The sequence below is a fragment of the Micromonospora sp. WMMC264 genome (genome assembly GCF_027497275.1).
Classification (GTDB): Bacteria; Actinomycetota; Actinomycetes; order Mycobacteriales; family Micromonosporaceae; genus Micromonospora; species Micromonospora chalcea.
The window spans coordinates 5,183,274-5,239,783 of the sequence record NZ_CP114907.1 but is presented as its reverse complement, the minus strand read 5'-3'; the positions used below and the strand labels follow the sequence as shown (position 1 = coordinate 5,239,783).

Sequence of the window (56,510 nt, the reverse complement as noted above, 5' to 3'; positions counted from 1 at the left end):
CGACGACATCGGCATCCCGGTGAGCAAGGTGTTCGCCCCTGGCCTGCGGATGTTCGACGAGCGGGCCCTGAGTACCCGACCAGGAGTGCCCCGTGACTGACGTCGTCTTCATCGGTCCGAGCCTGCCGGCCGACGAGGTCGGCCGGCTGCTGCCCGACGCGGTGGTGCTGCCGCCCGTCGCGCACGGCGACCTGCTCCGCCTGGACGTCGGCCCCGGCGACCGGGTCCTCGTCGTCGACGGGTTCTTCCTGCAACACCCGCCCGTACGCCACCGGGAGATCCTCGACCTGCTCGACCGCGGGGTGACAGTGGCCGGCGCGGCCAGCATGGGTGCGCTGCGCGCCGCCGAGCTGTGGCCGTTCGGCATGCGTGGCGTGGGCGAGGTGTTCCAGCTCTACCGCGACGGTGTCGTCACCGGCGACGACGAGGTGGCGGTGGTGCACGGGCCCGCCGAGGAGGGCCACCGCACGTTGAGCGAGCCGCTCGTGAACATCCGGGTCGAGCTGCGCCGCGCCGTCGCCGCCGGGGTGCTCGGCCAGGCCGAGGCCACGCTGTTGCTGGACGTCGCCCGGGACCTGCCGTTCCGGCGGCGGTCGTACCGCGCGCTGGAGCGCACCGCGCCACCCGGGGCCGCGGCCGTGGTGGACCGGTTCCTGACCTGGCGCCGGCACGACCCCTGGGACGCCAAGGGCGCCGATGCGCGGCTGCTGCTTTCGATGGCGGCGGCAGACGCGCCGGAGCTGTGCCCGGCGCACGCCGGCGACCAGCCGATCGACAACCTCCACACCCGCTTCCTCGACAGCTGGCGGTCGCGGTTCGCCGGGAAGCCGGTCGGTGGGCACTGGGTCAGCGACCGGGACGCCGCGGCGGTGCTGATGCTGCTGCACCCCGAGGCGCCGGCCTGGCACCGGCGTGGGGTGCTGGCCGGGCTGGCCGAGGTCGACATCGCCGACCCGGCGGTCGAGGAACGCGCCCACCAGGCGGCGTGCGAGCGCGGCCTGACCGGCACGGCGCCGGGTGGGTGGGACTGGCTCACCGACCGGGAACGGGGCATCGGCGACCGCGAGGCGGTGCTGCGGGTGCTGGTGCGGGCGTTCGGCACCACGCCGTACCGCAGCCTGACGCTGTGGATGGTCGCGGCGCCGCTGCGTACCCCCGCGTTGCTCGCCGCGGCGCGGCAGGTCGCGGCGACCGCGGCGTCGCTGAACGAGACGCTCGTCCCGCGTACGACGGGACACCGCCGCCCGGGCGGCCGGCTCCACTTCCGCACCGAGGTGGTCGACGAGTGCTTCGCGCGGTTGTGGGGCTGCGACGCCGACGGGCTGGAGTCGGCGGCGTGGGACCGGGGCTTCGACGGCCTGGCGTCGTTCCGGTTCGCCGCCGAGCCGCTCGTGGCGTACGTCAAGGCGTTCGGCGCCCCGCGACTGCCGGCGGTGGCGCAGGGCGCGCAGGAGGACATTCCGGCCGGTTGCACGGCCCGGGTCGGCTGAGGAGGCGTCGATGAGCGGAACGGTGAAGGCGGCACTGGTCTACCCCCCGCTGACCGACCCCACCTCGGGGTACCACTCCCTGAACTACCTCGACTCGTACGCCCGGGCACAGGGGCACCGGCCGGCGGAGATCATCGACGCCAACATCGAGGCGTTCCACCACTCGTACACGCCGTCGGCGTACGAGTGGCTGCGACGGGAGCTGTCCCGGTCCTCGACCGACGACCTCAGCGGCCCGGACGCGCTGATGGCCCGGGCGAACCACCTCGGCCTGCCCGACCCCGATCCGGAGCGGCTGCGCCGGTCGATCGGGGTGTTGCAGGATCCGAACCTGTTCTACGACTACCGGCACTACCAGGACGCGGTCGAAGGCGTGATCTCCTGGATGGACGCGCTCGGCGCGGTCGGGTTCCCCGGGCAGTTCCGCGCCGGCTTCCGGCTGCAGCCACCGCCGATGATCTCGATCGGCTCGGTGGCCGCGCTGACCGACGAGGCGCTGCTCGGCCGGCTCAACAAGCCCTTCCAGCCGTACTACGAGGACGTGCTGATCCCGCGGCTGGCCGCTGGTGGCCACCAGGTGATCGGGATCAGCGCCACCTATCAGTGGCAGCTTCCGTTCGCGCTCTGGATCGCCCGGCTCGTCCGCCGGGCCTGCCCGGGCGTCTTCCTCGTCGCGGGCGGCACGGAGATCTCCGACGTCTGGAAGTGCGCCAGCAGACCCGAGTACGTCTTCCAGGTGCTCGCCGACTTCGACGCGATCGTGGTCGGGGAGGGGGAGAGCGCGTACACGGAGATCCTGGACGCGGTGGCGGCCGGCACCCTGCCGGCCGGGCACCCCAACGTCCGCCTGCACCCCAAGTACGGCCGCCAGCGCCAGCTGCCCCTGCGCTACGAGCGTCTGGCGCAGGTGCCGGTCCCGGACTTCTCCGGTCTGCCCTGGGACCTCTACCTCAGCCCGGAACGGTTCGTCTACTACTCGCCGACCCGCGGCTGCTACTGGAACAAGTGCACGTTCTGCGACTACGGCCTGAACACCGACGGCCCGACGAGCCCGTGGCGGCAGGACACGGTCGGCAAGATGATCACGGACGTCACCGAGCTGTCGAAGTTCGCCAAGTTCATCTACTTCTCCGTGGACGTGCTCGCTCCCGCGACCATCCTGCGCTTCGCCGAGCAGGTCGTGGAGCGCGGGCTCGACTTCCGCTGGGGCGCCGAGATCCGGCTGGAGAAGTACTGGTCGGACGAGCGCTGCGAGCTGCTGCGGCGCAGCGGATGCGTGGCCGTGTCGGTCGGTTTCGAGTCCGGCAACCAGCGCATCCTCGACCTGATCGACAAGGGCACCAGACCGGAGCAGGTACGGCGCACCATGACCGCGATGACGAAGGCCAACATCGGCGTGCAGATGATGGGCTTCACCGGCTTTCCCACCGAGACCCGCGAGGAGGCGCTGGACAGCATCGCGTTCCTGCGCGACAACCCCGACCTGTGGACCCTCGGCGGGCTCGGCGACTTCATGCTGACCCCGGGCGCCATCGTCGCCAAGGAGCCGGACCGGTTCGGCATCACGAACGTACGGCCGGTGGAGGGTTCGGACATCGTCCGGATGCTCCGGTACGACGAGCCGGTGACCGAGGCGGCGCAGGCCGAGGTCGCCCGGGCCAAGGCCGACCTCAACCCGGGACACTTCCACCGTCCCTGGCTGGGCAGCACCGACACCCCGCACACGTTCTTCTACCACGACCGGTACGGCACCGCGGTACGTGGTGTGCTCGCCCACGACCGGGTGCGGCACGACACCGACGACCGGACCGAGTTCCTCGCCAACGGCGCGTTCGTGGACCGCGACGACGAGCAGGTCTGGGACGCGTACCGGCGGATCCGGTCCGACGAGCAGGAGGGCGTCCCCGGCGACCTGCCGGCGAACCGGCACCTGTTCCGCCGCACCGACGGCCAGGTGTTCGCGCTCAACCGCAGCAGCCGTCTGTTCCTGGACCTGTTCAGCACGCCGCTCACGCTCGCCGAGGCGCAGCGTCGGCTCTGGATCGTCGAACCGGCGGTCGCCGACCGGGTCTGGCGCACGTTCATCGGGCAGCGGCTGATCCGCCGGCACCAGCTCCCGGCCCCGGCCCGGCCGACGCGGTGACCCGAGCGCCGGTCGGGCCGGCGCACCCCGCCGAGTGGGATTTTGCACTCCCAGTGCACTTGTTTCCGGTTTCGCTGCTGCCTAGCGTCAGGCCATGGCTGACTCGTGGACGTTCGCTGTGGCCCGTGACGACCTCGCCCGCACCACGCTCGCCGACGGCGCGGCGCCCGCCCTCGCCGACGGGGAGGCGCTGCTGCGCGTGGACCGGGTCGGCCTGACCGCCAACAACGTGACGTACGCGGTGCTCGGCGAGGCGATGCGTTACTGGGAGTTCTTCCCGCCCGAGCCGCGCGGGCTCGACCGGCGGTGGGGACTGCCGCCGCTGTGGGGCTTCGCTGAGGTGGTTGCATCCACAGTGTCAGGAGTTGAGCCGGGCGTGCGGGTCTACGGCTACCTGCCGCCCGCCGGCCACCTGGTGGTACGCCCGGAGCGGGTGGACGGGACCGGCTTCCGGGACGCCAGCCCCCACCGGGCCGGGCTGCCCTCGCCGTACAACTCCTACCGGTCGACCACCGGCGACCCCGCGTACCGGGCGGAGCAGGAGGACCTGCTGATCCTGTTCCGGCCGCTGTTCTTCACCTCGTTCATGCTCGCCGACCAGGTCGTCGACAACGACTGGTACGCCGCGGAATCGCTTGTGCTGTCGTCGGCGTCGAGCAAGACGGCGTACGCCGCCGCGTTCGAGCTGCACGGCCGCGGCCATCGCCTGATCGGGCTCACCTCACCCGGCAACCTCGCCTTCACCAGGTCGCTCGGCTGCTACGACGATGTCCTCGCGTACGACGACATCGCGGCGCTCGACGTCGTGCCGACCGTCTACCTCGACCTGTCCGGCGCGCCCGCGCACCGGGCCGCCCTGCGGGCCCACCTCGGCGACCGGCTCGTCCGGGACATCGCCGTCGGCCTGACCCGGCAGACGCCGAACGCCGACGCCGCCGAGGAGGTCTTCTTCGCGCCGGTCCAGATGCGCAAGCGCAGCCGGGACTGGGGCCGCGACGGCCTCGACGCCCGGTTCGCCGACGCCTGGCAGCGGTTCTCGCAGGTGGTGAGCGGATGGCTCGACGTGCGGGCCGGCGCCGGTCCGGAGGCGCTGCGGGACGCCTGGCTCGACGTCCTCGCCGGCCGTACGCCGCCCCGGGTGGGCCACGTCGTGCAGCTCTGAGAGCGTCAGCGGTCGAGGTAGGCGGACAGGCCGCCGAGCTCCTCGTTGGCGATGAAGACCGAACGGACGTTGATGACGGCTTCCTCGACGTGCACCGGGCAGCCCCACGCCGAGTCGCCCCACGAGTCGGCGACCTTGATCTCGGCGGGCGCGGCGCAGCCGTCGCTGCCGCCGAGCTGACACCGCTCGGGGCGGGGAGTGGCGGCCTGCGCGGCGGCGGCGGCGCGCAGCCGGGCGGTGAGTTCCGCCGCCGCGGCGGCGCGCTGTTCCGCCTCGGCCCGTAGCTCCCGCTCCGCCCGCACCACCCGGGCCAGCTCGTCGTGGGCGGCTCGCGCACGGGCGTCCGCTTCGGACTTCGCCTGTTCGATGTGGTGACGTTCGATGGCCAGGGCGGCGGTGCCGGTGAAGACCCGGGCGAGGGCCAGATCGGTGTCCCGCGGGACGCGCGGGGTGCGGTGGTACATGGCGAACGTGCCGAGCAGGCTGCCGTCGCGGGCCAGGATCGGCGTGGACCAGCAGGCGGCGAGTCCGGCCCGCTCGGCCAGATCGCGGAAGTCGGCCCAGAACGGGTCGGTGGCGATGTCGGTGACGACGACCGGCTCCCGCCGGTGCGCGGCGGTGCCGCACGATCCGACGCCCTCACCGGTGGCGATCCCGTCGATGGCCTCGTTGTAGAAGTCGGGCAGGCTGGGCGCGGCGCCGTGGCGCAGGTGCCGGCCGTCGGCGTCGGCGAGCAGGACGGAGACGAGCACCTCCTGCGGCGCGAGGTTCTCGATGCAGCGGGCCATCCCGTCGAGCACCTCGGTCAGGGGCGCCTGCCGGGCGATCTGCTCCAGCATGGCGCGGTGCTCGGCCATCAGCCGTTGCGCGTGCTTGACCTGCGTGGTCTCCACCCCGATCACGCGGATCCCGGTCACCGTGCCGGCGGGGTCGCGGCGCGCCTCGTAGGTGAAGTCGAAGAACGCCTCCCGCGCTTGCGAGCCGGTGCCCAGCATGATCCGGGCGTCGTGACCGGTGTAGGACTCGCCCGTCCGGTAGACCTCGTCCAGCAGGGCGATGAAGCCCTGGCCGTCCAGTTCCGGCATCAACTCGGCGAGCGGAACTCCGGTACGTGCGCGTTCCTCACCGATGGCGGCGAAGAATGCCGGATTCGCCGCCTCCACCACGTGCGTCGGCCCGGCGAGCGCCGCGAAGACGGCGATGGACTTGCCGAACAGCGTCCGCAGATCCTCGTCCGCCGGCCTGGGCAGGTCCTGGCCTGGTAGCGCCGTCATGCCTGGTCTTCCTCCCCGCCGCTTCGTCGACCGTCGCAAGATTACGGGTCAGTGACCGACGTTCACATCTTGGCATCGACGTCCGCCTCCGTTACCGTCGTGGGAACGCTCCCACGAACTTAGATACGTCGATGTGATCAGGAGGAAACACGTCGTGGCTATCCTCTCCGCCCGCCGCAGGTCAGCGGCCATCAGCGTGGCGGCCGTAGCGGGTCTCGCCGCCGCCGGCGTCGGCCTCGCCGTCGGCGGCGCGTCCGCCGGCACCGTGTCCGGATCGCTCTACCGCGACCCGTCCTCGGCAGTCGTCCGCTGGGTCGCCGCCAACCCGGGCGACTCCCGCGCCGCCGTCATCCGCGACAAGATCGCCAGCCAGCCGCAGGCCCGCTGGTACGCCAACTTCAACCCGTCGACCATCCAGTCCGAGGTCTCCGCGTTCATCGGCGCCGCCAACTCGGCGCAGCAGATCCCGGTGCTGTCGGTGTACGAGATCACCAACCGCGACTGCGGCGGCGCCAGCGCCGGTGGCGCGCCGGACCTCAACCAGTACCAGACCTGGGTGTCCAACTTCGCCCGCGGGCTCGGCAACCAGACGGTCCTGATCATCCTGGAGACCGACTCGCTGGCCCTGCAGACCTGCCTGAGCACCAGCGAGCTGAACGCCCGCAACCAGGCGCTCACCACGGCGACCCAGACCATCAAGTCGGGCAACCCCAACGCCAAGGTGTACCTCGACGGCGGCCACTCCACCTGGAACAGCGCGAACGACACGGCCAACCGGCTCCGCGCGGCCGGCGTGCAGTACGCCGACGGCTTCTTCACCAACGTGTCGAACTTCAACCCCACGTCCAGCGAGGCGAACTTCGGCCGGGCCGTCATCTCCGCCCTCAACGGCATGGGCATCTCCGGCAAGCGGCAGGTCATCGACACCAGCCGCAACGGCGGAGCGGCCGGGGACTGGTGCGCCGACGACAACACCGACCGGCGCATCGGGCAGTACCCCACGACGAACACCGGCGACGCCAACATCGATGCGTACCTTTGGGTGAAGCCGCCGGGTGAGGCGGACGGCTGCCGCTACACGGCCGGTTCGTTCCAGCCGGACCTGGCCTTCAGCCTGGCCAACGGCGCGCCCAACCCGCCCACCACCGCGCCGCCGACGACCAACCCGCCGACCACTGCTCCGCCCACCACCGCGCCGCCGACGACCGCCCCGCCGACCACGGCGCCCCCGACCACGCCGCCGCCGGCCGGTAACGGCTGCTCCGCCTCGGTCGCGATCAACCAGTGGAACGGCGGCTTCACCGCGAGCGTGAACGTCACCGCCGGCTCGGCGAGCATCAACGGCTGGACCGTGACCGTCGCGCTGCCCGGCGGCGCGGCGATCACCGGCACCTGGAACGCCCAGGCCAGCGGCACCAGCGGCACCGTCCGGTTCACGAACGTCGGCTACAACGGACAGGTCGGCGCCGGGCAGACGACCAACTTCGGCTTCCAGGGCACCGGCACCGGTCAGGGCTCGACGGCCACCTGCGCCGCCTGACCCCGCACGACGCCTGCGGGCCCGGCACGGAGGTACGTTCCTCCGCGCCGGGCCCGTCCGCGTGCTCCTGGTCGACGTGGCTCGCCCAGGCGGCCGACGGGGGTTAGGCTGTCGATGCGGGATGTCGACGGCTGATCGCCGACCCCCTGCCCTTCCCACGGTTTCCCAGCCGCGACGACTGAGTCGAGTGCTGCCGTGCAGATTCCCTTGGAGCACGACGTGCCCGACAAGACGTTCGCCCTGAACCCCTTCAGCATCGAGGGGGGCAAGGCCACCGACGAGGAGCGCAGTCCGGCCGCGGACATCAGCGCCGCCTCCATGACCCGCCTGCGCAGCCCGTTCGCCGCGGAGGAGCCCGCCCGCGAGCGGGCCGGTGAGCGCACGCGGCGCTGACGCCGAGAGTCACGGCTGCGCGAGTCGCCGCGCTCTCCTCAGGTTGAGGGCCAGCTCCTCGCGGTTCTGGTGCGCGTGCCGGATCCACGCGGGCTGACCCGGGCCGGTGCGCCACGACTCGCTCAGCGGGCTGTTGTCCACGGTGTCGAAACCGAACTGGTCGTACAGCCGCGTCACCAGAGCAACCGCCTCCGGGAAGTTGCTGGAGACGGAGAGCGCCAGCCGGTCAGGGGCGCCCGCGGGCCGGGCGGAGGTGAGCAGGCGGGGCGCCTGGATGTGGGTGAACGCCTTGGCGACCTTCGACGCGGGAAGCTGTTCCTGGCGTAGCTCGTGGACCGTCTTCTCGCCCGAGTCGAGGACCGGGATGTGCCCGTCACGCCAGACCATGTAGTTGTTCGTGTCCAGGACGATCTTGCCCGCGAGTTCCTCGGCCGGCATGTCGTTGACGACCTTCAGAGGTACGGCGACGACGGCGAAGTCGCCCGCCGCCGCGGCCTCCCTGGCGTACGCCGCCCGCGCCGACGGACCCAGCTCGGTGACGAGGGCCGCCAACGTCTCGGGCCCGCGCGAGTTGGCGATGACGACCGAGTACCCGGCCGCGATCGCCGCCCGTGCGATCTGGCTGCCGACCTCGCCCGCGCCGATGATGCCGATGGTTGTCATGGGTTCCCCTCCCGGCTGTCGGCTGCGGCTACCAGTTCAGGTGCCCGAACTCGTCCTGGAGCGTCCCGGTCGGGCCGTCCGTGGGCAGCGTCGCCAGACGTACGACGATCCGGGCGCTCTCGGCCGGTGACCTGCCACCGCCGAGCGCGGCGGTCATGTCGGTGGCGGTGAAGCCCGGCTCGACCGCGTTGAACTTGATGCCCGGCTGGGACCGGGCGTACTTGACGGTGATCATGGTGGCGGCAGCCTTGGACGCCGAGTAGAGCGGGAACCCCAGATCGAACTCCGGCCGGTCCGGGTTGTTCGTCGCCCAGAAGGAGCCCGCGCTGCTCGACACCGTGACCACGGTGGGGTTGGCGGATCTGCGCAGCAGGGGCAGTGCCGCCTCGGTGACCCGGATGATCCCGACCACGTTGGTGTCGAACACCCGCAGCGCGGTGGGTCCGTCGACGGGGCCGCTCTCGACGATGCCCGCGTTGTTGACCAGGACGTCGAGCCGGCCGTGGGCCGCGTCGATGGTCGACAGGGCCTCGGTCACCGAGGCGTCGTCGGTCACGTCCAGGTGCAGGAACCGCGCGCCGAGCGTCGCTGCCGCCTCCTCGCCCTTGCGCTTGTCGCGCGCCCCGACGTAGACGATGTGCCCCAGGTCCCGAAGCTGCCCGGCGGTCGCGAAACCGATGCCCTTGTTCGCGCCGGTGATCAACGTGACGGTCATGCGTCTCCCTCGGTCTTTTGTACTGATCGGTTGTGACGTCACCGTAGCAAGGTTCTGTACCGATCGGTTGATGCGCTGCGTCACTTCTGTACCGAGCGGTAGAGTAGGTGCATGGGCACTTCGACACCGGGACGGCCGCGAGCCTTCGACGAGCAGACGGTCCTCGACCGGGCCGCCGAGGTCTTCTGGCGGCACGGTTACGAAGGCGCGTCGCTCAGCTCCCTCACCAGCGCCATGGGCATCAACCGGCCGAGCCTGTACGCCACCTTCGGCAGCAAGGAGGAGCTGTTCCGGCGTGCCTTCGCCCGCTACCACGAGACCAACCTGGCCAACGCCCGCGCCGCACTAGAACAACCCACCGCGTACGCCGCCGTGGAGAGCTTCCTGCGCACCAGCGCCGACGCGCTCACCGCCGACGACCACCCCGCCGGCTGCCTCTCCATCCAGGGAGGGCTCTCCTGTTCCCCGGAGAACACCCGCATCTCCGAGATGCTGGCCGCCGGCCGGGCCGCCACCGAGACAGCTCTGGAGGAACGGCTGTCCCGCGCGGCGAAGGAAGGCGACCTCCCGGAAGGCGTCGACAGCCGGGCGCTCGCCCGGTTCGTGATGGCGCTCAGCGAGGGCCACGCCGTGCACGCCGCAGCCGGCGCGAGCCGCGAAGACCTCCAGGCCTCGGTCGACGTCGCGCTGCGGGTGCTCAACCTCGTACCCGGCCCGGCGACCCCCGCCTGATCTCAGGAGAACCGATGCGGGAGGACGAACTGCGGGGCCTGGTGCGGCGCAGCCCTTGGCTGATCCGGGCGCTGGGCGTCGTTCGGGACTGCGGCCTCCCGGACGCCTGGATCGGCGCGGGCGTCATCCGCGACCTCGTTTGGGGCGAGCGGTACGGCCACGGGTTCGACCCCTCGTCGGTGCGCGACGTCGACGTGGTCTTCCTCGACCCGGCGGACCTGAGTCGTGACAACGACGACCGGGCCACCCGGCGACTGGTGGCGGGATGGTCGGATCCGCCGTGGGAGGCGAAGAACCAGGCCGCCGTGCACACCTGGTATCCCGCCAAGTTCGGCGGTGGCCCGGTGAACCCGCTGCGCACCGTCGCCGACGCGGTCGCCACCTGGCCCGAGTACTCCACCGCCGTGGCCGTACGCCTCGACACGTACGACGAGATCGCGGTGTGTGCGCCGCACGGCCTCGACGACCTGCTCGACGGCGTGTGGCGACGCAACCCGACCAGGGTCAGCCCGGAGGTCTCCCGGCAACGACTGGCCCGTCACCGCCCCGCCGAACGCTGGCCCGGCGTCCGCGTCGTGACCTGAGCCGGTGCTCGCCCGGCTCAGCGCGGGCCCAGCCCGGTTCGCCCGTCGATGAGTTCGCGCACGACATCCAGGTGGCCGGCATGTCGGGCGGTCTCCTCGATGACGTGCAGAACAATCCGACGCAGGTCAATGGTCTGCGACGCCAGCGGCTCCTCCGGGTGCCGGCCGATTGGTTCCGCCGTCAACGGCGCCGCGGCGATGATCGCGTCCGAGATCCGGCACTGGTCGCGATAGAAGTCGAAGACCTGGTCCGGCGATCGAGACGTGCGCAGCGGTGTGTTCTCGTCCGGCCAGGGCAGTGGCTCCACCGAACCGCGAAAGACCTCCTGGAACCAGTGGCGCTCCGCGTGACCGAGGTGCTCCACCAGGCCGAGCGGCGACCATCCGGAGGGCAGGACAGACGTCCGCAGCGCGGTCGGGTCCAGATCAGCCAGGATGGCTCGGACGCTGGCTCGCTGATATCCGAGGAAGTCGCACAGCGCGGCCTTCTCTGCATCGATCTTCGTCACGCCGGCAGGCTAGCGACCGACGCCGACACTTCCGGCGGGTTGTGATCTCCGATGAGGTGCGCGGTGGGCTCAGCCGCCGGCGCGGCCCGCACGTGCCTGCTGGGACACACCGCTGACCCTGACGGCGTCGACCAGAAAATCTGGGTCGGAACGACTAGACATCCTCGGCGGCGTGGAATAATCTTCTTCGAGTCGAGAGAGAAGATCCGTCAAGACGCAGACGGGGCCGCCCGGCCGTGAGGTCACGACGGACGGTGAGAAGCGGAATTCGTTCCGCCTGGAACGGCAGTAGGAGCACGTCAGCCTCAACGCGTGATGCGCGATGGGGCACGCAGGTGGGGCCAAGGCTTGCTCAGGGCTCCAGCTGATGTTCGCCGCACGTGTCGGGGCCATGAAGTCGCGTGGGCTCCGGCGCCGGCGGACCGTACGACCGCAAGGGTGAGAAGTAGCAGAGGAAAGGGAGGGCCGTACACCGTTGGATCGCCCGCCAGCAGCCGTCATTCCAGGCTCGGCGGACACCGCAGTTTCCATCGAACGAGAGGTGGTCTCCGGTCACGCATATGCGATCCTCGCACCCGAAGCCTTCGATGGCTGGTGCGGATACGACAAGCCGACTTTCCTGTCGGTAGATGGTGTTCTGACCCGTTAACCCTGGGCCCCGGCGCTTATGCGCCGGGGCCCTCGATGTGGAGGTGACATGGGGCGAAACCCCGATGACATGTTCGGCGACGAGAACACTCCGGCCTACACCATCGGTCAGGCCGCAGAGATGCTCGGCACCACGCAGGACTTCCTGCGCCGCCTGGACGAGGCGAAACTGATTAACCCGCACCGCTCTGCCGGCGGGCACCGCCGCTACTCCCGCTACCAGTTGCGCCTGGCCGCCCGGGCCCGCGAGATGGTGGATCAGGGCACGGCGCTGGAAGCCGCCTGTCGGATCATCATCCTGGAAGACCAGCTCGAGGAAGCCCTGCGGCAGAACGAGAAGCAGTAGCGCGGGCCACGGCGGCAGACTGGCCGGCCCGCTTCCCGGCTCGGTCCTGGTAGCACGTACTCCTGCTTGCGCGCCTCTTCGTATCCCGGCCATCGGCCGGGATGTTGCTGTTCGTAACCGGCGGTCGAGGCGGCTGTCGGCCGCCGGTGGCCGAGCACGGCGTGGATCCGGGCACGCCTCCGCAGGGAAGCAAGCTCCGTGGGGACCCACTCGTCGCCATCGGCTCAACGACGGATCATGTGCTACGGTGGCCGGGTTGCAGTTTTGATTTCCGTAGACGTTTTCCGGCGCCTGATGGGGCATCTGAAACCCATCCAGGCGCTTTTCGTTTTTCGTGTCGGTTCGACGCGGGTGATCAACGCGGCGGCGTAAGGGTCCGCACCGTGCGGTCTCTAACAGCCTGCGAAGGAGCAGACATGGCTACAGGCACCGTGAAGTGGTTCAACGCCGACAAGGGCTTCGGCTTCATCAGCCCGGACGGCGGCGGCGCCGATGTCTTCGCCCACTTCTCCGCGATCTCGGCGAGCGGCTTCCGCAGCCTCGACGAGAATCAGAAGGTGGAGTTCGACATCACCCAGGGCCAGAAGGGCCCGCAGGCGGAGAACATCCGCCCGCTCTGATCCACACTTTCTGAACGGCGGCCCGACTGGTTCAGCGGGCCGCCGTTCGGCGTCTCATGGCCACGGCATCACGAGAATCGTCTGATCGGCAGAAGGTCGGCAGAGTATCGACCCTTATCCCTCACGAGCCGAATACCGCTCCGCCGCCGCCCTGACGGTCGAGGCACGTACGGTCGCGGTCCAGTTGGAGCTCACCATGGCCGGACTCGACGCCTTTCCTCATGACTGTCAGACAGCCAGGGCCCGGGGTGCACGGCGCTACATTCTGAAGGGTTGATGACTATGACGACGACCTACTCCGGTCCTGCGAGGCTGATCCTGGCCGACGGCGCCTGCATCTCCGGCATGGCTTCCCTCAGCACCAACCAGCGCGGAGGACTCAACGGCTGGGGCGGCACGTTCCGTCCAGACGAGATCACGGCAGACCTTCGCAACGCAGACCAGGGGCTGCAATTGGAGTTGCCCTACGATCGGGTGGGGACAGTCGCTGTCACCCGCATACGCAAGCTACTCGCCACGCAGGTATTGATGTCACTGGCAGGCCGCGGACCCGCGCCATTCTGATCGTACGCCGCACGGCCGCCGCTACATCTCAGCTCGACGCGATCGATCTGCGCCGACGCAGCGACGAGGGCAGGATCGTCCCAGGAGAGTGCGCACCTTGCTCTGTCCGCCGACCACGAGCTGATCTTCCAGCTCACCAGCCAGGCGTTCGGAGCCACTGAACCAGCGCTGTCGGCCGGACCCCGAACCGGCACCTCGCGCCCGGTGCTGAAGATCAGCAGACCACGCCCTCTCGGTCCTCGGAGTGCCCGGTACCACCACCTGCTCGACCGCGACGATGCTCTCTTCAGAGCGCGTCGGCGCGACCGTAGAACCCGCTCGATCATCCTGTCGATCCGCCAACTTCTTCGAGTGGTGCAACTTTCCGGGTGGGCGGTTCCGTTCTACCTCCGTCACGAGGAGGCAGCGCACTTGATAGCCGAAGACGAGCAAGCATTCCGCGAGTTCGTGACGTCAGAAATGGCGTCACTGCGCAAGCTGGCGTACGTGACCTGCGGCGACTGGCACGCGGCGGAGGACGCCGTGGCCAATGCTCTGGTCAAACTCTATCCCCGCTGGCGGAAGCTGGACCGGCCCGATCTCTACGTCAAGACCATGGTCTACCGGGCCGCGGTCGACGAGACCCGTCGGCCGTGGCGGCGCGAGCGGTCGGCCGGTGACGCCATGCCGGACATCGCGCTGCGCGACCCCGCCGGTGCGAGCGACGAGCGGATGCGCCTGCGGGCGGCGCTCGACTCGGTGCCACCCCGGCAGCGAGCCGCGGTCGTGCTCCGGCACTACCTGGATCTGAGCCTGGAGGACACCGCCAGCGTCCTGAACTGCACGGTGGGCACGGCCAAGAGTCAGGTGTCCCGTGGCCTGGCGAAGCTGCGCGAGTCACTCGGCGGCGACCGTACCGATCTCAACGGACCATCGATAAAGGAGTGGACCCATGCGGTTGCATGATCTCGTGGACGCGGTAACGGGCGATGAGCCGCCGATGTCCCGCACCGTCGACGACATCATCACGGCAGGGCGGCGGGCGCAGCGCCGCCGTCGGGCCGGATTCGCGTCAGCCGGCGCGGCGGGCCTCGTCGTGGCCGTGGTCGCCGGTGCGTTCGTGGTACCGGCTCTGGGTGCGCAGCAGAGCCCCCCGGCCGCGCCGTTCGTGGCCGGTGCGGCGGCGTCCGAGCCGGCCGGGGCCGAGTGGCCCGACGCCGCGTCGTTCACCTTCACCTTCACCGGGTACGACGCCGGCACGCTGCATGTGCAGGACCCGATCGTCGCGTCCACCGCGTACCAGATCGCTCCCGTCTACTCCGACGGTCACACCTCGAACGACAAGCCCATGACCCGCCAGGAGGTGGAGGAGCAGGGCGACGCGTTCTTGCGGAACAAGGAAAACGGGAAGCCGGCCCTCTTGGCGTACCTGACCGTCTACCGGCCCGGTGCCTTCGACCCGGCCGGGATCAAGGACGGCGCGAACGTCACCGTGGCCGGGCGCAGGGCCGTGCAGGCGACGCTGCCGGTCGGCCTTGACCCGCAACGCCCGGTGGATGGCGGCAACAAGCTCTTCGCCTGGGAGTACGCCGACAACGCCTGGGCGGCTGTCACGTCGTACTCCGGCGACAAGGCAACGCCGAGCTTCGAGGAGCTGGGCGGCCTGGTCGAAGGCCTGAAGCCCAGCAGGCCGACGCCGGCCCTGGTGCCCTTCACGGTGGGCTACCTGCCGGACGGTTACGTGCCGTTGCAGATCGGCACCCACGCCACGGCGGGCCTCGGCGGCATCGCCGCGGCCCGCGGCGGCGACTACGGCGGCGCGACGTACACCAGGTCCGCCGCGCCCACCACCGGGCTGACCGCACCGTACGAGGCGAGCGAGGGTGGCATCAAAGACGGGTTCCACATCTCGGTCATCCCGAGCAGCAGCGCGAACCAGACGCCGGAGCCCGGTGTGACGAAGTGCTACGACGTACCCGACCGGCCCGGGTGGGACGGCCCGCAGGTCGACATCTGGTGCCAGTTCCGGAGCGCCGACGGCGCAGTCGTAGTCGAGGTCAGCCCCGATGGTGCCGGTAACACGCTGCCGCGGGTCGAGCTGGAGAAGATCGCCAAGGGGATCACGGTCGCCGACGTCGAGGACGAGTCGACCTGGACTCCGGCCGCGACCGCCCTGCGGCCATGACGGCCAGCGCCGGCACCACGACGGTGCTGTTCCGCAGGGCCGCTTCAGCGGCTCCTGTCGCGAAGAATGAAGGCTTGGGATGAGACGCAGAGCAAAGGCCGGTCTGATTGCCACGGCAACAGCGGCTCTGTGCGTACAGGTGGTGCCTCTCGCCGAGGCGAACACCGCGCCGAAGTCCGACGCGGTGCCGGTCGGACTGGCGGAGTTCTACGCGCAGCGTCCTGCGTGGGGACCCTGCCCCCGCCCGCCGGTGCCACCGAGGCGGTCACCGGATGCTTCGGCGTCCGCGCTTCCCCGTGCCGGGAGCGCGTCCCCGGCGGTGGAATGCACGACTGTGCGGGTGCCGTTGGACTACCGGCGACCGGACGGTCCCCGGGAGGCCGTCGAGCTCTCCCGGCGCCTGGCGAGCGATCAGCCGAACCGGCTCGGCGTACTGGTCGAGGTCCCCGGCGGGCCGGGCGGGCAGGGAATCTACGCGCCGGAGGACCCGGCGTACGAGGCGCTGTCAACGCGGTACGACATCATCGGGTACAACCCGCGCGGTGTCGGGCAGTCACAGCCTCTGCTGTGCGAGGGCACGAGCGTGCAGTTGTCCGGCAGGACGCGCTTCACCGACGCGCAGATGCGGGCGTACACCGAGGAGTTCCGCAGGCGTGATCAGCAATGCGAACGCGCGGACGGTGCCCGGCGTCCCTACTTCACCACCGCCAACAACGCCAGAGATCTCGACATCGTCCGCGCGGTCCTGGGTGAGCGTCAGCTGAACCTGATGGGGAAGTCCTACGGCACGTACGTGACGGCCGTCTACGGCACGCTTTTTCCGAAGCGACTGAACCGCAACGTCCTGGACTCCGCGATCCACCCGCAATGGATATGGCGGGAGGCGTGGAAGCAACAGGCAATCGCCCAACGTAGGACCGCCGACGCCTGGATGACGTGGGTGGCCGAGCGCAACGGAATCTACGGGCTGGGAACCACCCGGTCGCAGGTGCGCGCCACGATCGAACGGACCCGGGCGAAGCTGGAGCAACGCCCGATCGACCAGGGTGATTTCGTGTACGACGGCACCGAGTTCGACGGCCTCATCGGGGCCACCAACGAGGTGGCGTACTGGGACTTCTTCGCAGCGACGGCGAGCCGGCTGCGTCAGCAGGTCGAGACACCCTCGGACGTGCCGGGTGACCTGGGCCGGGCGTTGGCTCTTCAGCAAGAGATCCAGGCCGACCCGCCGCCGACCAGCAATGGCGTCTGGGAGGCAGTCAACTGCGAGGCCGAATGGCCCGCCGACCTCAAGGTGTACTACGCGGACATGCGCTACTTCTCCGAGCACTTCCCATACGGCTGGGGTGCTTCGGCGGTTTCTCCGCGTGAGTGCACCTTCGGCTCGGTGGAGCGTGTCGAGCCGCTGGTGAAGCTGCGCCGCAGCGGCTACCCGACAGGGCTGGTCGTGCAGGAGGAGTTCGACCCGCAGACGCCGTACGAGGGCGGTCGGGCGATGGCGGACCTGCTCGGGCACCGGCTCCTCAGCGTTCCCCGCGATGGCTACCACGTCGTCCACGGCACCAACGCCTGCGTCGACGCCGCCATCGACGACTACCTGCTGAACGGAAAGCTGCCGAAACGGGGAGCGGAGTGCGAGGGTACGCCGATCCCCGAGGTTCCGACGGATGGTTCGGCGCGGGTGGGAGAGGGCGACCGCCCGTCCCTCGACGAGCAGACGACTCTCTTGTCCGGCCGGATCCCTCGTCCGCTTCAGGCTGGTGGTCGTGAGCCCTCCTGATGTCGACGCGTGAGGGCTTGACATCCGCGCCGTTCTGGCCGAACGCCTCCGCAGTTCCGTGGTACGTCACGGCTGGCCAGGTGGTGGATCTGTTCCACGGCGCGCAGACCCGCGGGCACGGCGACCTGGAGGTCGCCGTGCCCAGCGCACTTTGCGCCCGCGCCACGGTAGATACCGCCGGAGTACGCGCGCTGGTTGATCACCTTGAGGTGGTGTGGGCCCGCTGTTCCCGCCCGTGCGTAACGTCGGCCCGGCCGAGGATCTGGCCGGTGACGGTGTCCCGGGCCTCGAGTCCGATGCGGTAACCGCCATCGGCCAGGCTGCCGGTCGCGCAGCCAGCCCGGCCGGTCGCGGGACAACCCAACGGGCCGGGCATTTCGGCGATTGCACACTCCGATCTCTCGGTGTTGATGGGCGGACCGCGCGAGCAAGGAAAGAAACCATCGGCAAGCCATCCTCGCTCTCGCCCGGCGACGCGCGTTGACGTTGTCCGGGCACTCATCCGCGACCCCAAGAATTCACTCGACCGGCACGGTGATCCGCGCCGCAGCCTGAACCAGGCTGCTCGCCGCCGACGCAACCCCATCCGCGCCAGCCGGCCCACCCTGCCCGCCGAGATCAATTGAAGTCACATGGAGACTTCTCAAGCGGATGCCAACCCGGGTCAACCGGTGCCGACGCGGGTCACCGCGACCGACCGCCGGTCGCAACCCGGGGTTCGTGTGCTCCGCGGGTGGTCCTGGGCTGGGCGAACGACGGTCCGAGGAACGTAGGTGAACGTGTGGGTACTGCGGGTGCAGGCTCAACGTTGCCGTGAGTCGGAAGCCGAGTCACCCTTCCTCGTAGTCGAGCAGTTCGCGGCGCCACTCCGCGAATCGGCTTAAGAGATCGTCCAGCGCTGGGCCGGTGACGCCGTACTGGGCGAAGTCGTCGGGATCGAGCTGGGTGGCTTGTGCGAGGGCGTCGGCGAAGATGCGCGGGTCGAACCCACGGTCGGCGCGCTGCGCGAGGGCGAGGAGGGCGTCGCGGGTGTAGCGGCCGGATCGGAGCGTGGCGTCGATGTCGATGAAGTCGCGGGCGAACGCTCGTCCGTAGAGGGCGCTCATCTTGTTCGCGACCGCGTCGTCGGGGTGGAGGACGGGTCCGATCGCCATGAGGATCGGTTCGTTGGCGCGCCAGTCCACGCCGAGTTCGACCTTGGAAACCCGCGCGCCATCGGTGACTGTGAGCCGGGCGAAGGTGTCGTACTGCCGCTCGGTCTCGACGGTGAGGCCGTCGTCTCGGTAGGCGTGTACGACGGCGGCGACTGCGGCGGTGAATTCGTCGCGGCGGTCCCAGGCGGTGAACAGGTCGACGTCCTCGCTGGGCCGCTCCAGGAGCCCAGCGGCCTGGACCGCGTAACCGCCGGCCAGCGCGAAGCCGTATCGGTCGGCCGCCGCGAGCCCGGTACGGGCGAGGCGTTCGTGGAAGGGGTCCACCGCTATGCCGCGTTGCTGCGTGTGGCGGCGAGTTCGGGGAAGGCGTCCTCCCAGCGTTGGCGGAGCTGGGATGGCAGCCAGAGAGTGGGCCAGAGCCGCCGGAGGAGGTCGGCATCGAGCCAGGTGTGCAGGTCCTCGACGGTGCTGGCTTCGGTGAGCACCACCTTGTACATGCTGGCCAGGCGTGCGGGCCGGTTCAGGTCGTACTCGGCATGCCCGGACCAGTCGAGGTGACGCGGAAGCGTCACGGAGCCGTCGGTCGGGCCGTGCAGATCGGCGAGGGTTTCGGCCACCACGTAGGGCTTCCGGTCGCCGTAGGGCTGGTAGTCCGCTGGCGGCTGGGGTGACATCCTGCGCCGGCTGAGGTTCGTCGCCCGCCGGACTTCCGGTCGTAGCGCCTGACGGATCGTCTCCCGGCTGTACCCGGTGACGCGCTGCAGATCCACCGGCCGCCATCCGGCCGCGTGAAACGCCCGCAGCTGCTCGTCCCGCTCGGTCAGCGCGGCGGCCCGCGTCGCCTCATACCGGGAGACAACCGCCTGCAGCTCATCCTCGGAGAACCGGCCCATGGCCTTTAGCCTACCAGGCTAGGCCCAGCACGCTTGGCGTACGTCATTCTTCGGAAGCCGGCGGACCAGTCATGATGATCGCGAGGGGATGTACTCATGTTCTGGTGAAGCCGAGGGCCCGGTATCCGGGCATGCGGCGTGGGAGTGAGGCGGCGAGGATGGGAGTGGCCGGGTCGTGGTAGTCGTGGACCTCGGCGAGGTCCTTGCCGGGCGCGGCGCGGATGACGCGGCCGGCGCATTGGACGAGTAGGCCGTCGTAGGAGATCGGGCCGGCGAGGAAGAGGGTGTCGAGGGCGGGGGCGTCGAAGCCCTCACCGATGAACGGCGTGGTGCCGATGACGAGCAGGCCGGCCTTGGCGCCGTCGAGCCGGTCAACGACTGTCCGCCGTTCGCGGGTGCTCATCGCGCCTTGGAGCACAAGCGCCGGTCGTACGAGCGGAGGTCCATCGACCCGCGCAGCACCATCGCCTCCCGCAGCAGGACCGTGCCGACGGCCCGCGCGGTGGCCGCGGCAACAGCACCGGTGAAGAAGACCCACACGTGGGCACCACGGCCTGACTGGGAGACCTCCAACGCGGCCGGCACCGCGCTGGCTCGCGCCGCCTTCACGTACGCGAGGGCGTCGAGCATCGCCGTCGGCCCGTCGAAGTCGGCCACGACGAAGTGGCAGGTGTTGCCGGGCATCAGCGGGTATAGGCCCATGAACACGTCGCCGACCAGATGCGCCGCGACGACCTCCGTCGTGCGGGGCAGGTAGGTGGCACCGCGCCGGTCCATACCCTTACGCCAGCCACCGGCGACTGCGGGCATCCACCCGGCAGCGCCGGTACGGGCGTTGTCCCACCGCACGGCGTACACGTCGGCCCGGGCCCGGAACCGGTCGGCGAACAACGCCAGCTTGTCCCGAGTCGGCGAAGCCATGGTGACCAGCCCTGGCGGCTCAACCGGCGCGGACAACTGCTCCGGCGCCGCAGTCGTGTCCTGGCCGCGCAGCTCCAGCAGACGTCCCAGTCGGGCGTTCTCTGCCCGTAACCGCTCCACCTCCCGCCGAAGATCGACGAACTCGGCCACCGAACCCATGCCGACCATCCTCGCGCATCGGGCGTCGAACATCCCGGCACCGGTCCGCTATCCTCCGCCGATGGCATCGAAGGACAACGCCGCGCTGGAGGCGATGATCGAGGAAGCCACCGCCGACACGGACGGTCATGAGGACGAGCGCGCCGGCCTGTTCACCATGATCGAGGAGCATCTGGCGGTGCCGTTCACCACCACCGTCCTCGGCGTCGAGGCCACCGTACGGAAGGCCGAGCTGGCGGCGGACAACATCGTCGCGGTCTGCGCCCGAGGTCGCCACCGGCAGAGGATCGATCTCCTCGACCTGCCGTTGCTCACCCCCGCGCCGGACGGCGCCGCGTGGATCGACGCCTACCGGCACTGGGCCGGACGGTAGGCCACGGTGAGCGAGTACCAGTACTACGAGTTCACCGCCGTCGACCGGCCCCTCACCGGCCGGGAGCGGGCCGAGCTTCGGTCGCTGTCGACCCGGGCCGACATCACCGCCACCAGCTTCGTCAACACCTACGAGTGGGGCGACTTCAAGGGCGACCCGCGCACGCTGATGGAGCGGTACTTCGACGCGCACCTGTACCTGACGAACTGGGGCACCCGCCAGCTCATGCTGCGGCTACCGAAACACGTGCTCGACCCCGCCACCGTCTCCCAGTACTGCCAAGGGGACAGCGCATCCGCGTGGACCACCGGCAAGCACGTCATCATCGACCTGCACGACGAGGACGAGGACGGCACCGACGAGTGGGACCTCGACGGCCACGGCCTCCTCGCCTCCGTCATCCCGGTCCGGGCCCGCCTCGCCGCCGGCGACCTGCGCCTGCTGTACCTGGCCTGGCTGCGCTGCGTACAGTCCGCCGAGATCGCCGACGACGAGCCTGAACCGCCCGTCCCCGCCCGGCTGGGGACCCTCGACGCGTCCCTCACCGCCGTCGCCGAGTTCCTACGCATCGACCCCGACCTGATCGCGGCCGCGGCGGCCGGACCGCCGCCGGCCACCTCCGGCGAACCGACCGCTGCGCAACTACGCACCTGGGTCGTCGGGCTGCCCGCTCGGGACAAGGACGCCATCCTGACCGACCTGATCACCGGCGGCGACAGCCACCTGCGCAACCGACTGCTGCGCCGCTACCGCGACGCACACCGCACTGATACGCCCACCCCGGCAGCCGCCCGTACCGCCGGGGAACTGCTCTCCACCGCCGCGGGGTTGCGCGCCGAACGGGAACGACGGGACGCTGAGCAACGCGAACGCGACCGGATCCGCCGCGAACGGTCCGCCGCAGCAGCCCGGCAACGGCACCTCGACACCCTCGCAGTCGACCAACCCGCCGCCTGGCAGCGAGTCGACGAGCTCATCGCCACCAAGAAACCCCGCGAGTACGACACCGCCGTGCAACTCCTCATCGACCTGCGCGAACTCAGCGAACGCGACTGGGACAGTTCGTCGTTCCAGCACCGGCTGGCCGAGCTCCGGGCGGCGCATGCCCGCAAGCCCAGTTTGCTCGAACGCCTCAACCTCGCAGGCCTCGACACCTGACGCATGGTTCTTCGCTGACCGTCGCCAAGGTGTGGCAAGGATCGTGGAGGGCCGGTGCGGCGTGTCAGCGTGACGCCCCAGACAGTCGACGCCGGCCACTTCATCCTGCCCGCCAAGATCAACCAGAGTCACCTGGAGACTCCTCCAGCGGATGCCGACCGGGGTGGACCGGTGCCAACGAGGGTCACCATGGCCGACCGCCGGCCGCAAACCGGGGTTCGTGTGCTCAGGTGTGCTCCTGGGCTGGGAGAACGGCGGTCCGGGGAACGTGGGTGAACGGGGGCCACTCCCTGCCACCCCAGGTGAACCCCAGGTCGCTAGACTGTGCCCTCGCGCCCTCGTAGCTCAGGGGATAGAGCATCGGTTTCCTAAGACCGTCATCTATGCATGTCGGTAGGCCGACTGCCTGCGATTCAGCCGTTCATTACCTCTGTTTGTTGGTCGCATTGGATAGCTGCTGCGCTCCGTTGCTGGCGGTTACAGTAGCAAACCGGCCGCCTCTGTTGCTTTTTGTGTCAACTTTCTCGATTCTAAATCCTCGTCACGGCATTTTGCGACTTGACGTAGCGAGGATGCTGTCCGGGGAAGCACGTGCGATCCTCGCCCAACCCGCTCCTTTACGCCGCACGCCGAGTTACGCCTGGGCACCGGAGTCGGAAGTGGGCGCAAACGCGTTGCCAGGCTGATGCGCCAGGCCGGGCTGCAGGGCTTCTGCCGGCGCTGCCGTCAGGGCTGCAAGGTGCGCGAGTTGGACGCGTGAGTGGATGCCGAGCTTCCGGTAGACGCGGGTGAGGTTTGCTTCGACTGTTTTGACACTGATGGTGAGGGCGGTGGCGATGTCGCGGTTGGTCGCTCCGCTGGCGGCGAGCTCGACGCAGCGCTGTTCGGCGGAGGTGAGGCAGGGGAGCGTACTGCTGTGCGCGGGGACGGGCTCCAGTTGGTGGAGGGTGCGGGTGGCGGCTTCGATCCAGGGGTGTGCCTGGTGCGTGCTGAAGAGGTCGGCGGCGCTCTGCGCCGCGGTGCGGGCGCTGGCGCGTCGGCGTCCGCGTCGTTCGGTGTGGCTGAGGGCCAGGAGGGTTCGACCGTGTTCGATGGGCAGGTGGCGGAGGTGGTCGGCTGCTGCGGTGAGGAGGTCGGCGGCCGCATCGTAGTTGCCCAGGGTGGCTTCCAGGAGTGCCTGGGAGCGGTCGAGCACGGGGAGGACGCAGCTTCTATCTAGATCAGTCGCGGTGCGACGGGTATCGGTCAGCAGTTTGCGGGCTTGGTCGAGGTAGCCGAGGGAGATGAGGGCTTGGGCGAGGTCGGCGTGCCAGCGCAGGACGGACGGGTCGCGGACCTGCTGGCGCTTCTCAAGCGTACGGACCTCTTCCAGCGCCTCCAGGGCTTCTTTCGGACGCCCGGTGACCAGGAGAAGATGTCCGAGGACGAAGAGGTTTCGGGAGAGGAAGACTTTGTTGTCCTCCCGGCGGGAGGTGTCCGCCCCGCGGCGTGCGTGAGCGAGGGCGGAGTCGGTGCACGAGGCGGTGCCCTCGACCAGGGCGGAGGTGTAGCACGTTGGTGCGGGGTCCAAGGCGGCTCTGTCGGTAAGCGACAGGGCGCGGCCGGCGTAGTCGAGGGCCAGTCCGCACCGTCCGGCGCGGATCTCGACTTCGGCGAGGCTGCGCAGGACATCCACGGTGGCTTCGGCGTCTCCGGTCCGCTCGGCTTCGACGAGCAGAGGCAGCAGTGCGCTGCGGGCTTCGTCCAGACGGTCGTCGAAGATGGCGTGCCGGGCGGAGAGCTGTTCGGGCCTGGCGTTGACGGGGATGTGAGTGCTGCGTGGCAGGGACAGGGCGTGGCCGAGCGTGGTCTCGGCTTGGGGGCGGCCGAGGATGCGTTGGATGCGGGCCTGCATCGTGAGGGCCATGGCGGTGGTGGCGGTGTCGCCAGCGCTCCGGGCGAGGCTGGCGGCCCGGGCAGCCTGGGCGCACGCCCGGTCGGGATCGCCGTTGACGTTGGCCCAGATCGCCTGGCGGACGAGGATCTGCGCGGTCAGGTCCGGATGTCCGGCCGCTTCGTGAAGTGCGTCGGCGAACAGCTTGTCGCCGTTGTACAGGTGCTGTCCGCCTGAGTCGATCAGGGCGATGAGGGCGTTGACGCGGTTGGCGGGGCTGCTGTCGTGGTTCAGGACGAGGCGGACGGCAGCCTGGCCGCGGGGCAGGTCGCCGTTGTGGGCGGCGTCGCGTACGGCGGTCAGCGCCCGTTCGGTGAGCAGGTCGGCGTCGGTCTCCGGGGTACGTTCGGCGGCGAGCAGGGAGAGCTCGGCCGCTAGTGCGGGTTCTCCGCGCAGCCGGGCGCGGGCGGCGGCGCGGTCGGCGCAGTCGGCCGACTGCGGGTCGTTGGTGTCGGCCGCCAGCGTGGTGTGACGGTCGCGGCGGATGCTGTCGCGGCTGGCTTCGGCCAGGCGGGCGTGCAGGAGCCTGCGTGTGGCGACCGGCGGTCGGGCCGCGAGTTCGGCACCGATCGCGGCGGCGGCGAACCGGATCTTCCCGTCGACCTGCCCGATGTTGATCAGTCCGGCTGCCTCGGCCTCTGCGAGAAGGTTTTCGGCGGGCGGGCCGGCGAGGCGGCTCAGCAGTTCGCGGTCGGGCCGGTCGTCGAGTGCGGCGACCGTCAACAGTTCCTGAACTTCGGCCGACACAGTGCCCAGCCATTCGTTCACCAGTCGGCGGGCGGCCGGCGGCAGGACCAGGTCGTCTACGAGACCCTGAGCGGCCGGCAGGTCGGTGGCGCGGCTGCGGGCCCCGGCGAATGCGAGGGCTAGGGCCGGGTTCCCTCCGCTGCGGATGTGGGTCTGCGTGACCTCGTAGGGGGTTAGCCGGTACGGCGACAGCAGGGTTGCGACCTGATCGGGTGTCAGCGCCGGGATGCGTACCGCACAGGGGTCCTCGCCGCACCAGTGGCCTTCGCTCCCCGGGCGCCAGATTCGCTCTGCGGCTATGACGGGAAGGTCGGGAGCCAGGCGCAGTGCCCAACGCAAGACGGCCGCGCTGGCCGTATCCAGCCACTGGGCGTTGTCCACCACCAGTGTCAGAGGCGGGGTGTCCAGCAGCAGGGTGGCGGTCAACCGGCGCAGCCGTAGAGCGGTCCCGGCGGGATCGGCAGAGCCCGGCACTCCGACGGCCTTGTCGATTCCGGTCGCGAGTTCCCGCGCGGCCGGCAGCGGTTGGAGGGCCAGTGCGAGTTCGAGCAGTCCGGTGTAGGGGACCTGGGCGTCCTGTGGGCTCGGAGCCAGCCTTAGGACAGGCATGCCCAGCTGCTGCCCGAGTACACCGGCCGCAGCGGTCTTGCCGATCCCGGGCGGACCGAACAGCACCACCCGACGGGCGCCGCGCACGACGCCCGGTACCACCGGCAGCATGGTGCCGGTGGCCCCCTGATGCGCATTCACTGCCGTCGCAGAATCTGGCACCGGATCATAGTGCGCCCGACGGTCCTTCGCGCACCAGAGCAAGGGGTTGCCCTGATTTCGGCCAGCCTCCGCCGTTCCTAGTGTCATCGCCAAAGCCGAGCTGTCACCGGTTGCCGGAGATCCCATCAACACGGGCCCTGCTGCCACACCCCTCAACCCATCTCGGCGGGAGGATTGCGATGTATCGAAGAACTGCCATGGCGGCCGCTGTCGCGGTTGCGCTTACCCTGGGCACCGTGACCGGGGTGGCCACCCAGTCGACCGCAGCCACCCCGCCCCCTACACCCACGGTTGCGCAGAGCCCGCTGTCGCTGGCGATCTCCGCGGCCGACCGGGCCGCCGACGGCGGTCACGACGCGCTGGCGAAAGGCCCCTTCGAGCAGTACGACCGGCGCATGGTGATCCCGTGGGTCGACGGGCTGTTCTCCATCGCCTACACACGCACCTACCGGGGCCTGCCGGTGGTCGGCGGCGACGCCGCCGTGCTCGCCGACGGCAAGGGCGCGATCCGGGCGATCTCGGCCGCCACCAAGACGAAGATCAACGTGTCGGTGGTGCCGACGGTCGCCGTCGACCGTGCCGAGCAGACCGCCAAGAGCCTGCTCGCGAAGGTCGACCGGGTCGAGTCGCGCACCCTGGTGGTGCACGTCAAGGACAGCACCGCCCGCCTCGCATGGGAGGTCGTCGTCGCCGGACGCACCGCCTCGGCGCCCAGCCACCTGCACGTCTTCGTGGACGCGCGCACCGGCCAGGTGCTGGCCAAGCAGGAGGACGCCGCGGCGGGCTCCGGCACCGGCAAGTGGAACGGGCCCAGTCCGCTGACGATCACCACGTCGCAGTCGGGCAGCACGTACTACCTGCGCGACACCACCCGCTCCGGCCTGAACTGCCAGGACTACAGCACCAACACCGTCTTCTCCGGCCCGGACGACAGCTGGGGCAACGGCGTGGGCACCAGCAAGGAGACCGGCTGCGTCGACGCCCTGTACTCGGCGCAGAAGGAATGGGACATGCTGTCGGGCTGGCTGGGCCGCAACGGCCACAACGGCAACGGCGGCAGCTGGCCCATCAAGGTGGGCCTCAACGAGCAGAACGCCTACTGGGACGGCTCGACGATCACCATCGGCAAGAACCAGGCGGGCAACTGGATCTCCTCGATGGACGTGGTGGGCCACGAGTTCGGCCACGGCCTCGACCAGAACACCCCCGGCGGCACCAGCTCCGAGGCCGGCCTCGGCGAAGCCACCGGCGACATCTTCGGCGCCCTGACCGAGGCATACGCCAACCAGTCCAGCGCCTACGACGAACCCGACTACCTGGTCGGTGAGGAGATCGACCTCGTCGGCGACGGCCCGATCCGCAACATGTACAACCCGTCGCTGGTCGGCGGCCACCCGAACTGCTACTCCTCGTCGATCCCGAACACGGAGGTACACGCGGCCGCAGGTCCGCTCAACCACTGGTTCTACCTGCTCGCCGAGGGCAGCGCGCCGGGCGGCGGCAAGCCGAACAGCCCCATCTGCTCGGGCGGCCCGTCGTCGGTCACCGGCGTGGGCATCCAGTCCGCCGGAAAGATCTTCTACGGCGGCATGCTGCTGAAGACCTCCGGCATGACCCACAAGAAGTACCGCACCGCGACCCTGACCGCCGCGAAGAACCTGGACTCCTCGTGCGTCCTGTTCAATCGGACCAAGGACGCGTGGAACGCGGTCGCGGTCCCGGCCCAGACCGGTGACCCGACCTGCACCGGTTCCAGCACCGACTTCTCCGTCTCGGTCAGCCCCACCTCGGGCAGCGTCAACGCGGGCTCCTCGGTCACCGCGACGGTCAACACCGCGACCGTCTCCGGCAGCGCGCAGACCGTGTCGCTGACCTCCTCGGGTGCCCCGTCGGGGGTCACCGTGTCGTTCAGCCCGACGTCGGTGACGTCGGGCAACAGCTCCACGATGACGGTGGCGACCACGTCCAGTGCGGCTGCGGGCACGTACACCATCACCGTGACCGGCACCGGGTCGGTCACCCACACGGCCCAGTACACGCTGACGGTCAACGGCGGCACCCCCGGCGGCACCGCCCCGGACATCAGCGTGTCCAACGTGCAGGCGCACCTGACCCAGCTCAACACCATCGCCACCAACAACGGCGGCAACCGCCGCTCGACCGGCCAGGGCTACCTGCAGTCGGTGGCCTACGTCAAGGGCAAGCTGCAGACCGCCGGCTTCACCGTCACCGAGCAGCCCTGCACCTCGGGCTGCACCAGCGGCGCCGGCCCGAACCTGATCGCCGAGTGGCCCGGCGGCAACGCCAGCAACGTCTACATGTTCGGCGCCCACCTGGACAGCGTCTCGGCCGGTCCCGGCATCAACGACAACGGCTCCGGCTCGGCGGCGCTGCTCGAGGTCGCCCTCGCGCTCGCCGCGCAGAACCCGACCATGCTGAACAAGGTCCGCTTCGGCTGGTGGACCGACGAGGAGCAGGGCCTCAACGGCTCGAAGTTCTACGTCAACTCCCTCACCAGCACCCAGCGGACCGCGATCAAGGCCTACTACAACTTCGACATGATCGGGTCGAAGAACGGCGGCTACTTCATCAACAACATCAGCTCGACCGCGTCGCAGCCGATGAAGGCGTACTGGGACAGCCTCAGCCTGCAGCCGGAGGAGAACGTCGAGGGCCAGGGTCGCTCCGACGACTACTCGTTCCAGAACGCGGGCATCCCGACCTCCGGCTACGCCATGGGCGCCAGCGCCACCAAGACCTCGGCCCAGGCGTCGAAGTGGGGCGGCACCGCCGGTCAGGCGTACGACTCCTGCTACCACTCGTCGTGCGACACCACCAGCAACATCAACGCCACCGGCCTGGACCGGGCCGCCGACGGCATCGCCTACACGCTGTGGAACCGGGCCGTCGGCACGTCCACCCCGACCGACGACTTCTCGATCTCGGCCAGCCCCGCGTCGGGCACCGTGAACGCGGGGTCCAGCACCACGACCACCGTCGGCACCGCCACCACCTCGGGCAGCGCCCAGACGGTGAACCTGACCGCCAGCGGCGCCCCCACGGGCGTGACGGTCTCGTTCAGCCCGGCGTCGGTGACCTCCGGCAGCTCGTCGACCGCCACCATCTCGGTCGGCTCGTCGGTGGCCGGCGGCACCTACACCATCACCATCACCGGCTCGGGTTCGGCGACGCACAGCACCACGTACACGCTGACCGTGCCCGGCGGGCCGGGCGGCTGCACCGCCGCCCAGCTGATCCTCAACGGCGGGTTCGAAAGCGGCACCTCGCCGTGGACCGGCTCCACCGGCGTGATCGGCACCTCTATCGGGCAGGTGCCGCGCAGCGGCACCCGGTACGCGTGGCTCGGCGGAAACGGCTACACCGCGACCGAGGCCATCAGCCAGACCGTCACCATCCCGTCGGGCTGCACCAGTGCGGTACTGACCTACTGGCTGCACATCGACACGAGCGAGTACGGGGCGCTCGCCTACGACGTGTTCACGATCAAGGCCAACGGCACCACCGTGGCGTCGCTGTCCAACATGAACGCTGCCACGGGCTACACGCAGCGCACCGTCAACCTCGGCGCGTACGCCGGCCAGACGGTCACGCTGACCTTCACCGGCACCGAGGACGCCTACCTGCAGACCAGCTTCGTGCTGGACGACGTGACCCTGCAGATCGGCTGAGTTCAACGGCAGGGTGGGGCGCTCGCCCCACCCTGCCGCAGGTCCTGCGCCCCTGTTCCGCTGCCGGACCGGACCTTAGCCTGAATCCGTGGATTGGATTCTGGGTGCGTTGTCGGGTTGATCTAGCCGATTGGGGGTGTGATGGATCCGCTGGCCCTGGTCTCCGTAGAACGCCAAGTAACCCGGCTCCGCCTTGACCTGGCGAGAGGCGAAGTCCATCGCCTCCGGGCGCAGATCTGCCCAACCTCGCGGGAAGCGGCCGTACCGGTCGTAGAACCTCCGCAACAGCGCGAACCCGGCCGTATCTCGCCATGCTTGGACGCAACCAGGTCCAGCTCAGCAGGGACAAGGGTCCAGTGCTCGACCAGCTCGCCGATGCTCAGAGGAGATCGACTCACAGCGGTCAACCATCGTGGCAGCGATCAGGGACCGCGCAGACCCCCAAAAAGATCAACTATTTGGCCCCTGGTCGCAAGATCGTTACTAAAGCCCCTGCGGATGGGGCCGGCGTGGTTGGTCGTGAAGGGCCCGTCGGCGTGTGACCAGGTCCAGCGAAGCCGTCGGTGGGTCAGCCACGCGCCGGTCTGGCCGGCGAGGTCGCGGTGCCGGCGCTGGGTCCTGTTGGTGTCAGCGCTGTCGGTGGTGAAGGCGAGCAGGGCGTAGCCGCCGGGGATCCCGGCGTCGGGCTCGCCGGGGTGCCGGCTGCCGTCGACGGAGAAGTGCACGCTAGCCAGGGCCGGTGCGCCCTGTCCGGGCAGAGTCTGCAGCATGTGGACATGGCCGTGGTCGACCAGGTGCCATCGGCCGTCCAGGGGCAGCCCGAGCGTGGTGCGGGCGTGGGCGAACAGTTCGTAGGCGTCGACGGGGTCCTGCACGACGAGGGTGGTGGTCACGGTCATCGCGGTCACCGGGCCCAGATGGGCCACTCCCTGCCACCCCGGGTGAACCGGCAGGCCGCTAGACTGGGCACTCGCGCCCTCGTAGCTCAGGGGATAGAGCATCGGTTTCCTAAACCGTGTGTCGCAGGTTCGAATCCTGCCGGGGGCACCAGGTCAGGTGTTTGATCAACGATCACTGTGCCGCCTTCCGGAGCTTGCGTGCCCGATCGCCTCGCCGAGATCTGCTGCAGCAACGCGGTTGTGTGAGCGGGACTGACAGCAGCGGCCACCCTCGCTCGTCGCTGACCCGTTCGAAGAACTGCAACAGGTCGTCCTTGCTGACCCCGAATTCCGCACAGACGCCAACGGCCGCCACTAGATGAACCTGGCCTTGAACTGGCCGGAGGCGCGAGGCAGGCGCCGGATGCGGGGCGCTCCTACGACCGACTGACATGGTCTGCGGTCGACCGTAGGTGACACGGCGAGCCATGCCAGAGCCTGCCACCCGCCATGGACAAAGCCGCAACAGGCACCCGCATGCCCTTCTCACATCACCTGATCGACACCGTAGACGGCCTGTGCGTGCGTGTACCCCTCGAATTCCAACTGCTTGATCAGGCCCGAACGAGAGAACGGCTGGGTGTCGAGGTAGTCCTTCGCCATCTTGGCAGCCTGTTTCTTGTAGTCAACCTTCAGAGAATCCACGGCCTGGGTTGCGATCTTCCTCGGGTAGCCCTCGAACTCCAACTGCTTGATCAGGCCGGAGCGGGAGAACGCTTGATATTGCAGGTAGTCGGAGGCGGCCCTGATGGCGTTCTCCTGCTCTACGGACACCTTCGGCTCGGTCGGCGCCTTGGTGGTGGCCTTCGGCTTCGGCTTCGGTGTTGTTGTCGTAGGAGCTGCGGTGGTGGGTGTTGGGGTAGTGGGTGCTGCGGTGGTGATCTCCACCGACGGTGCTGCTGTAGGGCTTTCTGCCGGGACGGACGCGGCAGCGGTCGCCTCCGCGGCGGCGCTCCTTGCGGGGGGTGAGTCGCCACCGCCGACTGCCGCAGCGATGGTCACTCCGCCGCAGCAGAGCACCAAGACACCGCCGACGGCCGCTGCGATGATGAGCCGCACGGGGCGCTTCTTCGGAGGCTGCTGCAAATGCGTAGCTGGGTAACCGGGGGGCGGCGGAGCGCTGTAGCTCACTGATGGGACCCTTCGGGAGACTGTGCGTAACCGCGTATACGGCGAGTCTGCTCAGCCGGGCCATCTATAACCATCCCCGCTTCAGCCGATGATCTCCTCAGCCGTTGCTGGTGGAATGTCGTCCGACCGCTGACGCGTTCTGCTGCATGAGTTGGCCGGCGCGGGACGTGCGGTTGCGATTGCCGTACGTCACTTCGTTCCCGACGGGACGGCAGCGTCCACCCGTGTAGAGGACGCGCGAAGGGGCTCCGTCTCGGAATCGTTGCCGGTCAGTGCGGAAGCGGGTGAAAACCCTGCCGGCGGTGCCTGCATTCACTCATTTCCCGACCGTTCGTCGCGGTTCTGATCATGGCCGGGGCGGCGGGGCACGCTCTGTTCGGCCGTCCCGGCTCACGTGCTCACCCGGGGTTCCAGCGGCGAGTAGGCGACTCTCCCGGGCCACAAACGAGCAAGGTGACAGTGCCCGTCGCGAGGTGCCAGGTGAGGTGGGCGGCCAGATAGCCGATGCGCACACGGTCAAGTCCGAGCCCGGCGACAAGAGTTGCGCATGCTGACCATCCGGCGAGGTGATCGGGGCCGGTACGACGACGCCTGGAGCGGTAGGTTGCACGTCGATGTTTCTCGTCTTCTTCGCACTTGTGCTGCTCGCTCTGGCCTGGCCGGTGTTCGCGGCCGCTGCCCTCGTGTTCGTGGTGGTCGCACTGTTGGCGCTCCGTCGCGACCCGCACCTCCGGGGCAGGGCATGGGCGCTGAGGCGGGCGGGATGGTTCCTGGCCGCCGGTGCGGCGTTCACCGGGGCCGCCGCTTACGGTCGCGGGTTGGCGGCGACGACCTTCGGGATCCTGGATCCCGATGACGCTTGCATGCTGCGGCGGCCGGAAGGCTACAGCCACCGCATCGGCGCGTCGGCTGACGGGTCGTCGAGCATGTGGCCGCTGCGCGACACCACGTGCGGCCCCGACCTGGTGCCCGGTTACGTCAATCCCCTGGTGGCCGGGTCGGCAGGGCTGTTCGTGGTGCTCCTGGCGGTCCTGATCCTGGCGGAGGTCAGGTCCCGGCGGCTGCCGGACGGCGACGCAGCCCGCCGGTGACAGTGGCCGCGACGCGGCGCGCCGGCGACATTGGACGACGAACCGGCGACGAGGCGGTGACGCGGACGGCCCCGCGTCCGGCCGGAGCCGGAGCGCGGGGCCGGCGGGTCAGCGGACCAGCGCTGCCACCAGCGTCCCGATGCAGGCGACGACGGCGGCGATGATCGGACTGAGCGTCTTGATGTACGCCAGGATGAGCCGGTGCCGGTCGGTCGGCTCGGCAACGGTTTCGTCCTCGTCCTCTGGTGTCTCGAAGTCTGACCCGTGAGGGATTACAGTCAACGTGACTCCTTCCGTTGCAGCGGTGGAGTCGAATGCGGCGTCCGGTGGCAGCCGGGCGCCGCCCTCCGTGTGAGGCGACGCAGTGCCGTTCGACGGTTCGAGCATCCTCTCGCCGGACAGCTAGCACAAGAGCGGGCAATTCACTGTCGGGTACCTGACAAGCAGATGCATCGCATCGAGAAAATTTCGGTGCCACCTCTTGCCAAATGCAATTTTCCGTGAACGAGTTCTACCGAAAGTGACCATCCCGAAGCTTACGGTGAGCAGTCGTGTCGGCAAGCGCGCCGACTACGAGACGAGGAAGCCGGTGGAGGGGCGGGTCAGGACGCCGGTCATCGGGAAGCGGGTGGAGCCGTTCCACCAGTGCCACACGACGCGCGCGGTGCCATCGGCGGCGTCGAAGACGTCCATCCCGCCGGGGCCCTGGTGGTTGCCGGGCAGGCCGCGGATCGGGTTGAGTCCGGCGCTGCCGGTGTAGCCGAAGAAGGGCCGGGACACGCCTTCGCGGATGGGGGTGCAGCGGGAGCCGGGCAGGGGAGTCGCGCCGCAGCGGGCGATGCCGGTGGAGTAGCGCGCGCTGTCCCAGTTGTTGCCCGAGTGCATCAGGTACCAGTCGCCGTCGGCGGCCTTCCACATCGCCGGGTTCTCGACCACGTGCGTACCGCCGCTGATCTTGGCGGTGTCCCAGGTGATGTCGGTGCTCTTGAGCATGTCCCGGCGGGTGTCCCAGATCGCGCGGCCCTCACTGTCGGTGCGGACCGTGGAGATGCCGGTCTCGGCGCCGGAGGCGATGGCGTCGTCCCGGTAGGTCACGTACAGGTTCCCGCCGGCCACGAAGGGGTTCGCATCGAGTGCCCACCGCCCGGCGTCCGGGCACGCCCACTCGCCCTGGTTCTGGAAGGGGCCGCGGGCGCTGTCGGAGACGGCCCGTCCGATGCACTTCTGGCCGGAGCCCTTGCGGGAGGCGGTGTAGAACATGAAGAACCGGTTGCCGAAGCGGGCGACGCCGGGTGCCCAGACCGCGCCGCCGGGCTCGGCCCAGGCGCCCGGGCCGGACGGCAGCGCGTCGTGCGAGGCGCAGTCGGCCATGCCGACGCTGCTGCCGGAGCCGTGGACGAGGACGGGTACGTACAGTCTGCCGGTCGCGCCGCAGCGCGCGCCGGTGCCGGCGCCGACTGTGGTGCCGTAGGTGACGTAGGAGCCGTCCTTCGCCAGCAGCGTGTCCGGATCGGCCAGCGGGAAGGTGGACGAACTCGCCAGCGTGGACAGGTCGCTGCCGGGCGCGGCCGCGGCGGGCGTTGCCGCCGTGGCGGTCACCAGGGCGGTCGCCACGAGGGCGACGAGCGCCTCGCGCAGTCGTAGGAATCTCACCGCTCAGCCTCCATCGATGAAGATAATTGTCGACGCGAGGCTATCGACGGTGGGTAATCGAAGTCAATGAATCAATGCGACGCGAGGTGCGTGGGTCGGGCCGGGAGCCGGTAGATCGACACGTGGGAGCGCGATTCGGCGGTGAACTCCGCGCCGGACCAGTCCGCGTACCGGTGCTCCAGCGTGAAGCCGGCCAGCTCGCCCATCAGGTCCAGCTCGGACGGCCAGACGTAGCGGTGCGGGCTGCGGAAGACACGCGCCTCGCGACCGTCGCCGAACTCGAAGTGGTGCGAGACGAGGTGTTGCCGCAGCACGTCGTAGGTGTCCACGCCGACGTATCCGGGCTCGCTCGCGAAGACCGCCGCCCGCTGCCCGGGCGGCAGTACGCGCAGTTGCGGCACCTCCAGCTCGATCACGAACCGGCCGCCGGGCTTGAGGTGGCGGGCGGCGTTGCGGAAGCACGCCACCTGTTCGGCCTGTTCGAGCAGGTTGGAGATGGTGTTGTAGACGAGGTAGACCAGGCTGTACTCCCCGGGTGAGGTGGCGGTGGCCATGTCGCCGATCACCACCGGGATCGTCGCCGCATCGGCCTTCGTCCGCAGTCGCTCCACCATCGGTACGGAGAGTTCGATGCCGCTGACCCGCACGCCGCGTCCGGCCAGGGGGACTGCCACCCGGCCCGTGCCGATGGCGAACTCCAGCACCGGCCCGTCGCCGGCGAGCGCGGCGAGCCGGTCCACGGCCGGGTCGAGCACCTCCGGCGCGAACATCCCCGTGCCCGGTGTGTCGTACCGCTCGGCGGTCTCGGCGTTCCAGATCTCGTCCTGGCGCATCCGCTCACCATGGCGATCGGCGCCGGACGCTGTCGACCGCATTTCACCGTCGAGCCCGGTTCCGGAAGGCCCGAACCCGCTGCGGAGCCGCTGTTACGCTCCGTCATGAGGGCCGCGTGGTCTGGTGAGCCCTCCGGTCCGGGCCCTCCAGGTCGGCGCCAGGGTGCGTCGGTACCCTGCTAGTTCTGGCCTGTCCGCGACGACATGAGGTATTCGTGAACGATCTTCGAGTGGTGGCGTTCGACCTGGACGACACCCTGGCGATTTCCAAGTCCCAGATCGATCGTCGGATGGCGGAGCTGCTCGGCCACCTGCTCACCGAGGTGGACGTACTCATCATCTCCGGTGGTCGGTTCGAGCAGTTCCAGTCGCAGGTGCTGGCCCACCTCGACCTCACCGAGCAGCAGCGCGAGCGGCTGCACCTGATGCCCACCTGCGGTACCCGGTACTACCGCTGGTCCGACGGGGACTGGCGGCAGGTCTACGCCGAGGATCTGAGCGAGGCCGACAAGGCACGTGTCGTTGCCGCGCTGACCGAGTCGGCGCAGGCGCTGGGTCTGTGGGAGGCGAAGACCTGGGGCGACATCATCGAGGACCGGGGCAGTCAGATCACGTTCTCCGCGCTGGGTCAGTCCGCGCCGCCGGCGGAGAAGTACGGCTGGGACCCGGACGGCGACAAGAAGCGGCGGCTGCGGGACGCGGTCGCGGCGAAGCTGCCCGACCTGGAGGTCCGTGGCGGCGGCTCGACCTCGATCGACGTCACCCGCAAGGGTGTGGACAAGGCGTACGGCATGCGGAAGCTGCTGGAGCACCTGGACCTGACCATCGACAACGTGCTGTTCGTGGGGGACCGGCTGGACGTGGGCGGCAACGACTACCCGGTCAAGGCCATGGACATCCGCTGCCACGCGGTCACCCGGTGGGAGGACACCGCCGACTACGTGGAGCGGCTCGTCGACGACCTGGTGAAGCAGCGCGCCGGGCGCGCCTGACCGACGTACGACGCAGAGCCCACCGGTTCCGGAACCGGTGGGCTCTGGCGGTATCGACGGTGATGAGGTAGGAACAGCCGAGAGAGCGCTCTCCCGTCCCATCACCGAACAGGCAGGCAGATGCGATCACCCGACCCCTCCCGCCGCCGTTTCCTCACGCTCACCGCCTCCGCGGCCTCGCTCACCGCCCTCGGCCTCCCGGCCGGCGCCGCCGCCGCGTCCCCGGCCGCGCGCCCGGCACGCGAGCCCGACTTCGGCCCGAACGTCTTCGTGTACGACCCCGGCACGCCGGTCGAGGAGATCCAGTCCACGCTGGACCGGTTGTTCACCGCCCAGGAACGCAACGAGATGGGCTTCGACAGGTACGCCGTGCTGTTCAAGCCCGGCCGCTACGAGGTGGACGCCCGGCTCGGTTACTACACGACAGTCGCCGGTCTCGGCACCCACCCGGACGACGTGGAGATCCACGGCGCGGTCCGGGTGGTCGGGCAGCCCGACCCGAACTCGCCCGCCGGCATCTCCGCGCTCACCAACTTCTGGCGCTCGGCGGAGAACCTCGCGGTCACCCCGACCGACTGGTCGAACCAATGGGCCGTCTCCCAGGCGTCGCCGATGCGCCGGGTGCACGTCAAGGGTGTGCTGTGGCTGGAACCCGGCAACGGCGGCTACTCCAGCGGCGGCTACATCGCCGACTCCAAGGTGGACGGCATCACCATCAACGGCTCCCAGCAGCAGTGGCTCACCCGCGACAGCGAACTCGGCGGCGAGTGGACCAACGGCGTGTGGAACCAGGTCTTCTCCGGCGTGATCGGCGCGCCCGCGCAGGGCTTCCCCGACCCGCCGTACACCACGCTGCCGACCAGCCCGGTAACCCGGGAGAAGCCGTACCTGTTCGTCGACGCCCGGGGCGCCTGGCGGGTCGCCGTACCGCGTCTGCGCCGGAACACCGCCGGCACCACCTGGGCCACCGGCGGCGCGCCGGTGCCGTCGCTGCCGCTGTCCGCGTTCTTCCTGGCCCGGCCCACCGACTCGGCGAAGCGGATCAACGCGGAACTGGCCCGGGGCCGGCACCTGCTGCTCACCCCCGGCGTCTACCACCTGGACCGGGCCCTGCGGGTACGCCGTCCGGACACCGTCGTGCTCGGCCTCGGCATGCCGAGCCTGGTGCCGGACCGCGGGGACGCGGCGCTGCGGATCGAGGACGTGGACGGGGTCCGCATCGCCGGGGTGCTGGTGGACGCCGGGCCGGTCGAGTCGCCGGTGCTGGTCGAGGTCGGTACGCGGCACTGCCACCGGTCGCACGCCACGAACCCGATCTCGCTGCAGGACGTCTTCTTCCGCATCGGCGGCCCGTACGCCGGGCGGGCGGTGACCAGCCTGGTGGTGCACAGCCGGCACACGCTGATCGACAACATCTGGGCCTGGCGCGGCGACCACGGCCGGGCCGGGACGATCGGCTGGACCGTGAACACCGCCGCCACCGGCGTGATCGTCAACGGCGACGACGTGACCGCGTACGGGCTCTTCGTCGAGCACTACCAGCGCTGGCAGACCATCTGGAACGGCGAGCGCGGCCGGACCGTGTTCTACCAGAGCGAGCTGCCCTACGACCCGCCGAGCCAGGCGGCCTGGCGCAGCCCGACCGGCAACGGCTGGGCCTCGTACAAGGTGGCCGACCACGTCCGCACGCACGAGGCGTGGGGACTGGGCGTCTACTCGTACTTCAACCAGGGCGTGGACATCCGCTGTGACAGGGGGATCGAGGCGCCGCGCCGGGCCGGGGTGCGGTTCCACGACGCGATCACCGTGTTCCTCGACGGCAGCGGCGGGATCGAGCGCACGATAAACGACGTCGGCACCCCGGTCGTCGGCTCGTACGGCACCAGCACCGTGGTCAGCTACCCGTGACGTCAGCGGCGGCCCGGCCGGTGATCCGGCCGGGCCGCCCGGCTCACCCGGCGAGCTGGTCGACGCGGGAGAGCACCTGGTCGATCAGGCCGTACTCGCGGGCCTCCTCGGCGGTGAACCAGCGGTCCCGGTCCCAGTCGCGCTGGATCTGCTCCAGCGTGCGCCCGCTGTGCCGCGCGATGAGCTCCTGCATGGTCCGCTTCACGTGCAGCATGTTCTCGGCCTGGATGGTGATGTCGGAGGCCGTGCCGCCCATCCCGCCGGAGGGCTGGTGCATCAGGATCCGGGTGTGCGGCAGCGCGAACCGCTTGCCGGCCGTCCCGGCGCAGAGCAGGAACTGCCCCATCGAGCCGGCGATCCCGAGCGCCAGCGTCGCGACGTCGTTCTTGACGTACCGCATGGTGTCGTAGATGGCCATGCCGGCGCTCACCGAGCCGCCGGGCGAGTTGATGTAGAGGAAGATGTCGCGCTCCGGGTCCTCGGCCGCGAGGAGCAGGATCTGCGCGCAGATCTGATTCGCCGACGCCTCGGTGACCTCGGTGCCGAGGAAGATGATCCGTTCCTTCAGCAGCCGCTCGAAGACCCGGTCGTCGAACACCGCCTGCCGATCGTCGAGCATCCAGATGCCACCCATCACCGCGCACCTCCGTACCGCCGGTGGACGGTGGACCGCCCGGGAACCCGGCGGTCTCCAGCGTCCGCCGGGCGCACGGTCGCGGCCCAGGCTTTCTGCCCGGGGCAGATCCGCCCTCGGCAGAAGCTACGCGGCGACCGGCCGCCGCCGGCCCGCGCGGGCCCGCCGCCGGGCCAGCGTGACGGAGGTACGCGGACGGGGGCGGGCGGTCGGGGCGGAGGGGGCCGGCCAGATCCGGATGCCGCCACCGAACCCGATCGGCGTGGCGGCGCCGAGGGGCGCGCCGAGCGGCGCCGGCCCGGGGCCCAGGGGCCGCAGCGTGCCGCCGAGCAGCGGCGTGGCGGTGACCGGCCGACGGGCGACGTGCGGCCGGAGCGAGACGGCGGGCCGGCGGGACACGGGCGGCCGGGACGACACGGCCGGACGGCGCGTGACGGACAGCCGGGGCGGGCCGACCCGCAGCTGCGGCCCGGTGCGGGCGACCGGCACCCGGTCGAACCGGGCCGCCGAGACTCCGGGGACGACCGGCGTCGGCCGCTCGCGGCGCAGCTCGTCACGGGCTTCTTCGAGCAGGTCGGCGAGGTGGATCCCGAGCGCCCGGCAGATCGCGGCGAGCACCTCGGAGGAGGCCTCCTTGCGTCCGCGCTCGACCTCGGAGAGGTAGGGCAGGGAGACGCCGGCGGCCTGGGCCACCTCGCGCAGCGTGCGGCCCTGGCGCAGGCGGATGCGCCGGAGCACCCCACCGATCACCCGTCGCAGCAACGACATACCGGCCTCCTCGCGGTCGGGCGCCCCGGACTTACCCATCATGCCCTCTCCACGCCTCCGGCAGCGGCCCCGACGGGTTCCGATCGTCACCCGGCGGGCCGCGTCCCCGCGTACCCGTTATCTTGTGGGCGTGCAGGTGGCGGAGCAGGACCGACGGTGATCCATTTTCCCGCGCAGCGGCGAGGGCCGCTGAGCGCGCTGAGCCTGCGCCTGCTCGCCGCTCTCGGCCTGGTCTTCGCCACGGTGTTCGTGGTGTGGCTCGACCGCGACGGCTACCGCGACGTCGACGACAGCGGCCTGAGCCTGCTCGACTGCTTCTACTACGTGGTGGTCTCGCTCTCCACCACCGGGTACGGCGACATCACGCCGGTCAGCTCGTCGGCGCGACTGGCGAACGTCCTGTTCGTCACCCCCGCCCGGGTGCTCTTCCTGATCATCCTGGTCGGCACCACCCTGGAAGTCCTGACCGAGCAGTACCGCACCGGGCGTCGCCTGTCGCGGTGGAGGAGAACCGTGAAGGACCACGTCATCATCTGCGGCTACGGCACCAAGGGCCGCAGCGCGGTCTCCGCCCTGCTGGAGAACGGCACGGACAAGTCCAAGATCGTGGTGGTCGAGCGCAGTGGCCCAGCGCTTCGGCAGGCCACCTCGAACGGCCTGGTGACGATCGAGGGCTCGGCGACCCGCTCGTCGGTGCTGGAGCAGGCGCACGTGCGTACCGCGAAGTCGGTCATCATCGCGACCGACAGCGACGACGCCTCGGTGCTGGTGGCGCTCACGGTCCGGCAGCTCACCGCCGGTCAGGTGCGGATCATCGCGGCGGTACGCGAGGCGGAGAACGCGCCGCTGCTCAAGCAGAGCGGCGCGCACCACGTGATCGTCTCGTCGGCCACGGCCGGGCGGCTGCTCGGCCTGTCCACCTCGGCCCCGCCCCTGATCGACGTGGTGGAGGACCTGCTCACCCCGGGGCAGGGCATGGCGCTGGCGATGCGGTCGGCCGAGCGCGACGAGGTGGGCCGTTCTCCGCGTGAGCTGGAGTCGCTGGTCATCGCGCTGGTCCGCCGGGGCAAGGTGGTTACGCTCAACGACCGTGCCGGAGCGGTGATCGAGACCGGCGACATGCTGGTCCACGTCCGCGACGACCGGCCGCAGGCCACCACGGCGCTCTGACCCGGTTCCGCTGAGCGCCGGCGGTCAGCAGGCGCCCGGGCCGCCCTCCGCCATCACTTCGCCGCAGGTCGACGACCGGCCCTGGGTGGCCCGTCGCAGCAGGTCGTAGAGCAGGTCCCGCTCGCCGGGCGCCAGCGCGCCGAGAACTTCCTCCTCGGCTCCGGCGAGCGCGCACTCGGCCTCGCGCAGTCGCTTCGTGCCCGCCTCGGTGAGGCGTACCTCGTGCCGGCGGCGGTCCTCCGGGGAGCGGCGGCGCTCGGCCAGGCCGTCCGCCTCCAGGTCGTTGAGCAGCCCGACCACGTTCGTGCTGTCGAGCTGGAGCGTGCCGGCGAGCGCCTGCTGGCTGATGCCGCCGGAGTCGCGCAGCACGGTGAGCGCCACCAGGTGGCGGGGGCGCAGGCCCAGTGGGGCCAGCACCGACTCCGAGCGCAGCCGCATCCGCCGGGCCAGGTGGTCGAGCAGGGGCCCGGAGCGGCGCTCGGACTCCTCGACCGGTGCGGCGGACATGTGACCCAGTTTACGCGCTCCGAGGAACATCGACCTGCTATAAATAGTTGGTTCTACACGAACGATCGTCGGAGGAGGAATCACCAATGGCACACCTGCTGCACATCGACTCCAGCATCACCGGGGAGCGGTCGATCAGCCGGCGGCTCACCGCCCGCGCGGCCGCCGCCTGGCGCGCCGCCCACCCGGACGGCACCGTCACCTACCGGGACCTGGGACAGAACCCGCTGCCGCACCTGAACACCGCGAGCGGCCTCGCGCGCATGGTGCCACCGGATCAGCACACCCCCGATCAGGCGGCGTCCTGGCGGCTGACCGAGGAGGTCGTGGCCGAGGTGAAGCAGGCCGACACGGTCCTGCTCGGGCTCCCGCTCTACAACTACGGCGCGCCCAGCAGCGTGAAGTCCTGGGTCGACCACCTGATCGCCCCCGGCATCGCCTACGACCCGGTGACGAACGCCGGGCTGCTCGGCGACCGCCAGTTCGTCGTCCTGGTCAGCCGCGGCGGCGGGTACGGCCCGGGCACCCCGCGCGAGGGCTGGGACCACGCCGAGCCGTGGCTGCCGCACGGCCTGTCCCTGACCGGCCTGGAGCCGCGGTTCATCTGCGCCGAGCTGACCCTGGCCCCGGTCAACCCGGCGATGGCCGAGCTGATCCCGCTGTTCGAGCAGAGCCTCGCCGCGGCCGAGCGGGCCGTCGACGACCTGTGGGTGCCCGCCTCGGCGGCCGCCTGACCGGGCTGCGTCACACGCGAGAGGGCGGGCCGCTCCACGGGGGAACGGCCCGCCCTCTCGCGTGACGCGTCAGCGGCGGATCAGAGGATCGTCCAAGTGTCGCCGCTGCCGAGCAGCGCGGCGAGCTGCTGCTCCGGGGTCTTGTCCACGCTCGCCTTGGCGGCCGCGACCTGCTCCTGCACCACGCTGTCGTAGGAGGGGCGGCCCACCGACCGGAACACGCCGATCGGGGTGTTGCTCAGATCCAGGCCGGGCAGCCGGGACAGCGCGAACGCGTACGCCGGGTCGGCCACGCCCGCGTCGTGCACCACGATCTCCTCGGCCGGCGTGTTCGCGGTCTCCCGGACCTCCAGGCCGAAGCCGCCCGGCGGGTGGACGACGCAGAACTGCCCGTCCTTGCCGAACGTGATCGGCTGCCCGTGCTCCAGCCGGATCAGGAAGTCGTCCCGGGTGGCCGGCTCCTTCAGCGTGTCGAACGCGCCGTCGTTGAAGATGTTGCAGTTCTGGTAGATCTCCACGAACGCGGAGCCCTCGTGCTGGGCGGCGGCCCGCAGCACCGACTGGAGGTGCTTGCGGTCCGAGTCGATCGTCCGGGCCACGAACGTGGCCTCGGCGCCGAGCGCCAGCGACAGCGGGTTGAACGGCGCGTCCGCCGAACCGACCGGCGTCGACTTGGTGATCTTGCCGACCTCGGAAGTCGGCGAGTACTGGCCCTTGGTCAACCCGTAGATCCGGTTGTTGAACAGCAGGATCTTCAGGTTGACGTTGCGGCGCAGCGCGTGGATCAGGTGGTTGCCGCCGATGGAGAGCGCGTCGCCGTCACCGGTGACCACCCAGACCGACAGGTCCGGCCGGGACACCGACAGGCCGGTGGCGATCGCCGGGGCGCGCCCGTGGATCGAGTGCATCCCGTACGTGTTCATGTAGTACGGGAAGCGCGACGAGCAGCCGATGCCCGAGACGAAGACGATGTTCTCCCGGGGGATGTTCAGCTCCGGCATGAAGCCCTGCACGGCCGCCAGGATGGCGTAGTCGCCGCAGCCGGGGCACCAGCGCACCTCCTGGTCGGACTTGAAGTCCTTGGCGGTGAGCTTGAGGGCGACGGGCTCAGACATTCTTCAGGACCTCTTCCAGCATCGTCTCCAGCTCGGCGGCGGTGAACGGCAGACCGCGGACCTGGTTGTAGCCGATCGCGTCGACCAGGTACTTCGCCCGGATCACGTGGGCGAGCTGGCCGAGGTTCATCTCCGGCACGACCACCTTGTCGTACCGGGCCAGCACCTCACCGAGGTTGGCCGGCATCGGGGCCAGGTGCCGCAGGTGCGCCTGGGCCACCGAGTGCCCGCGCTGGCGCAGGCCACGGCAGGCCGCGCCGATCGGGCCGTACGTGGAGCCCCAGCCCAGCACCAGCACCCGGGCGTCGCCGTCCGGGTCCTCCACCTCGACGGCCGGCACCGGGATGGTCTCGATCCGGGCCGCGCGGGTCCGCACCATGAAGTCGTGGTTGGCCGGGTCGTACGAGATGTCGCCGGTCTTGTCGGCCTTCTCCAGGCCGCCGATCCGGTGCTCCAGACCGGCCGTGCCGGGCACCGCCCACGGGCGGGCCAGCGTCTGCGGGTCGCGCAGGTACGGCAGGAAGGTGGTGCCGTCCTCGCCGTTGGGCTTCGTGGCGAACTCGACCCGCAGGTCGGGCAGCGACTCGACGTCCGGCAGCAGCCACGGCTCGGAGCCGTTGGCGACGTAGTTGTCCGACAGCAGGATCACCGGCGTGCGGTAGGTCAGCGCGATCCGGGCCGCCTCCAGCGCCGCGTGGAAGCAGTCCGACGGCGACTTCGGCGCGATCACCGCGACCGGGGCCTCGCCGTGCCGGCCGTACAGGGCCATGTTCAGGTCGGCCTGCTCGGTCTTGGTCGGCATGCCGGTGGACGGTCCGGCCCGCTGCACGTCGACGATGACCAGCGGCAGTTCCAGCGCCACCGCGAGGGAGATCGTCTCGCTCTTCAGCGCCACACCGGGACCGCTCGTCGTGGTGACGCCGAGCGAGCCGCCGTACGACGCGCCGAGCGCCGCACCGACCGCGGCGATCTCGTCCTCGGCCTGCATGGTGACCACGCCGAACTTCTTGTGCTTGCTCAGCTCGTGCAGGATGTCCGAGGCCGGCGTGATCGGGTACGCGCCGAGGAACACCGGCAGCCCGGAGCGCACCCCGGCGGCCACCAGGCCCAGCGACAGCGCCGCGTTGCCGGTGATGTTCCGGTAGGTGCCGGGCAGCATCTTGGCCGGCTTGACCTCGTACCGGACGGAGAAGTCCTCGGTGGTCTCGCCGAAGTTCCAGCCGGCCCGGAACGCGGCCACGTTCGCCGCCACCAGCTCGGGGCGGGCCGCGAACTTGCGCTCCAGGAAGCGCAGCGTGGACTCGTACGGGCGGGAGTACATCCAGCTCAGCAGCCCGAGCGCGAACATGTTCTTGGCGCGCTCGGCGTCCTTCTTGGAGACGTCGTGCTCGGCCAGCGCGCCGATCGTCATCGAGGTGAGCGCCACCGGGTGCACCGCGTACCCGTCGAGCGAGTCGTCGTCCAGCGGGCTGGTCGCGTAGCCGACCTTCGCCAGGTTGCGCCGGGTGAACTCGTCGGTGTTGACGATGATGTCCGCCCCGCGCGGCAGGTCGGCCAGGTTGGCCTTGAGCGCGGCCGGGTTCATCGCCACCAGCACGTTCGGCGCGTCACCCGGGGTCAGGATGTCGTAGTCGGCGAAGTGCACCTGGAAGCTGGAGACGCCGGGGAGGGTGCCGGCGGGGGCGCGGATCTCGGCCGGGAAGTTGGGCAACGTGGAGATGTCGTTGCCCAGCTGCGCCGTCTCCGACGTGAACCGGTCGCCGGTGAGCTGCATGCCGTCGCCGGAGTCCCCGGCGAACCGGATGACCACCCGGTCCAGTTGACGGATCTGCTTGGTCACACCCGCACCTCGCTTCGCTGAGCGCCGTCGCCCCTGCCGGCCCGGCCCGCTCCGATTCTCACGTCAGAGCCTACGTCGCCACGTTAGGGCCACCTTGGTCGAGGTCCGACGTATGGGACTGGTTCGGGCCGCTGTATGCCCCGCTTTGCAGCGTTTAGTACCTGGGTCCGTAACCCAGATCACCACGTATTCATGATCACCGGTCGGTTGCCGGCCGCTCCGGCACCGTGATGTCACTGCGGCGGCGCAGCGAGCGGGTCGCCAGCGTCAGCGCGAGCACGACCAGGAGGCCGGACACGGCGATCAGCGCGATCGCGGTCCGCCGGGTCGAGGCGTCGTCGTCGGCCGGCCCGCCACCGGCGGCGAGCACGCCCTGCGAGGCGGTCGGACCCGGCACGCCCACCGGCGGGGTGGCGTCCGCCGCGGCGGCGCTGATCCGGAAGCTCATCTGCACCTGCCGGTCCCGCCCGCTGCGCGGGTCCAGCCGGCCGATCACCGCGCCGGCCAGCGGGGCACGGCGCTGCGCCTCGGCCGAGGCGGCGAGCGTCAGCCGCAGGGTCGCGGTCCGCCCGGCCGGCAGGACGCCCAGCTCGCACCGGGTCCGGTCGGGCGTCACCGCGGCGCAGCCGCTCCCGGTGTCGCCGGCAGTCACACCGGCCGGCAGGAGCACCTCGACACGGCCCGCGGCGTCGACCTCGCCGGTGTTGCCGAGCCGGACGGTGAGCGTGCTGGGCGCGCCACTGATGTCGAACAGCACCTCGTCGGCGCGCAGCGAGATCCCGGGCACCGGCGGCCCGGGCGGGAAGAGCACCGGGAAGCCCTCGTCGTCGTACGCCGCTCCGCTGACCCCCGGCGCGACGGCGGTGACCTGCACGGAACCGGTCAGCGGCATGGTCCGCCAGGCGTCGCCGTCGACCCGTACCCGGATGGTCGCGCTGAACCGGGCGCCCGGCTCGGCGTCCCACCCGACGCAGCTGTGGTTGGCGCCGCCGGTCGGCTGGCAGCCCGGCGTGCCCGCGTCGGTCAGCCCGGGCGGCAGCGTGTAGGCGAGCGTGATCCGCTCCGCCCGGCCGCCGGTGTTCGTCACCGTCACCCGCAGCGTGGCAACCGTGCTGTCGGCGTTCCAGTAGTCGGGCGTGAGCACCACGTCCTCGGTGTTCACCCGTACCCCGAGCGGCCCGCCGGGCGGCTGGGCCGAGGGCGGCGGCGGGGGCTGGACCGGCGGCACGACCGGCGGCGGCGCGCTGGTGGTGTTCGGGGCCGCGCTGGTCGGCGCCGGTTCGACGGGCGGGCTGCTGACCGGCGGGGCCGGCGCGGTGGTGACCGGCGGCGGAGGCGTGCTCGGGGGTGGCGGCGCCTCGGTGGGCGGCGGTGCGGGCGAGCTGGTTCCCGGGTCCGCGGTGGGGACCGGTTCGGTCGGCTCGCCGGCCGGATCGGCGGGTTCGATCACCCGGGCCAGGCCGGCCGGACCTCCGGTGGCGGCCGTGGCTCCGGCCGGCACCACCGCCACCGCCGCCGCGACCAACGCGGGCACCAGCAGTGCGAGGGTACGACGGAGCGCGGCCCGCCGAACGGGTCGAACGCGCAGGCGGGCCATCTGTCCTCCGGGGCGGGTCAAGGTGTCCCATTATTCGGTGATGCTTGCCATCAGGCACTAGTCCTGCCAGGAAACGAATTCGTAACGTGTCCGGGACATCTGGACGGGACCGGTACGCTCCGCTCGTGACCGGATATCTCGGCTCGTACGCCACGCTCGGTCTGCTGCTGCTCGCCGCCGTGCTCTTCTTCGTGACGGCGTTCTCCGCGAACCGGGTGTTACGTCCGAGCCGCCCGGCCGAGCCGTGGGGCAAACGGGCCACGTACGAGTGCGGCATCGACCCGGTCGGCGGCGACTGGGCCCAGATGCAGATCCGCTACTACGTCTACGCCTACCTGTACGTGCTCTTCGCGGTCGAGGCGGTCTTCCTGTTCCCCTGGGCGCTGGTGTTCGACCGGCCCGGCTTCGGCGCCACCACCGTGGTCGAGATGGGCGTCTTCGTGGCGATCGTCGCGCTCGGCATCCTCTACGCCTGGCGGCGCGGCGTCCTGCGCTGGACCTGACCCGTCAGGCGCCGCGCGTCACCTGACCTCCTAGGCCAGCCCGCGCCGGGTCGCCGCCGGCGGCCGGTCGCCCCGGATCGAGGCCACCATGTCCAGCACCCGGCGGGTCTCGCGGACCTGGTGGGCGCGGAACACCCGGGCGCCGAGCCAGGCCGAGACCGCGGTGGCGGCGAGCGTCCCCTCCAGCCGCTCGGGCACCGGCAGGTCGAGCGTCTCGCCGATGAAGTCCTTGTTCGACAGGGCCACCAGCAGCGGCCAGCCGGTGTCGGACAGCTCCGCCAGCCGCCGGGTGATCTCCAGCGAGTGCCGGGTGTTCTTGCCGAAGTCGTGCGCCGGGTCGATCAGGATGCCGTCCCGGCGTACGCCCAGCCCGGCCGCGCGTTCGGCCAGCCCGGTCACCGTGGCGAGCACGTCGGCCACCACGTCGTCGAAGTGGGCCCGGTGCGGCCGGGTACGCGGCGCGAGCCCGCCGGCGTGCGAGCAGACCAGCCCGGCGCCGGTCGCCGCGGCGACCCGGGCCAGCGCCGGATCCGCCCCCGACCAGGTGTCGTTGAGCAGGTCCGCGCCGGCCGCCACCGCCTCCACCGCCACCTCGGCCCGCCAGGTGTCGATGGAGACGACCACCTCGGGGAAGGCGGACCGGACCGCGGCGATGGTGTCCACCGTCCGCCGGATCTCCTCGGCCACGTCCACCTCGTCGCCCGGGCCGGCCTTCACCCCGCCGATGTCGATGATCTCGGCGCCCTCGTCGACCGCGCGCTCCACCGCGCGCAGCGCGCTGTCCTGGGCGAACGTGGCGCCCCGGTCGAAGAACGAGTCGGGCGTGCGGTTGACGATCGCCATCACCACCAGCTCACCGGGGCCGAACGTCCGTCCGCCCAGCCGCAACGCCCCGGTCATGCCCGCCTCCTCGTCGCCGGCGCTCGCCGGCCGGTCCGACGCTATCCGGTCCCGTGCGCGCCACCCCTGCCGGTCCCGTGCGTCGGACGCATTTACCGACCGGACGTCCCGGAGGGCTCGCCCGATCCCGGCCCGCATGCCACGATCTGTGCATGGGTGAGGTTCTGCTCCTCTTGGTCGTCGCGCTGACAGTCGCGGCGGTGGTGTTCGGCGTGACGGTGCTGGTCTCCGGCAAGGATCCGGGCCTGACACCGGCCGAGCCGGACGGGCGGGCCGTGCCCCTGCCGGGCAGCCGTCCGCTCGACGAGTCGGACGTGACAGGCGTCCGCTTCGACACGGCGCTGCGCGGCTACCGGATGGCCCAGGTCGACTCCGCGCTGCGCCGCGCGGCGTACGACATCGGCTACAAGTCCGAGCTGATCAGCGTGTTGGAGGCGGAGAACGCGGCCCTGCGCGACGGCCGCACCGAGGACGCCGACGCGCTGCGCCGGGCGCGCGAGGAGGCCGCCGCGACCCGGCCCGAGACCGAGCAGGCGGTCGACCCGTCCGACCCGGAGCCGGTGGTGATCGACCTGTCCGCGCCCGAGCAGCCGTCCCGTACCGACGCCGACGGACAGCCGGGAGGCACCCCGGCCGAGCCGGGCGTGGCGGAGGCCCCCGCCGCCGCGGCGACCGAGGACACCGTCTCCCCGGCGAACGGGATCGCTGCCGGCTCGGCCGACGACGACCGGGAGCGCGGTTCGGTGGTCCGGTCGGAGTCCGCGTGACCGGCGCCGGCCGCCCGGCCGACGACTTCACCGAGGCGTCCCGGCGCGGCGCCGGCGAGGTCACCGCCACCGTGATCGTCGACGCGCCGGCCGATCGCGTCTTCGCCGCGCTCACCGCCTGGGAACGCCAGTCGGACTGGATCCCCCTGACCCGGGTCCGGGTGGTCGAGGGTGACGGCGGCGAGGGCAGCCTGGTCGAGGCGGTCACCGCGCTCGGCCCGGCCGTGCTCCGGGACGAGATGCGTGTGGTCCGGGTCGACGCCCCGTACGAGGTCGGCGTGGTGCACTGCGGCAAGTTGCTGCGCGGCCCCGGCGTGCTGCGCTGCACCCCGATGGACCGCGACCGCACCCAGGTGGTCTGGCACGAGTGGTTCCACCTGCCGGGTGGCCCGGCCGGGCGGGTGGCCTGGCCGGTGCTCTGGCCCGGCTCGAAGTTCAGCCTCACCCAGGCGTTGAAGAAGTTCGCCCGGCTGGTCGAGCAGGGCCGGCTGCCCTGACCGGCGGTCGGCGCGGCGGGGCTGTCGGTGGCCCGGCCTATCGTGGACGCCGTGACTGACCTGGTGAACGGCCCCGACGGGCTGCCGCGCTGCGCGTGGGGAGCGAGCACCCCCGACTACGCCGTCTACCACGACGAGGAGTGGGGCCGGCCGCTGCGCGGCGACGACGCGCTCTACGAGCGGCTGACGCTGGAGGCGTTCCAGTCCGGCCTGTCCTGGCTGACCATCCTGCGCAAGCGGCAGGCGTTCCGGGACGCCTTCGCCGGGTTCCGGATCGAGTCGGTGGCCCGCTACGGCGAGTCCGACGTGGCCCGGCTGATGGCCGACGCGGGGATCGTCCGCAACCGGGCCAAGATCGAGGCGGCGATCGCCAACGCCCGGGCCGCGTCGGAGCTGCCCGAGGGCCTCTCCGCGCTGCTCTGGTCGTTCGCGCCGCCGCCCCGGGCGGCGCGCCCCCGGTCCTTCGCCGAGGTGCCGGCCACCAGCCCGGAGTCCGCCGCGATGGCCAAGGCGCTCAAGAAGCGGGGCTTCCGGTTCGTCGGCCCCACCACCGCCTACGCGCTGATGCAGGCCACCGGCATGGTCGACGACCACCTGGCCGACTGTCACGTGAGCGGTGACCGGGCCGGGGTGTGACCGAGCGCGCCACCTCCGGCGTGATGGGATTGGGACATGACCGACACCGAGCCGCGTACGAGCGGGACGACCGACGGTGAGACCACTACCGGCGCCTGGGCGGTGCTGCTGCCCGCCGAGCACTTCGAGGCCGAGCGGCTGGTGCACCACGACGTGCTGGAGCTGACCGGGCCGGCCGCAGCGGCTCGCCCGCGCCCCGGCGACCGGGTGGCGGTGCTGGTCGACGAGCCGCTGCGGCTGGTCGCGCTCGGCCGGGTCGCGCTCGCGGCGTCCGGGACCCGGGAGGACCCGGACGATCCGCAGTCCGACCTGGCGGCCGGGCCGCTCGTGGTCGCGTACACCCGGCGGGCGCTGGACGAGCCGGTTCCGGTCGACGGCCCGGCGCCGGACGGACCGGTGGTCGCGCTCGACCCGGCCCGCTGGCGGGCGCTGGCCGACCGGCTCGGCCCGCCGCCGGCCCGCAGCACCTGGCTGGTCAGCCTGGACCTGCCGATCGAGGCGGCGTCGCGGGCCGAGGCGGTCCGGATCTTCTGGTCCTACGTGCAGGAGCTGGGCCCGCGGGAGCTGCCGGCGTTCGTCTCGCCCTACGGCGACGAGCTGGCCATGCAGGCGTTCGTGCTCGGCGTCGAGGCCAACCAGGATCCCGAAGAGGACGACTGACCCCCCGTCCCGGGCGGTAGCGTCCGGGACGAGGGCCGGCGCCGGCCGGCGTGGTCAAGGGGGTGCCATGCGGTTCCGGGACAGGGTCGTGCTGGTGACCGGCGGAGCGTCCGGCCTGGGCGAGGCGACGGCGCGCCGGTTCGCCGCCGAGGGCGGCAAGCTGGTGATCGCGGACATCAACACCGAGGGCGCCGAACGGGTGGCGTCGAGCCTGCCGGACGCGCTCGCGGTGACCATGGACACCGGCGACGCCACCTCCGTCGAGCGTGGCATCGCCGAGGCGGTCGCGCGGTACGGCCGGCTCGACGTGATCTTCAACAATGCCGGCATCGACGGGCAGCAGCAGGCGCTGCACGAGATGGACCTGGCGAACTGGGAGAAGGTCCGCCGGATCAACGGCGACGGCGTGTTCTACGTGCTGCGGTACGGCATCGACGCGATGCTGCGCTCCGGCGGCGGCGCGATCGTCAACACCTCGTCCACGGCCGGGCTGACCGCGCAGGACAACATCTCGCCGTACACGTTCACCAAGGCCGGCATCGTCGGGCTGACCCGGTCCGCGGCCGTCGAGTACGCCGCCCGGGGCGTACGGGTCAACGCGGTCGCCCCGACAGTGGTGATGACCCCGCTCGTGGAGCACTTCATCGCGAACGCGCCGGACCCGGAGCAGATGCGCCGGCAGATGGAGTCGTTCAACCCGAAGCCCGGCATCCCGACCGCCGACGACGTGGCGGGCGTGGTGCTCTTCCTCGCCTCCGACGACGCGGCCTGGGTCACCGGGCACACGATCCCCATCGACGGCGGCTACGTGGCCCGCTGAGCGGGCGCGCGAGGGGTGCCCGGCGCCCGCCCCGGCCCGGTTCAGCGGCCCTCGAAGACCGGCTTCTGCTTGTTGACGAACGCCTTGGTGGCGGCGTGGTGGTCGGCGGTGGCGCCGCAGATCGCCTGCGCCTGCGCCTCGGCGGCCAGCGCGTCGGCGAGCGTGCCGGCGTCGGCGATGGAGAGCTGGCGCTTGATCGCCCCGTACGCGACGGTCGGGCCGGCGGCGAGCCGCGCGGCCAGCTCCTGCGCGGCCGGGAGCACCTGCTCGTCGTCGTCCACCAGCCGGTTCAGCAGGCCCAGCCGGCAGGCGTCGTCGGCGCTCACCGGCTCGGCGAGCATCAGCAGCTCGACGGCCTTGGCGTGGCCGACCAGCCGGGGCAGCGTCCAGGACGCGCCGGTGTCGGCGGCCAGCCCCACCCCGGCGAAGGCCATCAGGAAACGGGTCTTCGGGCCGCCGATGCGGAAGTCGGCGAGCAGGGCCAGTGAGGCGCCCGCCCCGGCGGCCATGCCGCGCACCGCGGCGACCACCGGCTTGGGCAGGTTGGCCAGCCGGGCGGCGATCGGGTTGTAGTGCGCCCGGACCGTGCCCAGCGGGTCGGCGTCGGCCGAGTCCAGCGTCTGCACGTGCTCGCGCAGGTCCTGCCCGGCGCTGAACGAGCCGCCCGCGCCGGTCAGCACCACGGCCCGGCAGGAGCGGTCGGTCTCCAGCTCGGCCAGGGTGTCCCGGAGCGCCTCCTTGAGCGCCACGTCGAGCGAGTTCATCGCCGTCGGGCGGTTCAGCGTCAGGGTGACGACGGCGTCGGTGCGGTCGACGAGCAGCGGCTCGGTCACGTTTCTAACGACCCTTCTGTCGTGCCAGGCGGTTGCTCGCGTCGAGGCACTGCTCGACGTACCGGTCGGCGGCCGGCCGGAGCCGGGCGGCGTGCCGGTCGAAGAAGCTGGCCGCGCTGGTGCCCGGCCACCGCTCGGGTAGCAGCGCCGGTGGCAGCTGCGGGTCCCGGAACAGGAACGTACGCCACGCGTGCACGAGCCGGAACCGGGCCGCGTACGCGTCCTCGTCGCTGCTGCGCACCGTGACGCCGGACAGGAGCGGCTTCTGCTCGGCGACGAAACGCTCGTACGCCCGGCCGATCTCGGCCAGGTCCCACGCGCGGCGGACCACGCCCATCGCGCCGGGCGTGCCGGAGGTGTGGGCGGCGGTGAACCGCTCGTAGCGCACGCCCGCCTCGTCGAGCAGCAGGTCGACGTCCTCGCCGGCACGGGTGGCGACCCAGGTGCAGTCGTCGAGCGTGCCGTAGCCGAGGAAGCTGAGGTTGGCGGCGAGCCGCTGCCGGTCGCGGCGGGACGCGGGCGGGGTGAGCACCAGGAGGTCGAACCGTCCGTCCCAGCTGTGCCGTCCGGTCCGGTAGATCCGCGACGCCGCCTCGTCGAGTCGACGGGCCGCCTTCGGGGTGATCGAATACCCGGGTCCGGAGGCGAGCCGGAGTGGTTCCAGCCAGCCCTGGCGGACCATCCGGCTGACCGCGGTGCGCACCGCCGGTGGGGCGATCCCGAGCGGGGCGAGCAGCTTGACCAGGGCGGCGACGGGTGCGCGGCCACCTCGGGCCCGGAGGTGGTCGCCGTACAGGTCGAAGAGTGCCGACCGTGCCTGCATGACCGCACATTGTGACAGGCCTATCCAAGATAAGCTAGATGCTGTTACATCAATGCTGCTTCGGTTTGGGTCCGGCGGTGTTCATCAGGGAAAATCGTTGGTCGAGCCTCCCGTGATGGTTGCGGTTGGCGTTGGCGAAGTGGCTGTGGGGCAACTCACCGACCCTGGTGTAGGTCTGAGGGGAGACAACATGGCGGCGATGAAGCCGCGGACGGGCGACGGTCCGCTGGAAGTCACCAAGGAGGGCCGGGGCATCGTCATGCGTGTCCCGCTGGAGGGTGGTGGCCGGCTCGTCGTCGAGATGACTCCCGACGAGGCCACCGCGCTGGGTGACGCGCTGAAGGCGGCAGCGGGCTGATTCGAGGAGTGTCCGCGTGGCGTCCGCCGCGCGGGCGGTTCGTCATACCCTGAGCCACCGGCACCGCCGGTGGCTCAGGGCCTTCCTCTGCGGGTGAGCGATGAAACGTCCCCGTTGAAACCATTTCGGAGGTACGGTCCAGCGTGCTGGTCATTCGTCTGGTGAGTGGGCCCGCGGGGTCCGACGCTCTCGTCCTGCCCGTCCGTCCCGGGAAGCCCGACTCCGCGGACTCGTCCGGCTCTCCGGCCGAACTGGTCCCGACCGCCGTCGCGCCCGGCGACGACGTCCGGGCCGAGGCCGCCGCCCTGCTGCCCGCCACCCGGCTCACCGGCGCCGCCGGTGAGGTACGCGAGCACCTGCGTCCCGGCGGCGCTCCGGCACGGCTGTGGCTGCTCGGCGTCGGGTCCGGCGACGAGCGCGACTGGCGCACCGCGGGCGCCGCGCTGGCCCGCGCGGCGAAGGATGAGACGCAGATCACCATCGCGCTTCCCGGCGAGGCGACCGAGGCGCTGCGCGGCCTGGCCGAGGGCCTGCTGCTCGGCTCGTACCGCTTCCGCCTCACCGAGTCCGGCGGACGCCCGGCCCTGGCCGAGGCGCTGGTGCTCGTCGACGACCCGGAGGCGCTCGCGGGCACGCTCGACGCCGCCCGGACCACCGCCGAGATGACCCGCCTGGCCCGGGACCTCACGAACACGCCCTCGTCCACCAAGAACCCGGAGTGGTTCGCCGAGCAGGTGGCCGGCGCCGCGTCCGGCCGGACCGGCCTGCACCTGCGGGTACGCGGTCCGCAGGAGCTGGCGGCCGAGGGCTTCGGCGGCATCCTGGCCGTCGGCGGCGGCTCCGCCAGCGGCCCCCGCCTGGTCGAGCTGGACTGGCGGCCCGACGACGCGCGCACCCACGTGGTCCTCGTCGGCAAGGGCATCACGTTCGACACCGGCGGCATCTCGATCAAACCGGTGCCCGCCATGAAGCTCATGCGCAAGGACATGGCCGGCGCCGCCGCGGTGATCGCCGCGACGCTCGGCGCTGCCGAACTGGGGCTGCCGGTACGGGTCACCACGCTGGCCCCGCTCGCCGAGAACATGGTCAGCGGGTCGGCGTTCCGCCCCGGCGACGTGATCCGGCACTACGGCGGGCTGACCAGCGAGAGCACCAACTCCGACGCGGAGGGCCGGCTGGTCCTCGCCGACGCGATGGCGTACGCGGTCCGCGAGCTGAAGCCCGACCTGCTGATCGACCTGGCCACGCTGACCGGCGCGAACGCGGTGGCCCTCGGCAAGCGGCACGCGGCGCTCTACAGCGAGAACGACGCCCTGGCCGGCGACCTGCTCGACGCGATCACCGCGGCCGGTGAGCGGGCCTGGCGGATGCCGCTCGCCGACGACTACGTCGAACACCTGGCCAGCGACGTCGCCGACCTGCACAGCTCACCGGCGCAGGGCGCCGGCTCGGTGGTGGCCGCGCTGTACCTGCGGGAGTTCACCGGTGACCTGCGGGACCGGTGGGCGCACCTGGACATGTCCGCGCCGTCGTGGTCCGACGACACGCACGGCGAACTGGTCAAGGGCGCCACCGGCTGGGGCGTACGCGGGTTGCTGCGCTGGCTGGCGACGCTGGGCTGAATCAGGCGTGCCGGGGCATGATTCAGCTCTTCACGGCGGCGAGCAGGCCGTGGCCGACCGGCAGCAGCGCGGGCACCCAGTTCTCCGACTCGCGGATCGCCTTGATGGCCTCCCGCACGGTGACCGTCTCGACGTCCCGCGCGGCCGGATCCCCGACCCGGCCGGCCGCGAGCGCGCCGTTGAGCGCGAGCACCCCGCCGGGGCGCAGCAGCCGCAGCGCCGCGTCCACGTACGCGGCGAAGCCGGTGGCCGCCGCGTCCACGAAGACCAGGTCGTAGGCGCCGTCCGCGAGGCGGGGCAGCACGTCGAGGGCCCGGCCGGTGATGATCCGGGTACGCCCCGACGGGAAACCCGCCTCCTGGAACAGCCGCCGGGCGATGCGCTGGTACTCCACCTCGACGTCGATCGTGGTGAGCACCCCGTCCGGGCGCATGCCGCGCAGCAGCCAGATGCCGCTCACCCCGGTGCCGGTGCCGATCTCCACCACCGCCCGGGCGTTGCCGGCGGCGGCGAGCAGCCGCAGGGCGGCTCCCGACCCGGGCGTGACCGCCTCCAGGCCCACCTCGTGGGCGAGGGCGCGGGCCGTGCGCAGCACGAGGTCCTCGGTGACGTACGACTCGGCGAAGTGAAGCGCCTGGGCCGTCGAACTGCCGTGACCGGCGACCGTGGCGATGGGACACCTCCGGGGGCGGACTGGTGCGAGGGGCGGTATGCACTGTGAGCGTAGAGGCGGGCCGGTACCCGCGCAGCCGCGAGTCCGCTGTGAAGCGGTCACGGAGGGCAACCCCTGACTCCATTCGCGTCATCCGTGTAATCCTGGATGCGTCCCGCGCGTCACGGTCGTCCGGCTCCGCCGGTCTCCGGCGCGGGGCGAGGGGGACGGAGTGGGAGGCACCGACGTGACCGACGGCTGGGACTGGCGCCGGCCCGGCGGATCACCGGCACCGGGTGGACCGGCGCCGGGACGACCCGCGCAGGACGCCCCGGGTCAGGCGACGTCGCCGTGGTGGTCGGACGCGCTCGCCGACCCGTGGCGGGACCCGTACGCGCCGGCCGCCGTGGTCGTTCCGGCGGCGCCGACACCGGGCGCGGGTGAGCCGGAGCCGGTCACCGATCCGGACCTGCCGACCCGGCCGGGACTGCGCCAGATGGTGCTGATTTCCCTGGTCACCGCGTTGCTGGCCGGTTCCCTGGGCAGCGCCCTGACGTACGCCCTCCTGCGCGGCGGTGACGTGCCGACGCTCGGCGCGCAGTCGGGGCAGGCCCCGGCGCTGGCCCAGCGCAAGCCCGAGTCGCTCGCGGGCGTCGCCGAGCGGGTCCTGCCCAGCGTGGTCACCATCCGGGTGGTCAGTCTCGGCGGCACCAGCGAGGGCTCCGGCTTCGTGGTCAGCGCCGAGGGGCACATCGTCACGAACGACCACGTGGTCGCCGACGGCCCCGGAAAGGCGACGGTCGTGTTCAACGACGGCAGCACCGCCGCGGGCACCGTGGTCGGGCAGGACCCGGAGTCGGACATCGCAGTGATCAAGGTCTCCCGCTCCGGGCTGACGCCGGTGCAGTTCGGCGACTCCGACGCGCTCGCTGTCGGTGACCCGGTGCTCGCGATCGGCTCGCCGCTGTCGCTCGCCAACACCGTCACCGCCGGCATCGTGAGCGCGCTGGACCGGACGATGCAGGCCGGCGAGCCGGGCGGGCCGACCCGCTACTACGCGGCGATCCAGACCGACGCCGCGGTCAACCACGGCAACTCCGGCGGCCCGCTCGTGGACGGCGCCGGCCGGGTGGTCGGGGTGAACTCGACGATCAAGTCACTGGTGGCCGACGGGCAGGAGGCCGGCAACATCGGTCTCGCCTTCGCCATCCCGATCAACCAGGCGAAGCGGATCACCGAGGACATCATCGGCACCGGCAAGGCCCGGCGTACGGTGATCGGCGCCCAGGTCGGCGGCACCGGCGCCACCGGCGGCGGGGTACGCCTCAACGCGGTCGAGCCGGCCGGTCCGGCGGCGGCCGCCGGGCTGCGCACCGGGGACGTGGTGCTGCGGCTGGACGGCC

The 56,510-nt window shown here is 71.1% G+C and carries 55 protein-coding genes and 1 tRNA gene (2 of these 56 cut by a window edge); 32 read left to right on the top strand and 24 right to left on the bottom strand.

Annotation, left to right across the window (positions count from 1 at the left end; all coding sequences use genetic code 11):
* From O7542_RS22965 to O7542_RS22950, 4 genes are all read left to right on the top strand, one after another.
* Positions 1-100, top strand: partial view of a YcaO-like family protein gene (locus O7542_RS22965; protein WP_043327001.1) — the 3' end only. The gene continues 1,067 nt to the left of window position 1, outside the view; only the last 100 of its 1,167 coding nucleotides appear in the window; its start codon lies beyond the left edge, outside the window; its stop codon occupies positions 98-100.
* Positions 93-1,490 (top strand): TfuA-like protein, encoded by a 1,398-nt coding sequence (locus O7542_RS22960; RefSeq protein ID WP_281605188.1) that lies wholly within the window; start codon positions 93-95, stop codon positions 1,488-1,490. Before O7542_RS22965 ends, O7542_RS22960 begins: the two co-directional genes overlap by 8 nt.
* 10 nt (positions 1,491-1,500) lie before the next feature.
* Positions 1,501-3,633: a radical SAM protein gene (locus O7542_RS22955; protein ID WP_166455772.1), complete on the top strand. Its 2,133-nt coding sequence runs from the start codon at positions 1,501-1,503 to the stop codon at positions 3,631-3,633.
* A gap of 94 nt (positions 3,634-3,727) precedes the next feature.
* Positions 3,728-4,795: a DUF2855 family protein gene (locus O7542_RS22950; RefSeq protein ID WP_281605187.1), complete on the top strand. Its 1,068-nt coding sequence runs from the start codon at positions 3,728-3,730 to the stop codon at positions 4,793-4,795.
* A gap of 5 nt (positions 4,796-4,800) precedes the next feature.
* Here O7542_RS22950 and O7542_RS22945 read toward each other — a convergent pair whose 3' ends face one another.
* On the bottom strand, positions 4,801-6,069 hold the full coding sequence (locus O7542_RS22945) for a GAF domain-containing protein (protein ID WP_210869093.1): 1,269 nt from the start codon (positions 6,067-6,069) through the stop codon (positions 4,801-4,803).
* A 154-nt stretch (positions 6,070-6,223) separates the two neighbouring features.
* Here O7542_RS22945 and O7542_RS22940 point away from each other — a divergent pair, with 154 nt between their 5' ends.
* On the top strand, positions 6,224-7,609 hold the full coding sequence (locus O7542_RS22940) for a glycoside hydrolase family 6 protein (protein WP_281605186.1): 1,386 nt from the start codon (positions 6,224-6,226) through the stop codon (positions 7,607-7,609).
* 195 nt (positions 7,610-7,804) lie between these two features.
* The gene (locus O7542_RS22935; RefSeq protein ID WP_104115843.1) at positions 7,805-8,002 is read left to right on the top strand and encodes a hypothetical protein; all 198 of its coding nucleotides are present in this window, start codon (positions 7,805-7,807) and stop codon (positions 8,000-8,002) included.
* A 9-nt stretch (positions 8,003-8,011) separates the two neighbouring features.
* On the opposite strand, the gene O7542_RS22930 is transcribed toward O7542_RS22935, so the two are convergent.
* Together O7542_RS22930 and O7542_RS22925 are read right to left on the bottom strand one after the other, a co-directional pair.
* Positions 8,012-8,665, bottom strand: a complete 654-nt coding sequence (locus tag O7542_RS22930) for an NAD(P)-binding domain-containing protein (RefSeq protein WP_281605185.1) — start codon at positions 8,663-8,665, stop codon at positions 8,012-8,014.
* 28 nt (positions 8,666-8,693) lie between these two features.
* Positions 8,694-9,380 carry an SDR family NAD(P)-dependent oxidoreductase gene (locus tag O7542_RS22925; RefSeq protein ID WP_113972106.1) on the bottom strand — a complete coding sequence of 229 codons (687 nt, stop codon included), beginning with the start codon at positions 9,378-9,380 and terminating at the stop codon, positions 8,694-8,696.
* Between the two features lie 111 nt (positions 9,381-9,491).
* On the opposite strand from O7542_RS22925, the gene O7542_RS22920 reads away from it, so the two are divergent.
* Both O7542_RS22920 and O7542_RS22915 read left to right on the top strand, forming a co-directional pair.
* Positions 9,492-10,112 (top strand): TetR/AcrR family transcriptional regulator, encoded by a 621-nt coding sequence (locus O7542_RS22920; RefSeq protein ID WP_113972105.1) that lies wholly within the window; start codon positions 9,492-9,494, stop codon positions 10,110-10,112.
* A gap of 14 nt (positions 10,113-10,126) precedes the next feature.
* Complete coding sequence (locus tag O7542_RS22915) at positions 10,127-10,696, top strand: nucleotidyltransferase family protein (RefSeq protein ID WP_281605184.1); 570 nt, start codon at positions 10,127-10,129, stop codon at positions 10,694-10,696.
* 17 nt (positions 10,697-10,713) lie between these two features.
* Here the strand turns inward: O7542_RS22915 and O7542_RS22910 are convergent, their stop codons facing one another.
* Positions 10,714-11,205 carry a DinB family protein gene (locus O7542_RS22910; RefSeq protein ID WP_208635354.1) on the bottom strand — a complete coding sequence of 164 codons (492 nt, stop codon included), beginning with the start codon at positions 11,203-11,205 and terminating at the stop codon, positions 10,714-10,716.
* A gap of 697 nt (positions 11,206-11,902) precedes the next feature.
* On the opposite strand from O7542_RS22910, the gene O7542_RS22905 reads away from it, so the two are divergent.
* The 6 genes from O7542_RS22905 to O7542_RS22880 all read left to right on the top strand — a co-directional run bounded on the left by O7542_RS22905 (position 11,903) and on the right by O7542_RS22880 (position 17,327).
* Positions 11,903-12,199: a helix-turn-helix domain-containing protein gene (locus O7542_RS22905; protein WP_043326983.1), complete on the top strand. Its 297-nt coding sequence runs from the start codon at positions 11,903-11,905 to the stop codon at positions 12,197-12,199.
* Between the two features lie 416 nt (positions 12,200-12,615).
* Positions 12,616-12,819 carry a cold-shock protein gene (locus O7542_RS22900; RefSeq protein ID WP_016815249.1) on the top strand — a complete coding sequence of 68 codons (204 nt, stop codon included), beginning with the start codon at positions 12,616-12,618 and terminating at the stop codon, positions 12,817-12,819.
* A gap of 282 nt (positions 12,820-13,101) precedes the next feature.
* Complete coding sequence (locus O7542_RS22895; protein ID WP_281605183.1) at positions 13,102-13,383, top strand: hypothetical protein; 282 nt, start codon at positions 13,102-13,104, stop codon at positions 13,381-13,383.
* A 351-nt stretch (positions 13,384-13,734) separates the two neighbouring features.
* On the top strand, positions 13,735-14,328 hold the full coding sequence (locus O7542_RS22890; RefSeq protein ID WP_307189069.1) for a SigE family RNA polymerase sigma factor: 594 nt from the start codon (positions 13,735-13,737) through the stop codon (positions 14,326-14,328).
* Complete coding sequence (locus O7542_RS22885) at positions 14,315-15,547, top strand: hypothetical protein (protein ID WP_064448564.1); 1,233 nt, start codon at positions 14,315-14,317, stop codon at positions 15,545-15,547. The genes O7542_RS22890 and O7542_RS22885 overlap by 14 nt, the downstream gene beginning before the upstream one ends.
* A gap of 340 nt (positions 15,548-15,887) precedes the next feature.
* Positions 15,888-17,327 (top strand): alpha/beta hydrolase, encoded by a 1,440-nt coding sequence (locus O7542_RS22880; protein WP_281605182.1) that lies wholly within the window; start codon positions 15,888-15,890, stop codon positions 17,325-17,327.
* Between the two features lie 830 nt (positions 17,328-18,157).
* Here O7542_RS22880 and O7542_RS22875 read toward each other — a convergent pair.
* The 4 genes from O7542_RS22875 to O7542_RS22860 form a co-directional block, all read right to left on the bottom strand.
* Positions 18,158-18,805, bottom strand: a complete 648-nt coding sequence (locus O7542_RS22875) for a nucleotidyl transferase AbiEii/AbiGii toxin family protein (RefSeq protein WP_064448561.1) — start codon at positions 18,803-18,805, stop codon at positions 18,158-18,160.
* A gap of 2 nt (positions 18,806-18,807) precedes the next feature.
* Positions 18,808-19,374 (bottom strand): hypothetical protein, encoded by a 567-nt coding sequence (locus O7542_RS22870; RefSeq protein WP_064448560.1) that lies wholly within the window; start codon positions 19,372-19,374, stop codon positions 18,808-18,810.
* A gap of 94 nt (positions 19,375-19,468) precedes the next feature.
* On the bottom strand, positions 19,469-19,777 hold the full coding sequence (locus tag O7542_RS22865) for a helicase (end) (RefSeq protein WP_082931159.1): 309 nt from the start codon (positions 19,775-19,777) through the stop codon (positions 19,469-19,471).
* Entirely contained in the window at positions 19,774-20,454 is a 681-nt protein-coding gene (locus O7542_RS22860) for a hypothetical protein (RefSeq protein WP_231915650.1), read from the bottom strand. Before O7542_RS22860 ends, O7542_RS22865 begins: the two co-directional genes overlap by 4 nt.
* Before the next feature lie 61 nt (positions 20,455-20,515).
* On the opposite strand from O7542_RS22860, the gene O7542_RS22855 reads away from it, so the two are divergent.
* Together O7542_RS22855 and O7542_RS22850 are read left to right on the top strand one after the other, a co-directional pair.
* Positions 20,516-20,827, top strand: a complete 312-nt coding sequence (locus tag O7542_RS22855) for a hypothetical protein (RefSeq protein WP_231915649.1) — start codon at positions 20,516-20,518, stop codon at positions 20,825-20,827.
* 6 nt (positions 20,828-20,833) lie between these two features.
* Positions 20,834-21,985: a hypothetical protein gene (locus O7542_RS22850; RefSeq protein ID WP_064448558.1), complete on the top strand. Its 1,152-nt coding sequence runs from the start codon at positions 20,834-20,836 to the stop codon at positions 21,983-21,985.
* Between the two features lie 634 nt (positions 21,986-22,619).
* On the opposite strand, the gene O7542_RS22845 is transcribed toward O7542_RS22850, so the two are convergent.
* Positions 22,620-25,436, bottom strand: a complete 2,817-nt coding sequence (locus O7542_RS22845; RefSeq protein WP_082159318.1) for a LuxR family transcriptional regulator — start codon at positions 25,434-25,436, stop codon at positions 22,620-22,622.
* 245 nt (positions 25,437-25,681) lie between these two features.
* On the opposite strand from O7542_RS22845, the gene O7542_RS22840 reads away from it, so the two are divergent.
* Complete coding sequence (locus O7542_RS22840; RefSeq protein WP_281606497.1) at positions 25,682-29,125, top strand: M28 family peptidase; 3,444 nt, start codon at positions 25,682-25,684, stop codon at positions 29,123-29,125.
* Between the two features lie 422 nt (positions 29,126-29,547).
* Here O7542_RS22840 and O7542_RS22835 read toward each other — a convergent pair whose 3' ends face one another.
* A complete protein-coding gene (locus tag O7542_RS22835; RefSeq protein ID WP_147265123.1) occupies positions 29,548-30,024 on the bottom strand; it encodes a hypothetical protein in 477 nt (158 codons plus the stop codon).
* 75 nt (positions 30,025-30,099) lie between these two features.
* Between O7542_RS22835 and O7542_RS22830 the strand changes: the two genes are divergently transcribed.
* Positions 30,100-30,175, top strand: a tRNA-Arg gene (locus O7542_RS22830).
* 374 nt (positions 30,176-30,549) lie between these two features.
* Here the strand turns inward: O7542_RS22830 and O7542_RS22825 are convergent.
* A complete protein-coding gene (locus O7542_RS22825; protein ID WP_198033303.1) occupies positions 30,550-31,122 on the bottom strand; it encodes an Ltp family lipoprotein in 573 nt (190 codons plus the stop codon).
* Between the two features lie 686 nt (positions 31,123-31,808).
* Between O7542_RS22825 and O7542_RS22820 the strand changes: the two genes are divergently transcribed.
* On the top strand, positions 31,809-32,285 hold the full coding sequence (locus tag O7542_RS22820) for a hypothetical protein (protein WP_043326959.1): 477 nt from the start codon (positions 31,809-31,811) through the stop codon (positions 32,283-32,285).
* Between the two features lie 108 nt (positions 32,286-32,393).
* Here the strand turns inward: O7542_RS22820 and O7542_RS22815 are convergent, their stop codons facing one another.
* From O7542_RS22815 to O7542_RS22805, 3 genes are all read right to left on the bottom strand, one after another.
* Positions 32,394-32,567 carry a hypothetical protein gene (locus O7542_RS22815; protein WP_013283846.1) on the bottom strand — a complete coding sequence of 58 codons (174 nt, stop codon included), beginning with the start codon at positions 32,565-32,567 and terminating at the stop codon, positions 32,394-32,396.
* Between the two features lie 288 nt (positions 32,568-32,855).
* Positions 32,856-33,938, bottom strand: a complete 1,083-nt coding sequence (locus O7542_RS22810; RefSeq protein ID WP_166455786.1) for a family 43 glycosylhydrolase — start codon at positions 33,936-33,938, stop codon at positions 32,856-32,858.
* Between the two features lie 71 nt (positions 33,939-34,009).
* On the bottom strand, positions 34,010-34,771 hold the full coding sequence (locus O7542_RS22805) for a class I SAM-dependent methyltransferase (RefSeq protein ID WP_281605181.1): 762 nt from the start codon (positions 34,769-34,771) through the stop codon (positions 34,010-34,012).
* Between the two features lie 215 nt (positions 34,772-34,986).
* Here O7542_RS22805 and O7542_RS22800 point away from each other — a divergent pair, with 215 nt between their 5' ends.
* Both O7542_RS22800 and O7542_RS22795 read left to right on the top strand, forming a co-directional pair.
* Positions 34,987-35,763: an HAD-IIB family hydrolase gene (locus O7542_RS22800; protein ID WP_104115129.1), complete on the top strand. Its 777-nt coding sequence runs from the start codon at positions 34,987-34,989 to the stop codon at positions 35,761-35,763.
* Positions 35,764-35,883: 120 nt separating this feature from the next.
* Positions 35,884-37,671, top strand: a complete 1,788-nt coding sequence (locus O7542_RS22795) for an adenylyl cyclase (protein ID WP_281605180.1) — start codon at positions 35,884-35,886, stop codon at positions 37,669-37,671.
* Positions 37,672-37,714: 43 nt separating this feature from the next.
* Here O7542_RS22795 and O7542_RS22790 read toward each other — a convergent pair whose 3' ends face one another.
* Together O7542_RS22790 and O7542_RS22785 are read right to left on the bottom strand one after the other, a co-directional pair.
* Positions 37,715-38,305, bottom strand: a complete 591-nt coding sequence (locus O7542_RS22790; RefSeq protein ID WP_274477310.1) for an ATP-dependent Clp protease proteolytic subunit — start codon at positions 38,303-38,305, stop codon at positions 37,715-37,717.
* Between the two features lie 126 nt (positions 38,306-38,431).
* Entirely contained in the window at positions 38,432-39,073 is a 642-nt protein-coding gene (locus O7542_RS22785; protein WP_043330676.1) for a helix-turn-helix transcriptional regulator, read from the bottom strand.
* Positions 39,074-39,229: 156 nt separating this feature from the next.
* On the opposite strand from O7542_RS22785, the gene O7542_RS22780 reads away from it, so the two are divergent.
* Positions 39,230-40,243 (top strand): potassium channel family protein, encoded by a 1,014-nt coding sequence (locus tag O7542_RS22780; protein WP_043326951.1) that lies wholly within the window; start codon positions 39,230-39,232, stop codon positions 40,241-40,243.
* A gap of 24 nt (positions 40,244-40,267) precedes the next feature.
* Here the strand turns inward: O7542_RS22780 and O7542_RS22775 are convergent, their stop codons facing one another.
* Positions 40,268-40,750, bottom strand: a complete 483-nt coding sequence (locus tag O7542_RS22775) for a MarR family winged helix-turn-helix transcriptional regulator (RefSeq protein WP_174536704.1) — start codon at positions 40,748-40,750, stop codon at positions 40,268-40,270.
* Positions 40,751-40,836: 86 nt separating this feature from the next.
* Between O7542_RS22775 and O7542_RS22770 the strand changes: the two genes are divergently transcribed.
* Complete coding sequence (locus O7542_RS22770) at positions 40,837-41,484, top strand: NAD(P)H-dependent oxidoreductase (protein WP_104115126.1); 648 nt, start codon at positions 40,837-40,839, stop codon at positions 41,482-41,484.
* 80 nt (positions 41,485-41,564) lie between these two features.
* Here O7542_RS22770 and O7542_RS22765 read toward each other — a convergent pair whose 3' ends face one another.
* The 3 genes from O7542_RS22765 to O7542_RS22755 form a co-directional block, all read right to left on the bottom strand.
* Positions 41,565-42,599 carry a 2-oxoacid:ferredoxin oxidoreductase subunit beta gene (locus O7542_RS22765; protein WP_043326944.1) on the bottom strand — a complete coding sequence of 345 codons (1,035 nt, stop codon included), beginning with the start codon at positions 42,597-42,599 and terminating at the stop codon, positions 41,565-41,567.
* The gene (locus O7542_RS22760; RefSeq protein ID WP_113972096.1) at positions 42,592-44,439 is read right to left on the bottom strand and encodes a 2-oxoacid:acceptor oxidoreductase subunit alpha; all 1,848 of its coding nucleotides are present in this window, start codon (positions 44,437-44,439) and stop codon (positions 42,592-42,594) included. Before O7542_RS22760 ends, O7542_RS22765 begins: the two co-directional genes overlap by 8 nt.
* A 196-nt stretch (positions 44,440-44,635) precedes the next feature.
* Positions 44,636-45,973 (bottom strand): hypothetical protein, encoded by a 1,338-nt coding sequence (locus tag O7542_RS22755; protein WP_281605179.1) that lies wholly within the window; start codon positions 45,971-45,973, stop codon positions 44,636-44,638.
* A 188-nt stretch (positions 45,974-46,161) separates the two neighbouring features.
* On the opposite strand from O7542_RS22755, the gene O7542_RS22750 reads away from it, so the two are divergent.
* Positions 46,162-46,539, top strand: a complete 378-nt coding sequence (locus tag O7542_RS22750) for an NADH-quinone oxidoreductase subunit A (protein WP_030501070.1) — start codon at positions 46,162-46,164, stop codon at positions 46,537-46,539.
* A 30-nt stretch (positions 46,540-46,569) separates the two neighbouring features.
* Here the strand turns inward: O7542_RS22750 and folP are convergent, their stop codons facing one another.
* Positions 46,570-47,439: a dihydropteroate synthase gene (gene folP / locus O7542_RS22745; RefSeq protein ID WP_104115123.1), complete on the bottom strand. Its 870-nt coding sequence runs from the start codon at positions 47,437-47,439 to the stop codon at positions 46,570-46,572.
* Positions 47,440-47,591: 152 nt separating this feature from the next.
* On the opposite strand from folP, the gene O7542_RS22740 reads away from it, so the two are divergent.
* From O7542_RS22740 to O7542_RS22720, 5 genes are all read left to right on the top strand, one after another.
* Positions 47,592-48,206: a DivIVA domain-containing protein gene (locus O7542_RS22740; RefSeq protein WP_104115122.1), complete on the top strand. Its 615-nt coding sequence runs from the start codon at positions 47,592-47,594 to the stop codon at positions 48,204-48,206.
* The gene (locus O7542_RS22735) at positions 48,203-48,703 is read left to right on the top strand and encodes an SRPBCC family protein (protein ID WP_043326933.1); all 501 of its coding nucleotides are present in this window, start codon (positions 48,203-48,205) and stop codon (positions 48,701-48,703) included. The genes O7542_RS22740 and O7542_RS22735 overlap by 4 nt, the downstream gene beginning before the upstream one ends.
* 51 nt (positions 48,704-48,754) lie before the next feature.
* Entirely contained in the window at positions 48,755-49,339 is a 585-nt protein-coding gene (locus O7542_RS22730) for a DNA-3-methyladenine glycosylase I (RefSeq protein ID WP_064447752.1), read from the top strand.
* Positions 49,340-49,375: 36 nt separating this feature from the next.
* On the top strand, positions 49,376-49,999 hold the full coding sequence (locus tag O7542_RS22725) for a hypothetical protein (protein WP_281605178.1): 624 nt from the start codon (positions 49,376-49,378) through the stop codon (positions 49,997-49,999).
* Positions 50,000-50,066: 67 nt separating this feature from the next.
* Positions 50,067-50,819 carry a glucose 1-dehydrogenase gene (locus O7542_RS22720; RefSeq protein WP_043326929.1) on the top strand — a complete coding sequence of 251 codons (753 nt, stop codon included), beginning with the start codon at positions 50,067-50,069 and terminating at the stop codon, positions 50,817-50,819.
* A gap of 41 nt (positions 50,820-50,860) precedes the next feature.
* On the opposite strand, the gene O7542_RS22715 is transcribed toward O7542_RS22720, so the two are convergent.
* Together O7542_RS22715 and O7542_RS22710 are read right to left on the bottom strand one after the other, a co-directional pair.
* On the bottom strand, positions 50,861-51,652 hold the full coding sequence (locus O7542_RS22715) for an enoyl-CoA hydratase-related protein (protein WP_043326927.1): 792 nt from the start codon (positions 51,650-51,652) through the stop codon (positions 50,861-50,863).
* Between the two features lie 4 nt (positions 51,653-51,656).
* Positions 51,657-52,475: a PaaX family transcriptional regulator C-terminal domain-containing protein gene (locus O7542_RS22710; RefSeq protein WP_043326925.1), complete on the bottom strand. Its 819-nt coding sequence runs from the start codon at positions 52,473-52,475 to the stop codon at positions 51,657-51,659.
* Between the two features lie 190 nt (positions 52,476-52,665).
* Here O7542_RS22710 and O7542_RS22705 point away from each other — a divergent pair, with 190 nt between their 5' ends.
* The gene (locus O7542_RS22705; RefSeq protein WP_013283866.1) at positions 52,666-52,833 is read left to right on the top strand and encodes a DUF3117 domain-containing protein; all 168 of its coding nucleotides are present in this window, start codon (positions 52,666-52,668) and stop codon (positions 52,831-52,833) included.
* A 143-nt stretch (positions 52,834-52,976) separates the two neighbouring features.
* On the top strand, positions 52,977-54,455 hold the full coding sequence (locus O7542_RS22700; protein WP_166455793.1) for a leucyl aminopeptidase family protein: 1,479 nt from the start codon (positions 52,977-52,979) through the stop codon (positions 54,453-54,455).
* A 22-nt stretch (positions 54,456-54,477) separates the two neighbouring features.
* On the opposite strand, the gene O7542_RS22695 is transcribed toward O7542_RS22700, so the two are convergent.
* Positions 54,478-55,128: an O-methyltransferase gene (locus O7542_RS22695; RefSeq protein WP_255358665.1), complete on the bottom strand. Its 651-nt coding sequence runs from the start codon at positions 55,126-55,128 to the stop codon at positions 54,478-54,480.
* Between the two features lie 211 nt (positions 55,129-55,339).
* Between O7542_RS22695 and O7542_RS22690 the strand changes: the two genes are divergently transcribed.
* Positions 55,340-56,510, top strand: partial view of a trypsin-like peptidase domain-containing protein gene (locus O7542_RS22690; RefSeq protein ID WP_176722725.1) — the 5' portion only. Its footprint extends 134 nt past the window's final position; the window shows 1,171 of its 1,305 coding nt (coding positions 1-1,171); it begins with the start codon at positions 55,340-55,342; its stop codon lies beyond the right edge, outside the window.

Coding starts and splice junctions, on each gene's coding strand:
- O7542_RS22955 (WP_166455772.1), top strand. CDS start 1,501: ATGAGCGGAACGGTGAAGGCGGCACTGGTCTACCCCCCGCTGACCGAC.
- O7542_RS22950 (WP_281605187.1), top strand. CDS start 3,728: ATGGCTGACTCGTGGACGTTCGCTGTGGCCCGTGACGACCTCGCCCGC.
- O7542_RS22945 (WP_210869093.1), bottom strand. CDS start 6,069: ATGACGGCGCTACCAGGCCAGGACCTGCCCAGGCCGGCGGACGAGGAT.
- O7542_RS22930 (WP_281605185.1), bottom strand. CDS start 8,665: ATGACAACCATCGGCATCATCGGCGCGGGCGAGGTCGGCAGCCAGATC.
- O7542_RS22925 (WP_113972106.1), bottom strand. CDS start 9,380: ATGACCGTCACGTTGATCACCGGCGCGAACAAGGGCATCGGTTTCGCG.
- O7542_RS22920 (WP_113972105.1), top strand. CDS start 9,492: ATGGGCACTTCGACACCGGGACGGCCGCGAGCCTTCGACGAGCAGACG.
- O7542_RS22915 (WP_281605184.1), top strand. CDS start 10,127: ATGCGGGAGGACGAACTGCGGGGCCTGGTGCGGCGCAGCCCTTGGCTG.
- O7542_RS22905 (WP_043326983.1), top strand. CDS start 11,903: ATGGGGCGAAACCCCGATGACATGTTCGGCGACGAGAACACTCCGGCC.
- O7542_RS22900 (WP_016815249.1), top strand. CDS start 12,616: ATGGCTACAGGCACCGTGAAGTGGTTCAACGCCGACAAGGGCTTCGGC.
- O7542_RS22895 (WP_281605183.1), top strand. CDS start 13,102: ATGACGACGACCTACTCCGGTCCTGCGAGGCTGATCCTGGCCGACGGC.
- O7542_RS22885 (WP_064448564.1), top strand. CDS start 14,315: ATGCGGTTGCATGATCTCGTGGACGCGGTAACGGGCGATGAGCCGCCG.
- O7542_RS22870 (WP_064448560.1), bottom strand. CDS start 19,374: ATGGGCCGGTTCTCCGAGGATGAGCTGCAGGCGGTTGTCTCCCGGTAT.
- O7542_RS22865 (WP_082931159.1), bottom strand. CDS start 19,777: ATGAGCACCCGCGAACGGCGGACAGTCGTTGACCGGCTCGACGGCGCC.
- O7542_RS22860 (WP_231915650.1), bottom strand. CDS start 20,454: ATGGGTTCGGTGGCCGAGTTCGTCGATCTTCGGCGGGAGGTGGAGCGG.
- O7542_RS22855 (WP_231915649.1), top strand. CDS start 20,516: ATGGCATCGAAGGACAACGCCGCGCTGGAGGCGATGATCGAGGAAGCC.
- O7542_RS22835 (WP_147265123.1), bottom strand. CDS start 30,024: ATGACCGTGACCACCACCCTCGTCGTGCAGGACCCCGTCGACGCCTAC.
- O7542_RS22820 (WP_043326959.1), top strand. CDS start 31,809: ATGTTTCTCGTCTTCTTCGCACTTGTGCTGCTCGCTCTGGCCTGGCCG.
- O7542_RS22805 (WP_281605181.1), bottom strand. CDS start 34,771: ATGCGCCAGGACGAGATCTGGAACGCCGAGACCGCCGAGCGGTACGAC.
- O7542_RS22795 (WP_281605180.1), top strand. CDS start 35,884: ATGCGATCACCCGACCCCTCCCGCCGCCGTTTCCTCACGCTCACCGCC.
- O7542_RS22790 (WP_274477310.1), bottom strand. CDS start 38,305: ATGGGTGGCATCTGGATGCTCGACGATCGGCAGGCGGTGTTCGACGAC.
- O7542_RS22785 (WP_043330676.1), bottom strand. CDS start 39,073: ATGTCGTTGCTGCGACGGGTGATCGGTGGGGTGCTCCGGCGCATCCGC.
- O7542_RS22775 (WP_174536704.1), bottom strand. CDS start 40,750: ATGTCCGCCGCACCGGTCGAGGAGTCCGAGCGCCGCTCCGGGCCCCTG.
- O7542_RS22770 (WP_104115126.1), top strand. CDS start 40,837: ATGGCACACCTGCTGCACATCGACTCCAGCATCACCGGGGAGCGGTCG.
- O7542_RS22765 (WP_043326944.1), bottom strand. CDS start 42,599: ATGTCTGAGCCCGTCGCCCTCAAGCTCACCGCCAAGGACTTCAAGTCC.
- folP (WP_104115123.1), bottom strand. CDS start 47,439: ATGACCGGGGCGTTGCGGCTGGGCGGACGGACGTTCGGCCCCGGTGAG.
- O7542_RS22740 (WP_104115122.1), top strand. CDS start 47,592: ATGGGTGAGGTTCTGCTCCTCTTGGTCGTCGCGCTGACAGTCGCGGCG.
- O7542_RS22725 (WP_281605178.1), top strand. CDS start 49,376: ATGACCGACACCGAGCCGCGTACGAGCGGGACGACCGACGGTGAGACC.
- O7542_RS22720 (WP_043326929.1), top strand. CDS start 50,067: ATGCGGTTCCGGGACAGGGTCGTGCTGGTGACCGGCGGAGCGTCCGGC.
- O7542_RS22710 (WP_043326925.1), bottom strand. CDS start 52,475: ATGCAGGCACGGTCGGCACTCTTCGACCTGTACGGCGACCACCTCCGG.
- O7542_RS22705 (WP_013283866.1), top strand. CDS start 52,666: ATGGCGGCGATGAAGCCGCGGACGGGCGACGGTCCGCTGGAAGTCACC.